This is a genomic window from Chryseobacterium sp. MYb328 (genome assembly GCF_037572595.1).
In the GTDB taxonomy this organism is placed as follows: Bacteria; Bacteroidota; Bacteroidia; order Flavobacteriales; family Weeksellaceae; genus Chryseobacterium; species Chryseobacterium pennae.
In genome coordinates this window covers 1-57,671 of the sequence record NZ_JBBGZQ010000028.1, presented here as the reverse complement: position 1 = coordinate 57,671, position 57,671 = coordinate 1, and the positions used below count along the sequence as shown (strand labels likewise).

Annotated in this window: 61 protein-coding genes (1 of these 61 running past the window's edge); 20 read left to right on the top strand and 41 right to left on the bottom strand. The window is 35.6% G+C overall.

All coding sequences use genetic code 11. The annotated features are described in order from the left end of the window. From WH267_RS21990 to WH267_RS21980, 3 genes are all read right to left on the bottom strand, one after another. Nucleotides 1-464 carry the 5' portion of an IS1096 element passenger TnpR family protein gene (locus WH267_RS21990; protein ID WP_340011008.1) on the bottom strand. Its footprint begins 133 nt before the window's first position, so the window shows 464 of its 597 coding nt (coding positions 1-464); its start codon is at nt 462-464; the stop codon falls past the left edge of the window. A gap of 134 nt (nt 465-598) precedes the next feature. After that, on the bottom strand, nt 599-1,630 hold the full coding sequence (locus tag WH267_RS21985; protein WP_340011007.1) for a sensor histidine kinase: 1,032 nt from the start codon (nt 1,628-1,630) through the stop codon (nt 599-601). A gap of 48 nt (nt 1,631-1,678) precedes the next feature. Continuing rightward, entirely contained in the window at nt 1,679-2,353 is a 675-nt protein-coding gene (locus WH267_RS21980; RefSeq protein ID WP_115969519.1) for a response regulator transcription factor, read from the bottom strand. A 324-nt stretch (nt 2,354-2,677) separates the two neighbouring features. Between WH267_RS21980 and WH267_RS21975 the strand changes: the two genes are divergently transcribed. Together WH267_RS21975 and WH267_RS21970 are read left to right on the top strand one after the other, a co-directional pair. After that, complete coding sequence (locus WH267_RS21975) at nt 2,678-5,467, top strand: TonB-dependent receptor domain-containing protein (RefSeq protein WP_340011006.1); 2,790 nt, start codon at nt 2,678-2,680, stop codon at nt 5,465-5,467. Between the two features lie 46 nt (nt 5,468-5,513). Continuing rightward, the gene (locus tag WH267_RS21970) at nt 5,514-6,920 is read left to right on the top strand and encodes a hypothetical protein (RefSeq protein ID WP_340011005.1); all 1,407 of its coding nucleotides are present in this window, start codon (nt 5,514-5,516) and stop codon (nt 6,918-6,920) included. 398 nt (nt 6,921-7,318) lie between these two features. Here the strand turns inward: WH267_RS21970 and WH267_RS21965 are convergent, their stop codons facing one another. From WH267_RS21965 to WH267_RS21950, 4 genes are all read right to left on the bottom strand, one after another. Then, on the bottom strand, nt 7,319-8,557 hold the full coding sequence (locus tag WH267_RS21965) for an amidohydrolase (protein WP_340011004.1): 1,239 nt from the start codon (nt 8,555-8,557) through the stop codon (nt 7,319-7,321). A gap of 80 nt (nt 8,558-8,637) precedes the next feature. Beyond that, entirely contained in the window at nt 8,638-9,483 is an 846-nt protein-coding gene (locus tag WH267_RS21960) for a helix-turn-helix transcriptional regulator (RefSeq protein ID WP_340011003.1), read from the bottom strand. Between the two features lie 249 nt (nt 9,484-9,732). Further along, nucleotides 9,733-10,404 carry an ankyrin repeat domain-containing protein gene (locus tag WH267_RS21955; protein WP_340011002.1) on the bottom strand — a complete coding sequence of 224 codons (672 nt, stop codon included), beginning with the start codon at nt 10,402-10,404 and terminating at the stop codon, nt 9,733-9,735. A gap of 12 nt (nt 10,405-10,416) precedes the next feature. Then, complete coding sequence (locus tag WH267_RS21950; protein ID WP_340011001.1) at nt 10,417-11,751, bottom strand: amidohydrolase; 1,335 nt, start codon at nt 11,749-11,751, stop codon at nt 10,417-10,419. Between the two features lie 259 nt (nt 11,752-12,010). Between WH267_RS21950 and WH267_RS21945 the strand changes: the two genes are divergently transcribed. Then, nucleotides 12,011-12,364 carry a hypothetical protein gene (locus WH267_RS21945; protein WP_340011000.1) on the top strand — a complete coding sequence of 118 codons (354 nt, stop codon included), beginning with the start codon at nt 12,011-12,013 and terminating at the stop codon, nt 12,362-12,364. A gap of 54 nt (nt 12,365-12,418) precedes the next feature. Continuing rightward, a complete protein-coding gene (locus WH267_RS21940; RefSeq protein WP_123318208.1) occupies nt 12,419-12,772 on the top strand; it encodes a hypothetical protein in 354 nt (117 codons plus the stop codon). Nucleotides 12,773-12,827: 55 nt separating this feature from the next. On the opposite strand, the gene hemL is transcribed toward WH267_RS21940, so the two are convergent. The 4 genes from hemL to WH267_RS21920 form a co-directional block, all read right to left on the bottom strand. Continuing rightward, nucleotides 12,828-14,117: a glutamate-1-semialdehyde 2,1-aminomutase gene (hemL, locus tag WH267_RS21935; protein WP_340010999.1), complete on the bottom strand. Its 1,290-nt coding sequence runs from the start codon at nt 14,115-14,117 to the stop codon at nt 12,828-12,830. A 72-nt stretch (nt 14,118-14,189) separates the two neighbouring features. Then, nucleotides 14,190-15,248 carry a glucosaminidase domain-containing protein gene (locus WH267_RS21930; protein ID WP_115969501.1) on the bottom strand — a complete coding sequence of 353 codons (1,059 nt, stop codon included), beginning with the start codon at nt 15,246-15,248 and terminating at the stop codon, nt 14,190-14,192. Between the two features lie 15 nt (nt 15,249-15,263). After that, a complete protein-coding gene (locus WH267_RS21925) occupies nt 15,264-16,172 on the bottom strand; it encodes a 1-aminocyclopropane-1-carboxylate deaminase/D-cysteine desulfhydrase (protein ID WP_340010998.1) in 909 nt (302 codons plus the stop codon). 261 nt (nt 16,173-16,433) lie between these two features. After that, complete coding sequence (locus tag WH267_RS21920) at nt 16,434-16,781, bottom strand: hypothetical protein (protein ID WP_340010997.1); 348 nt, start codon at nt 16,779-16,781, stop codon at nt 16,434-16,436. 40 nt (nt 16,782-16,821) lie between these two features. On the opposite strand from WH267_RS21920, the gene WH267_RS21915 reads away from it, so the two are divergent. From WH267_RS21915 to WH267_RS21905, 3 genes are all read left to right on the top strand, one after another. Further along, complete coding sequence (locus WH267_RS21915; protein ID WP_034745671.1) at nt 16,822-17,004, top strand: DUF5522 domain-containing protein; 183 nt, start codon at nt 16,822-16,824, stop codon at nt 17,002-17,004. 1 nt (nt 17,005) lies between these two features. Beyond that, nucleotides 17,006-17,533 (top strand): DUF4136 domain-containing protein, encoded by a 528-nt coding sequence (locus tag WH267_RS21910; protein ID WP_115969659.1) that lies wholly within the window; start codon nt 17,006-17,008, stop codon nt 17,531-17,533. Nucleotides 17,534-17,868: 335 nt separating this feature from the next. Beyond that, nucleotides 17,869-19,659 (top strand): endonuclease, encoded by a 1,791-nt coding sequence (locus WH267_RS21905; RefSeq protein ID WP_340010994.1) that lies wholly within the window; start codon nt 17,869-17,871, stop codon nt 19,657-19,659. Nucleotides 19,660-20,021: 362 nt separating this feature from the next. On the opposite strand, the gene WH267_RS21900 is transcribed toward WH267_RS21905, so the two are convergent. The 21 genes from WH267_RS21900 to namA all read right to left on the bottom strand — a co-directional run bounded on the left by WH267_RS21900 (nt 20,022) and on the right by namA (nt 40,822). After that, nucleotides 20,022-20,405 (bottom strand): hypothetical protein, encoded by a 384-nt coding sequence (locus WH267_RS21900; protein WP_340010993.1) that lies wholly within the window; start codon nt 20,403-20,405, stop codon nt 20,022-20,024. Further along, nucleotides 20,389-20,949 carry a LemA family protein gene (locus tag WH267_RS21895; RefSeq protein ID WP_340010991.1) on the bottom strand — a complete coding sequence of 187 codons (561 nt, stop codon included), beginning with the start codon at nt 20,947-20,949 and terminating at the stop codon, nt 20,389-20,391. Before WH267_RS21895 ends, WH267_RS21900 begins: the two co-directional genes overlap by 17 nt. After that, nucleotides 20,949-21,728, bottom strand: coding sequence for a hypothetical protein (locus tag WH267_RS21890; protein ID WP_123947283.1), 780 nt, complete (start codon nt 21,726-21,728; stop codon nt 20,949-20,951). Before WH267_RS21890 ends, WH267_RS21895 begins: the two co-directional genes overlap by 1 nt. Nucleotides 21,729-21,834: 106 nt before the next feature. Next, the gene (locus tag WH267_RS21885; protein ID WP_148060707.1) at nt 21,835-22,356 is read right to left on the bottom strand and encodes a hypothetical protein; all 522 of its coding nucleotides are present in this window, start codon (nt 22,354-22,356) and stop codon (nt 21,835-21,837) included. 305 nt (nt 22,357-22,661) lie between these two features. After that, complete coding sequence (locus WH267_RS21880) at nt 22,662-23,654, bottom strand: hypothetical protein (RefSeq protein WP_340010988.1); 993 nt, start codon at nt 23,652-23,654, stop codon at nt 22,662-22,664. Then, the gene (locus tag WH267_RS21875) at nt 23,655-24,593 is read right to left on the bottom strand and encodes a hypothetical protein (protein ID WP_340010986.1); all 939 of its coding nucleotides are present in this window, start codon (nt 24,591-24,593) and stop codon (nt 23,655-23,657) included. 74 nt (nt 24,594-24,667) lie between these two features. Continuing rightward, nucleotides 24,668-27,565, bottom strand: coding sequence for an OmpA family protein (locus WH267_RS21870; protein ID WP_340010984.1), 2,898 nt, complete (start codon nt 27,563-27,565; stop codon nt 24,668-24,670). Nucleotides 27,566-27,576: 11 nt separating this feature from the next. Beyond that, nucleotides 27,577-28,065: a DUF4280 domain-containing protein gene (locus WH267_RS21865; RefSeq protein ID WP_340010982.1), complete on the bottom strand. Its 489-nt coding sequence runs from the start codon at nt 28,063-28,065 to the stop codon at nt 27,577-27,579. A 2-nt stretch (nt 28,066-28,067) separates the two neighbouring features. After that, complete coding sequence (locus tag WH267_RS21860) at nt 28,068-29,129, bottom strand: hypothetical protein (RefSeq protein ID WP_340010980.1); 1,062 nt, start codon at nt 29,127-29,129, stop codon at nt 28,068-28,070. Between the two features lie 13 nt (nt 29,130-29,142). Beyond that, complete coding sequence (locus WH267_RS21855) at nt 29,143-30,183, bottom strand: hypothetical protein (RefSeq protein WP_340010978.1); 1,041 nt, start codon at nt 30,181-30,183, stop codon at nt 29,143-29,145. 73 nt (nt 30,184-30,256) lie between these two features. After that, a complete protein-coding gene (locus tag WH267_RS21850; protein ID WP_340010976.1) occupies nt 30,257-31,204 on the bottom strand; it encodes a DUF2931 family protein in 948 nt (315 codons plus the stop codon). 180 nt (nt 31,205-31,384) lie between these two features. Then, nucleotides 31,385-32,425 (bottom strand): DUF2931 family protein, encoded by a 1,041-nt coding sequence (locus WH267_RS21845; RefSeq protein ID WP_340010973.1) that lies wholly within the window; start codon nt 32,423-32,425, stop codon nt 31,385-31,387. A gap of 81 nt (nt 32,426-32,506) precedes the next feature. After that, the gene (locus WH267_RS21840; protein WP_340010971.1) at nt 32,507-32,767 is read right to left on the bottom strand and encodes a hypothetical protein; all 261 of its coding nucleotides are present in this window, start codon (nt 32,765-32,767) and stop codon (nt 32,507-32,509) included. Nucleotides 32,768-32,804: 37 nt separating this feature from the next. Beyond that, a complete protein-coding gene (locus tag WH267_RS21835; RefSeq protein ID WP_340010969.1) occupies nt 32,805-33,764 on the bottom strand; it encodes a DUF2931 family protein in 960 nt (319 codons plus the stop codon). A 362-nt stretch (nt 33,765-34,126) separates the two neighbouring features. Beyond that, on the bottom strand, nt 34,127-35,587 hold the full coding sequence (locus WH267_RS21830) for a phospholipase effector Tle1 domain-containing protein (RefSeq protein WP_340010967.1): 1,461 nt from the start codon (nt 35,585-35,587) through the stop codon (nt 34,127-34,129). 14 nt (nt 35,588-35,601) lie between these two features. Beyond that, nucleotides 35,602-36,642, bottom strand: coding sequence for a DUF2931 family protein (locus WH267_RS21825; protein WP_340010965.1), 1,041 nt, complete (start codon nt 36,640-36,642; stop codon nt 35,602-35,604). Then, nucleotides 36,629-36,799, bottom strand: a complete 171-nt coding sequence (locus WH267_RS21820; protein WP_165852175.1) for a hypothetical protein — start codon at nt 36,797-36,799, stop codon at nt 36,629-36,631. Before WH267_RS21820 ends, WH267_RS21825 begins: the two co-directional genes overlap by 14 nt. A gap of 1 nt (nt 36,800) precedes the next feature. Further along, nucleotides 36,801-38,729, bottom strand: coding sequence for a type VI secretion system Vgr family protein (locus tag WH267_RS21815; RefSeq protein WP_340010963.1), 1,929 nt, complete (start codon nt 38,727-38,729; stop codon nt 36,801-36,803). Between the two features lie 133 nt (nt 38,730-38,862). Further along, entirely contained in the window at nt 38,863-39,267 is a 405-nt protein-coding gene (tssD, locus tag WH267_RS21810; RefSeq protein ID WP_115969457.1) for a type VI secretion system tube protein TssD, read from the bottom strand. A 193-nt stretch (nt 39,268-39,460) separates the two neighbouring features. Next, nucleotides 39,461-39,739, bottom strand: coding sequence for a DUF2752 domain-containing protein (locus WH267_RS21805; protein ID WP_123318194.1), 279 nt, complete (start codon nt 39,737-39,739; stop codon nt 39,461-39,463). A gap of 30 nt (nt 39,740-39,769) precedes the next feature. After that, the gene (gene namA, locus WH267_RS21800) at nt 39,770-40,822 is read right to left on the bottom strand and encodes an NADPH dehydrogenase NamA (RefSeq protein WP_340010960.1); all 1,053 of its coding nucleotides are present in this window, start codon (nt 40,820-40,822) and stop codon (nt 39,770-39,772) included. 100 nt (nt 40,823-40,922) lie between these two features. Between namA and WH267_RS21795 the strand changes: the two genes are divergently transcribed. Then, the gene (locus WH267_RS21795) at nt 40,923-41,405 is read left to right on the top strand and encodes a cytidine deaminase (protein WP_115969451.1); all 483 of its coding nucleotides are present in this window, start codon (nt 40,923-40,925) and stop codon (nt 41,403-41,405) included. A gap of 246 nt (nt 41,406-41,651) precedes the next feature. Here the strand turns inward: WH267_RS21795 and WH267_RS21790 are convergent, their stop codons facing one another. The 8 genes from WH267_RS21790 to WH267_RS21755 form a co-directional block, all read right to left on the bottom strand. Next, nucleotides 41,652-41,960, bottom strand: coding sequence for a barstar family protein (locus WH267_RS21790; protein ID WP_115969449.1), 309 nt, complete (start codon nt 41,958-41,960; stop codon nt 41,652-41,654). Beyond that, nucleotides 41,957-42,577, bottom strand: a complete 621-nt coding sequence (locus WH267_RS21785) for a Zn-dependent protease (protein WP_123318192.1) — start codon at nt 42,575-42,577, stop codon at nt 41,957-41,959. The genes WH267_RS21790 and WH267_RS21785 overlap by 4 nt, the downstream gene beginning before the upstream one ends. Before the next feature lie 72 nt (nt 42,578-42,649). Beyond that, entirely contained in the window at nt 42,650-42,958 is a 309-nt protein-coding gene (locus WH267_RS21780) for a GIY-YIG nuclease family protein (RefSeq protein ID WP_340010959.1), read from the bottom strand. Nucleotides 42,959-43,020: 62 nt separating this feature from the next. Next, entirely contained in the window at nt 43,021-43,536 is a 516-nt protein-coding gene (locus tag WH267_RS21775) for a ribonuclease domain-containing protein (RefSeq protein ID WP_340010957.1), read from the bottom strand. Nucleotides 43,537-43,625: 89 nt separating this feature from the next. After that, nucleotides 43,626-44,420 (bottom strand): NAD(+) synthase, encoded by a 795-nt coding sequence (gene nadE, locus WH267_RS21770; protein ID WP_340010956.1) that lies wholly within the window; start codon nt 44,418-44,420, stop codon nt 43,626-43,628. A 13-nt stretch (nt 44,421-44,433) separates the two neighbouring features. Continuing rightward, nucleotides 44,434-44,967: a GNAT family N-acetyltransferase gene (locus WH267_RS21765; protein ID WP_340010955.1), complete on the bottom strand. Its 534-nt coding sequence runs from the start codon at nt 44,965-44,967 to the stop codon at nt 44,434-44,436. Between the two features lie 6 nt (nt 44,968-44,973). Next, nucleotides 44,974-45,495, bottom strand: coding sequence for a GNAT family N-acetyltransferase (locus WH267_RS21760; RefSeq protein WP_340010954.1), 522 nt, complete (start codon nt 45,493-45,495; stop codon nt 44,974-44,976). 10 nt (nt 45,496-45,505) lie between these two features. Continuing rightward, nucleotides 45,506-46,144 (bottom strand): leucine-rich repeat domain-containing protein, encoded by a 639-nt coding sequence (locus tag WH267_RS21755; RefSeq protein ID WP_340010952.1) that lies wholly within the window; start codon nt 46,142-46,144, stop codon nt 45,506-45,508. Between the two features lie 52 nt (nt 46,145-46,196). On the opposite strand from WH267_RS21755, the gene gldB reads away from it, so the two are divergent. From gldB to WH267_RS21710, 9 genes are all read left to right on the top strand, one after another. After that, nucleotides 46,197-47,183 carry a gliding motility lipoprotein GldB gene (gene gldB, locus WH267_RS21750; protein WP_340010951.1) on the top strand — a complete coding sequence of 329 codons (987 nt, stop codon included), beginning with the start codon at nt 46,197-46,199 and terminating at the stop codon, nt 47,181-47,183. 78 nt (nt 47,184-47,261) lie between these two features. Further along, complete coding sequence (locus WH267_RS21745) at nt 47,262-48,164, top strand: ABC transporter ATP-binding protein (RefSeq protein WP_340010949.1); 903 nt, start codon at nt 47,262-47,264, stop codon at nt 48,162-48,164. Nucleotides 48,165-48,175: 11 nt separating this feature from the next. Beyond that, the gene (locus WH267_RS21740) at nt 48,176-50,374 is read left to right on the top strand and encodes a thioredoxin-like domain-containing protein (protein ID WP_340010947.1); all 2,199 of its coding nucleotides are present in this window, start codon (nt 48,176-48,178) and stop codon (nt 50,372-50,374) included. Nucleotides 50,375-50,398: 24 nt separating this feature from the next. Further along, nucleotides 50,399-50,725, top strand: coding sequence for a gliding motility protein GldC (gene gldC, locus WH267_RS21735; RefSeq protein ID WP_115969435.1), 327 nt, complete (start codon nt 50,399-50,401; stop codon nt 50,723-50,725). 105 nt (nt 50,726-50,830) lie between these two features. After that, entirely contained in the window at nt 50,831-51,622 is a 792-nt protein-coding gene (locus WH267_RS21730) for a T9SS type A sorting domain-containing protein (protein WP_340010945.1), read from the top strand. Nucleotides 51,623-51,766: 144 nt separating this feature from the next. Then, nucleotides 51,767-52,906 carry a cystathionine gamma-synthase gene (locus WH267_RS21725; protein ID WP_047492187.1) on the top strand — a complete coding sequence of 380 codons (1,140 nt, stop codon included), beginning with the start codon at nt 51,767-51,769 and terminating at the stop codon, nt 52,904-52,906. Between the two features lie 67 nt (nt 52,907-52,973). After that, nucleotides 52,974-53,420, top strand: coding sequence for a GNAT family N-acetyltransferase (locus WH267_RS21720; RefSeq protein WP_115969431.1), 447 nt, complete (start codon nt 52,974-52,976; stop codon nt 53,418-53,420). A gap of 98 nt (nt 53,421-53,518) precedes the next feature. Next, the gene (locus tag WH267_RS21715; RefSeq protein WP_115969429.1) at nt 53,519-54,031 is read left to right on the top strand and encodes a DinB family protein; all 513 of its coding nucleotides are present in this window, start codon (nt 53,519-53,521) and stop codon (nt 54,029-54,031) included. A gap of 250 nt (nt 54,032-54,281) precedes the next feature. Further along, on the top strand, nt 54,282-54,872 hold the full coding sequence (locus tag WH267_RS21710; RefSeq protein WP_340010939.1) for a hypothetical protein: 591 nt from the start codon (nt 54,282-54,284) through the stop codon (nt 54,870-54,872). On the opposite strand, the gene WH267_RS21705 is transcribed toward WH267_RS21710, so the two are convergent. Then, nucleotides 54,863-55,003: a hypothetical protein gene (locus WH267_RS21705; RefSeq protein ID WP_340010937.1), complete on the bottom strand. Its 141-nt coding sequence runs from the start codon at nt 55,001-55,003 to the stop codon at nt 54,863-54,865. The genes WH267_RS21710 and WH267_RS21705 overlap by 10 nt on opposite strands. Before the next feature lie 21 nt (nt 55,004-55,024). On the opposite strand from WH267_RS21705, the gene WH267_RS21700 reads away from it, so the two are divergent. The 3 genes from WH267_RS21700 to WH267_RS21690 all read left to right on the top strand — a co-directional run bounded on the left by WH267_RS21700 (nt 55,025) and on the right by WH267_RS21690 (nt 57,567). Then, nucleotides 55,025-55,573, top strand: coding sequence for an L-threonylcarbamoyladenylate synthase (locus WH267_RS21700; protein WP_115969425.1), 549 nt, complete (start codon nt 55,025-55,027; stop codon nt 55,571-55,573). Nucleotides 55,574-55,763: 190 nt separating this feature from the next. After that, nucleotides 55,764-56,108, top strand: a complete 345-nt coding sequence (locus WH267_RS21695) for a nuclear transport factor 2 family protein (RefSeq protein WP_340010936.1) — start codon at nt 55,764-55,766, stop codon at nt 56,106-56,108. A 37-nt stretch (nt 56,109-56,145) separates the two neighbouring features. Further along, entirely contained in the window at nt 56,146-57,567 is a 1,422-nt protein-coding gene (locus WH267_RS21690; RefSeq protein WP_340010934.1) for a CCA tRNA nucleotidyltransferase, read from the top strand. Nucleotides 57,568-57,671 lie beyond the last annotated feature (104 nt).

The window sequence follows — 57,671 nt, the reverse complement described above, 5'->3', positions numbered from 1 at the left end:
TCATCGTCTGCCAAAGGCATTGCTGATTTCTTTCTGGAACCTCCTCCATTTCCATTTTTACTAGGAGCTTTTAATGGAACATTTCCAAATCTGTATACCGTAATCGGGTAGTTTACTCCTTTTGTCTCATCAATGATTTCTATAAGCTCACAGAAGAATTCCCAAAGATCAAGAAGCCCATACTGGAATTGTGCTTTATCCCCTTTGTTTTCAAAAGCTTCATCAATGTATACGTCTGACATAATCTCACCATCACCATCATCGCTCATATCTTCCAATGGGACACCTTTTACGATCGTTCCGTCTTCTTCTAACAGATTAAAAGTAGAAAGTTCTTCTCCCTGCAGACTGAATGCACTTTTAATTCCTAAATGTAAGTTCCATAACGTTTGTTTTCCCTTAACTTCAATATCACGGAAAATATCCTCTTTCGCATCTAATATTACGCGGATTTTGTAAACCATATCAGTTTCTTAAATTACTTTTTTGCCTTTATAATTATGATAAATCTCTGGTGCAAATATATAATAAATGACATGTGACAAAAAAATATTTCAGGATTTTTTAAAATATTTTTTTTCCTTACATTTTGACGGAATTATTTACTTTTTTCAAGCATAAAACTGAATTTCGTTCCTTCGAGGTAAACACTTTCTACAGTAATGTTTTCATTGTGAGCCTCAAGGATGTGCTTTACAATGGCAAGTCCTAATCCGGAACCACCTTCTCTTCGGCTTCGGCTGGTTTCTACACGATAGAAACGTTCGAAGATTCTTGGAAGAATTTCAGATTTGATTCCCATCCCGTTATCGATCACTTCAATAAGTACTTTATTCTTTAAAACGCTCGTTTTAACGATCACTTTTGCTTCCTGTCTGTTGGCATAGTGAATTGCATTTGATATCAGATTGATAAAGACCTGAGAAATTTTCTGTTTATCTGCTTCTACAAAAATCTGTGGATGCAGGGTCTGGATCTGTAATGTGGTATTCCGTTTTTCGGCTTCAAGGTCAAGAAGATCAAAAATCTCCTTGATCAGAAGGTTAACATCAAATTTTGAAACGGTAAGATTAATCTCCCCTGCTTCAAGCCTGTTGATCATATCAAGGTCTGTAACGATGGCAATCAGTCTTTCTACAGACTTATCAATCCTTTCAAGATATTTATCACGAATGGTCAGATTATCTACACCACCGTCTCTTAAGGTTTCCACATAGCCCTGAATGGAAAATAAAGGAGTTTTAAGTTCATGGGAAACATTACCGATATATTCTTTACGGTAGCTTTCCATTTCTTTCATCATATCTATTTCTGTGGCTCTCTGCTGATTGAGATCTGAAAATCTTTCTCCCAATTCTTTGATGGTAATATTCTCATCGTTATCATGAACCATTTCCTGTGGTAGGATTCCGGAAAGTCCTTTTACCTGTTTTCTTCCGTAATAGTTGAAAAGAAGTTCCAATACCACACAGTTGATAATAAAGATAAGAACTACACAGATTAAAAGACCCGTTTTGAATAAAGGGGTCTCATAATAGATATCTTTAAGTGAATCGAAAACGACCACCAGAAAAAGCATTACCAATGTCAGCAGACAGGAGGCAACGAGCGTAAGCCTGTAAAATTTCAATTTTACAAAGTTTTAAGGATTGAACGTAAAGATAAGGTTTTTAAAGGATTAAACGATCAGTTTATATCCAATTCCTTTTAAAGTCTGAATGGTATTGATGCCCAGTTTTTCTCTCAGTCTTCTGATGTGAACATCAATGGTTCTTTCTCCTACAATAACATCATTACCCCAAACTTTTTCAAGAATTTCTTCTCTTTTGAAAACTTTTTCAGTGTTGGAAGCCAAAAGATACAGTAGATCAAATTCTTTTTTAGGAAGAAGAAACTGCTGTCCACTTTTAGAAACTCTGAAATTATCTTTATCAATAACAAGATCACCGATCTCAATCAGCTTGGCGTTGTCAGAAACCTGCGAAGTCAATTGTAATAAAGCGTTTACTTTAGAGATAAGAATTTTCGGTTTGATCAGTTTTACAACGTAATCATTAGCGCCTGCCTGGAAGCCTGCTAACTGGGAAAACTCTTCGCTTCTTGCGGAAAGGAAAACAATAAGTGTCTTTTGGAGTTCTTTCACTTTACGAAGTTCCTGACAAGTTTCAATACCATCTTTTTCTGGCATCATTACATCCAGTAGAATAAGATCAGGAATTATTTCCTTTGCTTTTTCTATTCCCTCATTACCATTGGTAGCAGTATGGATTTCATATCCTTCCTTTTCCAGGTTGTAAGACAGAATCTCTAAAATGTCCAGTTCGTCGTCTATTAAAAGAATTTTTTTGCTCATCTTCTAGTTTAAGAATTCCCACAAAAGTAACTATTTTCATTGATTTCATCTATCCTCCCAATGTTAACTAATTATTAAAAAGCGAATATTTTCACAGCAATTAAAAAATCAATAATAAAAAGAATAAATAAATGAATTAAAATCAAATATACGAAACATTTTCTATAAAACAAATAAAATAAAACCATTAAAAAAACAAAGATCAATAACATAAACAACTTATAATTCATTAATACAAACTTCACAATTAATTAAGATTATCCTAAACTTTTCCTAAAAACTTAGCCTTTATTTTGCCCTTGAAAAAGAAGTAAAAGAAGTAAAATGAAAAAACAACTCCACAAGAGCATTATGCTACTTGCCTTGTTTTCTGCTGGCTATGCTTTTGCACAGAGCCAAATTCTTGAAGGTAGGGTATTGGATGAGAAGGACAACACTCCTATAGAAGGTGTAAAAGTAAAGGTTAATGACCAGGAAGTAGTCACAGACCTTTCCGGATACTATTCTATCAATTTATCCCCTGGTGCCAACTATATAATAACGGTGAGCTCTAACGGGTACAATAAAAAGGAGATCAGTGAAGTTATCGTAAAAAATGACGGAAACACTCATCTTGATATTGTTTTGGAAAAACCAACTGCTAAAGAGAAAGAAATTGAGGGGGTTGTCATTAAATCTAATGCAAGAAAAGAAACGATTGCCTCTACCATCGGATTACAGAAAAACGCAGGTGTAGTTTCTCAGGTTATTGGTATTGAAGCAATTAAAAGAAGTCCGGACAGAAACACCGGTGAAGTTCTGAAAAGAGTTTCAGGGGTAAGTTTATTTGATGGAAAATATATAGTCGTAAGAGGATTATCTGACCGTTATAACCAGGCCATGCTAAACGGGATTCAGCTATCCAGTACGGAACCGGACAGAAAGACTTTCTCTTTTGACCTTTTCCCTGCCAATGTTATCGAAACCCTTGTTATCAATAAAACCTTTATTCCTGAATATACCGGTGAATGGGGAGGCGGACTGATTCAGGTAAACACTAAAGACATTCCTAATAAAGACTTCTTCAATGCACAAGTGGGTGTGGGAGGTAACAACATTACCATGAACCATGAGTTCTTTATGCAGAAAGGAGGAAAATGGGACTTTGTAGGAATTGATGATGGTTACAGAAAATTACCTACCAATATGCCTGCAAAGAATGCGTTCAGTATTCTGAGTGAAGGTCAAAAAACAGATATTGGTAAAGGATTTACTAAAAATCTAGGATACAATACGATAGGTTATCCTGAAAACGTAAGTTTACAATTAGATGGAGGTTTCAATACAAAGGTTTTCGGAAAAGACTTAGGGGTTATTGCAGTTTTAAACTACAGTAACAATAAAAGAAGAACTGTAACCAACAACCGTTTCTTCACCATCAACGACGAAATTGCAAATACAAACTTCGATTACTATACTGAAAAATATACCAACGATGTTATTCTTGGCGGGATGTTGAATCTAGCGCTGAAGTTTAACAGCAACAATAAAATTACTTTAAAGAACATCATCACCAATAATGCGGTGAACCACATGTCTTTCAGATCAGGAAAAGATTTTGAATTTGATCCTATCAACGGAACCAATATCCAGGCAAGGGAAATTGGATTTAAAGAAACTATTTTCTATAATTCAACTCTTACCGGAACTCACAAAATAGATGCTCTTGGTGGTCTTACCGTAAACTGGTACGGAAGCTTCGGGATTCTGGATCAGTATATTCCTTTGCTACAGCGTTTGCAGTATAACCAATACACGAATATGGATGGAAGTCCTTACCTGGCCTTGATCTCGAATGGTCTTTCCCAGAAATCAGGAAGTGTTTTCTATTCTACATTGAGTGATTACCTGTATAATGCAGGGGGTGATGTCTCTAAATCATTTACTTTATTCGGTCAGAAGCAAACCATTAAGGGAGGATATTTATTCCAGGTAAAAGACAGAATCTATAACTCAAGGCCATTCTCTGTAAGGCTTGAAAAATACAACCAGGGATTACTTTCCCAACCTTTTGAGACGATCTTTAATTCTGAAAACTTCGGAACTGACGGTAGATTTACATTTGATGAAATTGCCGGAAACCAATACCGATATATTGCCAACACCATCCTTAACGCAGGATATCTACAGTTTGACAACAACTTTACACCTTGGTTAAGAGCTGTTTGGGGATTAAGAGTTGAAAACTTTGATCAGCTGGTAGGTAGTACCAAAAGAAGCGATGACCGTTTTGTAAATACACGTGTTACAGATTTCTTACCAGCGCTTAACTTAACTTTCAAAGTGAATCCTAAAATGAATATCCGTCTTGCCGGTTCACAGACTGTGGTAAGACCTGAGTTCAGAGAGGTTTCTCCTTTAGCTTATTATGATTTTGATCTGGGAGCTACTGTAATCGGAAGCAAGGATATTGAAAGAACTAAAATTACAAGTGCCGACCTACGTTGGGAATTCTATCCAAGAAATGGAGAGATCCTTTCCGTGGCAGCTTTCTATAAAAACTTCAAAAAACCGATTGAATTGTACTTCAACCAATCGGGGGTAGGAACAAGTAATACCTTCAACTATCTGAATGTAGACAAGGCTGATGCTTACGGAGTTGAATTGGAATTCAGAAAAAAACTGGATTTTGTAAGCACTCTTAAAGACTTCACGTTGGGTGGTAACTTCGCTTATATTAAAAACAAAGTAACAGATGAGGCTACCAGAATTGACAGACCCATGCAGGGACAGTCTCCTTACACCATCAACTTAAGTCTTCAGTATGATGCTGAGAAGTCAGGATGGTCTTCTACTGTACTATTCAACATGATCGGAAGAAGAATCCTTTATGTAGGAAACGATCAGGTTCCGCCAATCTGGGAAGCTCCGAGACCACTTTTAGACTTCCAGGTTGCTAAGAAGATCTGGAACAAAAAAGGAGAAATCAAGCTAAACGTTTCTGATATCCTGAACCGTCGTGCTAAATTCTATCATGATCTGAACAATAACAAAAAGTATGATACTACTGACGCTCTTGCCATAGATCGATTAACAGGTACCAACTTCAGTTTAACACTAGGGTACAGCTTTTAATAATTCATTCAAAATAATCTAATAAAAATAATTTAATTCTTACAATATGAAAAAGTTCGTTTTATATTCTTTAATGCTTGGTGCTTTAGTGTCAACTACTGCATGTAGAAATATAGAAGAAGATGGACCAACCATCGTTCAAAATGGAGGTAACGGAAACGGAGGAGATTCTGAAAACCTAATTCTTACAGGAAAAATCACTTCTGATCTTACTCTTAAGGCTAATAAAATTTATAAACTAAGAGGTTTAGTATATGTAACTAAGGGAGCGACTTTAACAATCGAACCTGGTACAAAAATCGTAGGTGAAGCTGATAAAAACGGAGCTTTAATCATTACGAGAGGAAGTAAAATCATGGCTAAAGGAACGGCTACCAATCCAATTATCTTTACTTCAGAAAAACCTAGTCCAAAAAGAGGTGACTGGGCAGGTCTTGTTATCTTAGGAAATGCACCTACCAATGCTACATTTAAAGGACAAAACGGTGTTGGAGAAATGGAAGGAGGTATCAATGATGCTGATGGCCTTGGACTTTACGGAGGAAATAATGCTGCTGACAACAGTGGCGTATTACAATATGTAAGAGTAGAATATGCAGGGTATGCATTCTTACCAGATAAAGAGATCAATGGGATCACATTCGGAGGGGTAGGTAACGGAACTCTTGTAGATTATGTGGAGGTTGCTTATGCTAATGATGACAGTTTCGAATGGTTCGGAGGAACGGTAAACTGTTCTCACCTTATTGCTTACAAAGGTCTTGATGATGATTTCGATACTGATAACGGCTATTCAGGAAATGTACAGTTCGGTATTGCCGTAAGGGATTCCCAGGTAGCTGACGTTTCAGGATCTAACGCATTTGAATCTGATAATGATGCTAATGGTTCTGTAACTGCACCTCAGACGTCTGCTACATTCTCTAACATGACGATTATCGGGCCAATCAACTCTGCTGCCCCTGATCAAATCAATGCTTTATTCCAAAATGCATTACAGATCAGAAGAAACTCATCTATTTCAGTATTCAACTCTGTATTTACAGGATTCCCGGTTGGTTTATTTATTGATGCCACCAAAGGAACTGCAACAGATCTTAATATTACAGGAAATAGATTATTCTTTGAAAACAATGTTTTAGCAGGAAATACAACTCCTCTGAAATTCGGACCTTCTTCTCCTACCACTTATTCAATTGAACTTCTTACAACGTGGTTTAATAATGGTGGAAATTCGATCTTAGGTTCTACAGCTGATGTAAAGCTTACTAACGCATGGGCTCCTGGCGGAACTACTCCGAACTTTGCTCCTGCTTCAGGATCTCCACTATTGGCCGGAGCTAAATTTACTAATACTAAAGTAAGTAACTGGTTCCAAAAAGTAGCTTACAAAGGCGCTGTAGCAGACCTTAGCGATACTTGGTATGCGGGATGGACAAACTTCAATTTATAAAATAATATAGTAGTTAGATTTTATTCATAAAAAGCCTTCGGAAGTTTTTCCGAAGGCTTTTTTTAACGTAATTATGTGAAAATAACGATTACAGGATTTTTCAATATTACGACATGTTCACATTTAAAATATAGACCTTATCTTTTTGTGAACATAAAATAATGTTTTTGATTAGTTTATTAATCTTCTGATCTTAGGTTTTGGCTAAAGCCAATGGAATACTTTATATTTATTTGGCTGGACTAAAGCCCCTCCCTATTGATGCTGATATCCGTGTGGATAATGGTTGTTTAGTTATGATACTTTTTACTTTTATATCAATAAAAAAACAGCCATCGGAAAATCTCCGACAGCTGATTCACAAAAAACAAGTGTATAAAAAATATATACATTATCATTTAACTTCTCCAGAACAGAGTCCCGTCATGCATCAGGGCTTCTATTTTAGACATTCTGGAAACGGCTTCTGCTGAACATGAGGCATCTGCTAAAACAACAGCTGCATTATCACCGGCTTTAGGCCACTGTTGCTTTCCTTTCTCGTCCAAAGGAAGAATACTTTGAGTAGCGAACTGTAATGCTCTTGAGAGCGCAAATTCAGTTGCATAGCCATAGAGTTCAGCAATCAGATTCGCTTTCTGTAACATACTTCCTGATCCGAAAGTACTCCAGAAATCCTGTACGTTATCATTTCCAATCAAAACATTTACTCCGTGTTTTTTCAAAGTCGGGATTGGCATTATTGTCTTTTTAAATGGTACAGAGGAAGCTATTCCCACTTTTCCGGCAGCCAGTCTTTCAGAGATCTCTTCTGCTTCTTTTGGAGATAGATGAGCCAATGCAAAAGCGTGACTTACAAAAGTTTTTCCTTGAAGCGCGGGATTTTCTATAGCTTTATCAATCAGGTAATTAATTGTCTTCATTCCGGACTCTCCTATTTCATGCAGGTGAATATCAATTCCTTTGTTGTGATCCAGTGCCAGCTGTACGGTGAAGTCCATTACTTTTTCAATGCTTCCGTCAATACTTAATGGGTCTAATCCTCCTATAAAAGCAACGCTTTCTAATTTTGCAGCTTCTTTCATCAAAGGAGCTGATTCTGTATAATACACTCCGTGTTGCGGGAAAGCTACAAGTTCTGCATTAAAAGAGTCTTTTTTATTTTGAAGTGCCTGTTCCAGATTCTCCAGTGATTTTAACCCTGAAGTAGGATCAATATTGAAGTGTGTTCTTGCAAAATGAGTTCCATAATGCTGCAACAGACTGATTAACTGTTCTGCTCTCTCTACTGAAGTTTTTAACAGTTCCGGAATGATTTCCTGTTCATAGGTTATCATATCCTTTACGCTTTTCCTTTTTGGAGATAATGCCTGCCACGGAAGACCATACCATGTTTTATCAAGGTGGATATGCATATCTCTGAAAGCAGGAAGCATCAGATATCCTTTAGCATCAATAGAATCAGAAGCAGGATCATTAGTCTTTACCGATTTAATTTTTCCGTCTTCAATTTCTATACTGAAAAGGTCTGTCTTTGTTCCGGTCACCTCATCATTTTCGTATTCAAAACCTGTTTCCAGACGTACATTTTTAAGGGAGTAGTTTCCTTTTGCAGTTAGTTGATAGGGAAATTGCATGATTTAATATTTTAACCCTACAAAATTACACCAGCTTCTGATCAAAACCGGTGTATCAATTATGTCTTGTTTTGTATAAATTATTCCTTGAACTGAGAGGGCGTCATTCCCGTCTGCACTTTAAAGAATTTTGAAAAGCTGGCATGATCATAAAAACCCAGATCATATACAATATCTTTCACAGACATTTCCGAAACTTTCAAAAGACGTTTTGCTTCCAGTAAAATACGGTCCTGAATAAGGGATGATGCGGAAGTATTGAGATTCTTTTTACAGACAATATTCAGGTAATTCGCTGAGATATTCAACTTATCGGCATAAAAGGAAACAGATCTTTCAGTTTTGAAGTGTTCATCAATCAGGTGTAAAAATTTAGAAATAATAGGGTTTGAATTATAAACTTCAAAATCCTTAAAAGCTCCTTCTACAGATTGGCTGACCAATAAACCGATCAGCTCACTTCTCTTCTGGATCAGTTCCCAAAATACCTTTTCACCATTCAGTTCTTTCTGAATTGCCTGAAATTCATACAGGAATGTTTTAAAAACATCCTGGGTAAGATTAATAACAGGATGATTCTGATAATAAGAAGCTGAAAACCTCAGTGAGGGCAAAAAGCTTTCAAACCAATCTCTGCTGATCATCAGCTGATACCCTACTGTTTCTTTTTCAATCACCCATTGATGTACCTGATCGGGAAAAACAAGATGAATCTGATAATCCTTTACCTGATGTTCTGTAAAATCTATGGTGTGCGAACCTACTCCATGCTCAAAAAGATTGATGATAAAAAAATCATGTTTATGGGGATCATCAATGGAGCGTGCTCCGTAAAGTTCATTAAACAGCAAATGGCAGCCGCTAAGCTGATCCTCACTAAACTCCTGAATTCCTAAAATGGGAAAATGATCTGTATGATAACTCACGCTACCTGAATTTCTTCTAAAATTAATAAAATTTACGGGAGAAAAAATTAAAATAGCCACAAAAGAAACAAATGGGTCTTCTGTGGCTAAAACACCAACTAAATTATATATCTGAGTTTTATTAATTTTCTTATATTGGAAATCGCAACGGCACTAAGATTTAACTAATTATACTGTATTTAAAGCGCAAAGATTTTATCTCCGATAAAATTTAATACAGTTGATTTTATAATCTGTAAATATTGCTTTTTATGATTTCAGGATCAGAGCGATTTCTTTAAACCCTAATGATTCGGCATGTTGTAAAGGCGTTTTGCCTGCATGATCGGGAATCGTGAGATTGGCTCCGTTATCTTTCAATATTTGCACAATTTCCTGATATTTCTGAGTTCCATTTCCAAGAATTACCGCTTCCATTAAAGCGGTCCACCCTAATTTGTTCACATGATTGATGGGGAAACCTTTTGTTTTAACCAATACTTTCACGGTTTCTACATGGCCACGTTCGCAGGCCGGTATCAAAGCGGTTCCGTTATAACGGTTGAACAGGTCAAAGCGTGCTCCATTTTCCAGGTATAAGGTAACCAATTCCGTCTGTCCGCTTGCTCCGGCGTATAAAAATGCACTGTCCAGCTGATCATCCTGAAGATTCACATCAGCCTTATAGGAAACCAACAATTTTGCCATTTCTGTTTGTCTCTCTAATGTTGCAATCAACAGTAAAGACCGTCCTTTTCTATCCCGTGTATTTACATCCGTTCCGTTTTCAAGAGCAGATTTTACGGCAGAAATATTATTATTCTTTACCTGACTAATTATGTCTTTTTCCTGCATGATTTCTTCGTTTGGAAAATCACTAGATTTCTCCTGACAGGCACTCAGACTTCCGAATGCTAAAAGAAATACCAATATTTTCTTCATTTTAAATCCAATTTAAAAAACTACATTTCCCTGATGTACCAAGGATTCTACATTTGAAATTCTAGATACAGCTTCTGCAGAACAACTTGCATTCAGCAGTACGAAATCTGCCTTATCTCCGGTTTTAGGCCATTGCTGAGTTCCTTTATCATCTAACGGTAGAATATTTCCTGTTGCAAGCTTTAAGCTTCTGGATAATAAAAACTCCGTTGAGTATCCGTACAGTTGAGCCATTAAATTGGCTTTCTGGAGGACGCTTCCGGTTCCGAAAGTATTCCAGTGATCTACAATACTGTCATTTCCTGTAAGTACTGTTACATTATGCTTATACAATGTCGGAATTGGCATGATCATTCTTCCGAAAGGAATAGTGGAAACGATTCCTATATTTGCTTCAGCCAATTTTTCAGCTATTTCCTCCTGCTTTTTTTCTTCTAATTTTGCCAATATAAAGCAATGGCTCAAATAGGTTTTTCCTTTTAAAGAAGGATTTTCATTTACTTTTTTAATAAGATACTCCACTGTTTTTAATCCGGAGTCTCCGGTTTCATGAAGGTGGATGTCTATTCCTTTTTTATGGTCTAAAGCCAACTGAACCGTAAAGTCTATTACTTTCTCAATATCACCATCTATGTTGAATGGATCTACTCCACCGATAAAATCAATATCCATCTTAGCAGCCTCCTCCAGATAAGGTACAGAATCTGTATAATACACTCCGTGTTGTGGGAAAGCGACTAATTCTGCTCCGAAACTTTTCTTTTTATTGTCTAAAGCTTTCTGAAGATTTTTTAAGGACTGAAGTTTTGAAGTAGGTTCAATATTCACGTGACTTCTTGCAAAAGAGGTTCCTTTTGATTGTAATAATTCAATCATTTTCTCGGCCTTGAATGTGGAGTTTTTCAGCATTTCGGGAAGCATTTTCTGCTCCAGTCCGATCATTCCTTTTACCCCACCTGTTCTTTTTCTTACCGCCTGCCATTTATCCCCATAAAAGGTTTTATCCAAATGGATGTGCATGTCTTTAAATGCAGGAAGCATCAGTAATCCTTTTGCATCGATAGCCTTTGCGTTAGGTTGGTTAGGGGCTATTTTAGAAATTTTCCCGTTTTCAACTTCTATATAAAACAGATCTGTCTTTGTGGCGGAAACCTCTTCTTCATCATATTCAAAACCAGTTTCCAAACGAACATTTTTAAGGCTCAGCTTTCCTTTTGCTGAAATATTCTTCTCATTAAAAAAAGGGGATGCTGTCATCATATTCGGTATTAAAGTTAAACCTGCCATAGCCAACGCTGAATTTCTGATAAAATCCTTACGGGACATATTATTGTCTGAAGTCTTCATTTCCAATCTATTTATGACAAAATTAAAAAGAAGTGTTCTGATCAAAGTGTATAGTTTATTACAAAATCTGTATAATTTATACTTTTTTACCATAGTAATAAAAATCTCTATAATAACACATTATTAATTATGTTCTCACCAAAATAACTTTTTATACATATGTTTTTAAACCATAAACCACACCCTTCAATACATTTCACGTAATAAAAAACGAACTTTATTTTTTTTTGTATAATTTATATTTGTAAGAAAAAAAAACATGAAAAAATTGATTAGTTTGATTTTAATAGGTATGGCACCTATTGTATTTGCTCAAATAGGTATTAATACTGATAATCCTAAAGCAACCCTGGATGTTACCTCAAAAAATGATGCTTTAGCAATTGAAGGCTTATTACCTCCAAGATTGACGCGTGCAGAACTTACAGAAAAAGGCAATACGTTATATGGAACAGAACAGGATGGTGCCATAATATACATTAATGATGCTTCCGGAGGTGATCAACAAAGCCAAAGAGAGTATATTGATGGTAAAGGACTTTATATCTTTGATGCGGAAGCTTCCAACAAAGAAGGAAGATGGATGTGCCTGTACTGTTACGCTGTTCTTTAATTAATTTATAAATAAAAAAGAGACTGGATTTTAAATTTACCTTTGAAAAAATATATGAAAAAAATCATTAGCATTCTTTCAGTATGTGCAACTTCTATTGCATTTGCCCAAACAGGGATCAACACCGAAACTCCAAAAGCAACTCTTGATGTTACTGCCAAAAAAGAAGTTTTAACCATTGATGGGTTATTACCTCCCAGATTAACACGTGCAGAACTTACAGCAAAAGGGAATACGTTATATGGAAAAGAGCAGGATGGCACCATCATCTATATTACAGATGCTTCCGGTGGAGATGAACTTAGCCAAAGAGAACATATACAAAGTAAAGGGCTTTATATTTTCGATGCCGATGAGGCAAATAAAGAAGGACGATGGATGTGTTTATTCTGCTATGGTTTTGCTTAATAAACTTATAGATATAAAAAAAATAGACTGTCTTAAAAGGCAGTCTATTTTTTTATTATAAATTAGAATATTCAAATTTTCTTACAGCTTCCAGCGTCATATCAATTTCTTTTTCTTTGATCGCATCACTGATGAAGTACGTTTCATAACCGCTTGGTGGCAGATATACTCCATTCTGAAGCATCTGATGGAAGAAGTTATTGAACAATGAATGATTAGCTTCCTGTGCCTCATCAAAGTTAGAAACTCTGTTGGTATGGAAGAATACAGACATCATTGAACCTTTTCTGTTGATCTTATGAGCAATTCCTTTTTCATTTAAAATCTTTCCGATTTCAAGATCCAAAGTTTGTGTTGTTTTGCTTAATCTGTTAAAAAATTCAGGATCATTTTTAATTAGCTGAAGTGTTTTTAATCCAGCTCTCATGGCCAATGGATTTCCACTTAATGTTCCAGCCTGATATACACCTCCCTTTGGAGCCAGATGATCCATGATTTCGTTTCTTCCGGCAAAAGCGCCTACTGGCAATCCGCCACCGATTACTTTTCCATAAGTTACCAAGTCAGCTTTTACATCAAAAAGTTCCTGCGCTCCTCCGAATGATAATCTGAAACCGGTCATTACCTCATCAAAAATCAGTAAAGCTCCGTTTTCATCACAGATTTGTCTTAAATTCTGCAGGAAATTATTTTCTGGCAATACACACCCCATATTTCCGGCAACGGGCTCAATGATTACCGCAGCAATTTCTCCCGGATTGTGACGGAATAAATCCTGAACCTGTTCAAAATCATTATAACGGGCTAATAAAGTATCTTTAGCAGTACCTTCTGTTACTCCCGGAGAATTTGGATTTCCAAAAGTAGCAGCACCGCTTCCCGCTTTGATCAGAAATGAATCTGAATGCCCATGGTAACAACCTTCAAATTTTACGATCTTATCTCTTTTGGTATATCCTCTTGCCAGTCTTACAGCACTCATACATGCTTCTGTTCCTGAAGAAACCATTCTGATCTGATCGATATTCGGAACGTTTTCAACAATGAATTTTGCAATTTCAGTTTCCAGTTCTGTAGGAGCCCCGAAAGAGAAACCTTTTTCAGCCTGGATTTTCAGTTCTTCCAATACTTCAGGATGTGTGTGTCCCAGAATAGCTGGTCCCCATGAATTGATGTAATCAATATAAGTATTATCATCGGCATCAGTAAGATAAGCACCTTTTGCCGATTTCATGAATACAGGAACTCCTCCCACTGATTTAAATGCTCTTACCGGAGAGTTTACCCCTCCCGGAATGTATTTGTAGGCTTCATCAAACAAAGCCGAACTTCTTTGATACTTCATATATATTTGTCGTTGGTTGACAGTTGCTGGTTGGCATAAATGTCAACAATAAACTCTCAACAAAAAATTAAATTAGTTTCTTGGTTTTTTATCAATCAGATAAATCAGCTGTCCTGCAGATGGCTGTTGTCCTTCATCCATTCTGTTTTTAGCATATAATTTATGTAATTTGATTCCGAATTTCTGAGCGATATCATGCATATCCTCTCCAGAGATAGCTTTGTAAGTCGCTGTATTTCCTGATGAGTTTTTAGACTCCAAAAAGACAATATCATTTTTCTTCAAGGTTTCATTGTCCAGTTCATTCCACTTCATCAGACGGCTTTCACTGACCTTGAATTTATTGGCAATGAATCTAATATCGGTATCTTCAGGAATTACAATATATTTCAACCCGTCATTCGGGTGACTTTTGATGAGAATAGAGTTTAGAATCTCAGCTTTTGTCTTGATTCTTTCCACTCTTTTTTGCTGTTGTGCGTAAGAAGTCTGCTTATAAGGAACTTCAACAGTCACCGGTTCTTTGGCTTTCTTTGTAGCTTTTGAAGGCTCCAATTGTGCCATGAAAGTTCTGTCATCTTTCAGATCCGGGTACATTTTAAGAACAGCATACAACACTTCATTAGAATTGGTGTTGTCATATTCGTATAACTTATACTTTTCAATTTTAGTGATCAAGATGGAAGCATAACGGGGATTGGTTGCATATCCTGCTTTTTTTAATCCTGTAGCCCATGCCCTGTAATCTTTCATATCAAGCTTGAAAAGATTGGCGTAGTATTTTCTGGTGGACAAAAATATAGAATGATCTTCGTAAGACTGTCTTGGATCGTCATATACCCGGAAGCATTCATTGGGAGCATCGTCCGTGTGTTTCATCGTTTTACCGGTCCAGTCTTCTTTACATTTTATTCCGAAGTGATTTTTACCTTCCTGTGCCAATCTGCTCTGTCCGCCTCCTGTTTCAAGAAGTCCCTGAGCAAGAGTAATAGAAGCCGGAATTTTATATTTTTCCATTTCCTCTACTGCATATTTAGCAAATTTCTGAATGTACTGATCTTCGGTTGCCCAGCTTTGGGCAGAAAATTTTGATAAAACTAAAAGGCTTATGGATAGGAAAAGTCTTTTCATGTTTTTCAATTTTACTTATATAATTAAATTTCTATTCTGTTTTTCTAAAAGCAGATTAGCTCCCTCAATCCCCTGTAATCCACCAGTATGAAAGCACAATATTCTGCTGTCTTCAGGAAAATACTCTTCTTCTATCAGTTCAAAAACTCTCTGCATCATCTTTCCTGTATAAATCGGTTCCAGAGGAATATCGTATTTCTCTTTGAAATCATTGATAAAACGGATATTTTCATCACTTATTTTACCATAACCTCCAAAACATGAATCTATTAGATCAAAATTATGTTTCAAAGTTAATTCAAATATTTTATTTTCAAGTGAAGCATCATCAACAACGTTACATCCTATAACTTTCTGATTGTCTTCACAGAATTTTGAAATTCCGGCAATGGTTCCTCCTGTTCCAACTGCGGTGCAAAGATAGTCAAAATCTTTGGTTTGCTCATTGAGCATCATTTTCACCCCTTCTACAGCCTCTTTATTGGTTCCTCCCTCCGGAACTACTAAGGCCTCCGGAAACTCCTGTTGCAGGAATTCTGTAAGTTTTTCTTTGTGACGATATTCTTCACGGGTGACAAATTTCAGGTTCATGCCGTTTCTTTTGGCAAAAAGTAAAGTGGGATTATCCCTCCATTTGTGCTGTAATTCTTCTCCTCTGATGATTCCCAACGTGGGAATTCCCGCAAGGTTTCCAACTGCAGAAACAGCAGCAATATGATTGGAAAAAGCGCCTCCAAATGTAATGATATAAGGCTTTTCAGGATTGCTTTCCAGATAACGATTGACATTATAAAACAGCTTCCAGTATTTATTACCTGAAATCTGAGGATGAATAAGGTCTTCTCTCTTAATGAAGAGTTTTACATTTCTATGAATCGGGATTTCCTGAATAGGAATAGGTTCTGTAGGGAATTGTAATAGCATTTTAGTTTTTTGGACTACTCATGGTTTATAGAATACAAAAATAATAAAAGATTAATTATTGAGCTTTTGTGGTGTTGCTATTATTCTTTGCTGTTTTTTTTAACTACAGATGACACGGATTTTCACAGATGGCTGGGTTGTAATGGTGTGCAAAATGTTTGTGTTATTTGTACAATTGTTTGAGATGTTTGTGTTTAAATTTTCAGGTTTTGGCTGAAGCCCGCCCCTATTGATGTTGATATCCGAATGCATAATTATTGTTTAACGACAAGATCTTTTATCTTTTAAATATTTCCTGAAATTCCAGAATTTTCTTTTCTGTAAATAATTCAGGTTGCTTTCATTCGCGTAGGCTTCTCTTTCAAATGAGATTCTCATATAAGCTTTATAGCCGTTTTTGAGTTTGAAAAACCAGTAATAATATTCGATGACGTAAAAGATATAGAAAAATATGACCAGCATCTCCAGCTGTTGCCGTAAATGGATCTTTTCGTGATTAATAAGTGTATTATTTTCCTTATCTTCGGGTTTCCTAATGAAGATAAAGGGAAAAAGAGCAATGCCGTTAATTTTTAATTTTTTTAATGGCTTTTGGCATACAATTATCATACTAACAAATATAAAAAGTTTTTTGACTTACATTTAACTTATGGCCCATTATGACATCAAAGAAGGTGAAGACTTTTATTATAATGAACAGGGATACAAGGTTTTTACAGAAAAATTCCATCTGAAAAGAGGTCATTGCTGTAAAAGCGGCTGCAGACACTGTCCTTACGGGTACGATAAAAAGACTGATACATTCATTAAAAATGATAAAAAAAATAAATAAAATGAAAAAATATATTTTTATTTTGTTGGCATCTGCTACATTAGGTTTAACTTCCTGTAGCCCGTTTCAGGTACGTTCAGATTATGCTGAAACCGCCAATTTCAATTCTTACAAAACGTATAAAATAAGAATTGATGATCTAAAACTGAATGATATTGATAAAGACAGAGTTCTGAATGAGCTTTCAAGACAGCTTCAAACCAAAGGACTTCAATCGGGAGAAAATCCAGATCTCATTATCAACGTAAAAGCAAACCATAAAAAAATCACTGATGTGAATTCTTCTTCTCCTTACGGAATGTGGGGATGGGGCGGACCTTTCGGATGGGGTGTTGGAATGAACAGAACATGGACAAGCAATTATAATGAAGGTGCCATTATTGTAGACCTTATTGATTCAAAATCCAATAAACTGGTTTGGCAGGGTATCGGAAGCGGAATTTCTGTAGATTCACCAAAATCTAAACAGAGACAGATTCCTGAAATCATGGCTGAGATTATGAAAAATTATCCACCACAGAGAAAATAAGATTTTTAGCTATTATTATATATGCCGGTACTTTTGTGCCGGCTTTTTTGCTTTAATTAAACATAGATTTTCATGGATAAGAATATTATTTTAATTCCGAGCACAGGAGATGGATATTACATTTTCAGAGATGAGGTTTAAGGTCATTTCTTACCTTTTCTAATTAGGCTTATGAATAACTAAGTTTAGATTCTTATAGAATGACAAAGACCGGGAATCTATTGATTTTTTAATGATATTTATAGGTGAAAGCTGAATGCGGTACATTTCAAAATTAACGATAATGTAATTTTTTATTCATGAAAATGTAGTAATCTTGTTGGAAATTAATTAATATGAAAAAAATTATCTTATTCACTTTATTCTCGGGACTTGCGTATGCACAGGCTCCTGCAGGATACTATAATTCGGCCAACGGACTGAACGGTGCCGCACTTAAAACTGCTTTGAGCAGCATTATCACCAGCGGACATCAGGATAAAGGCTACAACGGATTATGGACTGCCTATAAAACTACTGATATTGACAAAGATTACGAAAATGACGGATCTATCCTTGATATTTATTCGGAAAGACCTGTAGGTACTGATCCTTATAAATATACTCCGGGTTCTAACCAGTGCGGAACTTATTCTACAGAAGGGAACTGCTACAACAGAGAACATGTTGTTCCTCAAAGTTTATTTAATCAGGCTTCTCCAATGGTTGCTGACATTCACTTCATCAGAGCTACAGATGGTAAAGTAAATGGTATGAGAAGCAATTATCCGTTTGGTAAGGTTGGAAGTACAACTTTTACGTCTATGAACGGATCAAAACTGGGTAATTCTGCTTCTTCTGGATATTCAGGGACGGTTTTTGAGCCGATTGATGAATTCAAAGGGGATGTAGCCCGTATGATCTTTTATTTTGTAACGCGTTATCAGAGTAAACTTTCTTCTTTTTCTTCAGGAAATATGTTGGGAAGTTCTGCATTTCCAGGGCTTCAGTCATGGGAGCTGAATGTTCTTCTGGCATGGCATAATCAGGATCCGGTTTCTCAGGCTGAGATCAAAAGAAATAATGCATCTTATTCTTATCAGGGGAACAGAAATCCTTTTATTGATAATCCAGGCTATGTGAATCTTATCTGGGGTTCTCAGCAGCCTACAACTGATACTCAGGCTCCGACAGCTGCTACAGGTTTAGCTGTTTCTGCAAAGACATCCAACAGTATTTCTCTTACATGGAATGCTGCTACGGATAATGTGGGCGTTTCTTCTTACAATGTTTACATGAACGGAAGTCTGAAAACAACAATAAGTTCAACTTCTACTACAATTTCAGGATTAAACCCTTCAACAGCTTACAGTTTCTATGTTGTAGCCAAGGATGCTGCAGGAAATTCATCTTCCAACAGCTCTACAGTTTCCGGAACAACCAATACGGGAACGTCTACTCCATCTACGGATTGCGCCAATGAAAATTTTGAATCAATTCCTGCGGCAAGTTCTACCTATTCTAACAAAACATGGAGCAATGGTGGTATTTCCTGGACCGCTACAGATTCAAGAACTGATCAGACAATCAATAATAAAGCTATAACTGTAAGAAGCGGATCATTAACATCCGGAAGCTCAGCGAATGGTATTGGATCTTTAACTGTTACTACACAACTGAAATTCTCCGGAAGCAATGGCGTGCTTGATGTAAAAGTAAACGGAACAACGGTAGGAACAGCTCCTTACAGTACTTCAGCTACGACAACAACCATCAGCAATATTAATATTTCAGGAAATGTAACGGTAAGCCTTATGAATAGTTCTACCAGCAACAGAGTGGCTATTGATGATCTGAAATGGACTTGTTATTCAGGGTCTTCTGCCAGGCAAGCCCAAAATATTGCAGCAGAGACCTCAGCATCGAGTTTTAAAATCACCCCTAACCCGGTAACCAATCAGGAGATTGCTGTAAAAGGTGATGTTCAGAATGTTAAAAAGGCAGAGATCTATACCCTGCAGGGGAAAGTTCTTCAGACCATTGACAGACCTTTCAGAAATGGAAATGTAATTAGAACGGGAAACCTTAATCAGGGAGTTTATATTTTAAAACTGGATGGTGCTTCGATGCAGTTTATAGTAAAATAATTCAAGTATATTTATTATAGAAATGGCTGGTCTTCTTGTGAGACCGGCCATTTTTTTGATGTAAATGTTTTATTTTCTAATGCTTTGTTTTGAGAATGGAGAATCGTAATCAGTAAGCAAACAGCCTATCTTTATTAACGCAAATTTTTTATTATCACACTGGATATTTTAAGGGAGCAAAAGATGGAATCAGGTTCATTGATTCTTATTAAGCGAGTGCATATCCATAAAGGCTATATGTAATGCAAGACTCTGCAATAAATTTATCATTCAAATATCATTGCTGCTCTGTTCTCACGAATTAATATGTTTATCAGACTTCAGAAACTCCCATCCTCCGGCTTCCCTCTTCCTTACCACTCTTACCTCCTGCTCTTGTCTTTTTCTTCAATCAATTTAGACCAATCGGCAAACATTTTAGTGATGGTATTTTCATTAATCAGACTGAAAAAGAACATTCCGGCAAAAACGGTTAACCAGCAATACATCAATTTAATTCCATTTTTATCTGTAATGAAATAAAGGACAAAAATGGTAAGTATTCCCAATAAAAATGTAAACATCATTGTGTACAATAGTACATTGATGATATACATATTGAATTTAAGTTTTCTAAAAATCCAGCCTACTAAAGCAATGGGAAGCATCAGCAATATCGGGATAAGAAGTGCCGCAAAAATCAGCATTTCGGGGTGAGCTGTAAGGTCTTTTTCAAGACCGAAAAAGGTATTAAAACTGAACTCCATGGTATTCTTTTTCCTGATCGGTTACTGCTAAAAGGGTTTTATCTTTATACCCTAACATTTTTGCCAGTATTACATTCGGGAATTCATGGATTCCGATGTTGTAAAGGTTCACACTGTCATTGAAAAATTCTCTTCTGTCTGAGATCTTGTTTTCCAATTCGAAAATCCGCTTCTGAAGTTCCAGAAAATTATTATTGGATTTCAGTTCCGGATAGTTTTCTGATACAGCAAAGAATGAATTTAGAGCCTTGGAAGTTTCATTAGCCACTTCTGTTTTCTTATCTGAATCGGTGGTGCTATTGTAAACAGTTCTCAATTCGGTAAGTCTGGTAAGCAGATCTTTTTCATAATTCATAAAGCCTTTGGCTACGTTGACGAGATTGGGAATTTCACCTGCTCTCTGCTTCAGAACAACATCGATATTGCTGTATGCTTTATCTACATTGAATCTGAGCAATACCAGTTTATTATACAGATTAATCAAAAAGCTTAGGACTGCTACAGTCAGCAGTACGAGTAATATGATAGCTACAGTCTGGTTCATTATTGTATAAGGATATAAATGATAATTAATAAAATAATTGAGCACGTGAAAAGAAATGACCTCAACAACGGCTGGTATTTGTTCCACACTGTGATTCCTGATGATGAGGTGATTCCAAGAACTTTATAATGTTCATCTTTTCTGATGAATGGAACTCCATTTTTTGAATCAGCATACCCTACCAGCAGCATTTTCTGACCGTGTTTTAAGAGGGTTTCTTTATATCTTTTGTTGTAGGTACTGCTTATATTGGTTTCTCCCAGTAAGACCAGTTCAATTCCTTCCGGTTGTATTTCTATTGTTCCTGTCTCATCTTTGATTTGAAAGAGATTACATTGAGTTTCTCTATGCACAGTGGTATATGTATTTTTACCATCCGAGTCTTTGTCTACGTCTTCAATGGTGTAATAATATCCGATACATTCTTCATTATTTACCGGAGAACGCAATGGAGCTTGCATCATCAGGGTTCCTTCTACTTCCACCAAACCTTTTGCCAGGGATTGTATTTTAGAGGTGGGAAGTGATGCCTGTAATCTTAAAAACCGTTTGGAAGCAGAAGGTTTCAGAATGGTAAAAAATATCAGGATAAAGATCACCAGGGGTATACAATACAAAACACGACCTGCATACTCATCATAGTGGGTATTAATATCTGAAAGGTATTCATGAAACGGCATTTTTTCCTTAAAGATCAGCCATAAGATATAATAGAGAAAGCAGAACAGAATTATTCCCAGAACGGAATAGCTTGCTGGTGACATTTTCTTATTCTCCATAGATATTTTTAAGTTTGAATCCTATTTTGGGTTAGTTTTATTCCAAAAATACATTTTATTTCAAAATAACACTATGTTTTATTCTATTCATTGATGTTTCTAAGCATCAATATTTCAACCACATCAGCAATATACATACTCCATTGAGGATCCATATCACAAGAGCTCCGTATAGGGAGATACTCACCCTTTTTTTAAAAGCTTCATTTCGAAGATAGGTAGTGAGCAAACATGCAAAAAAGGCTGTCAGTCCTGTGAAAACACTTCCAAAAGCCATCATGATCCAATTGAGTTCAATCCTGTTGGCTTTTTCACTGACTTCAGTATCCGTAATTTTCAGAGTCTGTCCTATTGCAGGGGGATTGTTATCTGTAAGATCCAGTGCTTTTATGACTTCTTTCCCATTGACATTGATATATTTCACTTCCGGAAAATATATCTGTTTGTTATAATATCCTGAAGTAGAAAAATTACGGGTTGCAATGGTTTCTTTTTTATAGCCAATGACTACAGCTTCGTACTGTTTCTCTGAAATGCCCCTGTACGCTTTCTCCCAAAAGAAACTATAGGACAGAACCAACGTTAAGGAATTAACAGTAATGATCAGCAGGCTTATAAAAAACAACATAAATCCTTTTTCTATAAACCCAATTTTCCCTTTTACTGCACTTTTGCTTTTTAGAATTTTATTAAAAATCCTATATGCAATATAAAGGGAAAACAAGCATACGGCTGAAAAGAAGTATCCTAAAAAGGTCATATTTTATATTGATATAAAGATCAGAGATGTTTAATTAATCCCTAGTATTTAGCAAGTCCTCATGTTTATAAATGACAGCAATTTCGTTGTAATGAATTCTTTCTTTTATTTCAGTTCAAGCATATTGTTTCAAAGACTAAACCAGAGATTTATTCCTGTTTTTAACGGGCAGACTAATATACTTTAAATTCAGTTTCGCCCTGAGGGATATAGAATAAATGTTTAAGCTCAAGAAATCCTTTCCCATAGCCCGATTTCAAGTGACAAACCAAAGCATTTCCTCCTCTTGTATTTGGATTTGAACCGTCTGCATAGAGTGCTACAAGCTTACCATTACCAAAAAATCTCATCTCATACTTTTCTATTGGCAAAATTTCCATATCACTATTAAACAGAATTTCTTTAGCTTCTTCCCACGTTGCCTTTACTTTTTGAGGAGAAGCGTATTCTGTTACCATTTGATTTTTAAGTTTATCATACAGCAGTCTTGCCACCTTATCTTTATCTTTACTTTGATAGATATTGCGTATTTTGTTATATTCTTTCACTAATTTCTCTTCAAGGCTCTTTTTATCTATTTTTCTAAGATCCTGAGCATTTTCAAATGGAGACTGTAAGTCATATGGAACTTCTACATTAACGTCAAAACTACCTTCGTAATATGTTTTTCCAGCCCCTGAAAATTTGAATTTAGAATAGTTTTCTGCTATTTTTTCTTCTATTTGAGGAAGCGTGAATTTTGAATACTCTACATCATCCGCATTTTTATTTTTTTGATCATAGGACAATAATGTGAGTTGCAATTCTGTATTATCCTTTAATTCTGTTCCCTCTGAAGGCAATAGTTTATATGACACCTTTTGTTTGCCGCTTTTAAAAATCAAATCATTAATCAAAAATGCGGATCCGTTTTGTGAACTTTGATAGTCTTTAAATGATGGAATATCATTAATAGATATTTCAAAATAGCACATACTGTTATTATACCTGTATTTATATTGTTTTTCAACAGGATAATGTTTTACCTGCTTTGCTATTTCTGCTACAATATTATCTGCTGTAATGTCTGGATTTTGATTGATAATATCTTCTTTCTTTTGGGAACAGGATAGAAAACCTATTCCCAATAAAAGAAGTAGTATATATTTTTTGTTGAAAAATTTCACTTAGTAAACTTTAAATTCAGTTTCGCCCTGAGGGATATAAAAATATCTGTTCAGGAAAAAACCTCTTGTCCCTCCATCATAATTTACCTTGGCCCACAGTGCTGTATTTCCTCTCAACTGATTGTCGCTAGTATCAAGCATTAATGCAGCCAATTTACCATCAGCAAAAAATTCTAATTTATACTTTTCAATAGGCTGCATTTGAAACGAACTATTCTTATAGATATCATTGAACATGGTTGAAATATTCTTATTAATCACTTCCTTTGAATCATAAGTAGAAACATATAAATCATGCAGTGTATTATATTCTAATCGTGCAATATTATCTAATTCTTTATTTTGATAGATATTCCAAACTTCCTTGTACTTTTTCAGTAATTTTTCTTGCAACTCTTTTTTATCAACCTTTCGTAAGTCCTGTGCTTTTTCAAAAGCTGAATGAGAGGTATAAGGCACATCTATATTAATTTCAAAACTACCTTCGTAAAAAGTTTTTCCTGATCCTGCAAATTTGTCTTTAAAATATCCGGGCGATAGCTCTTGTGAAGTCTGTGAAGCTTTATGAGTGGTATATTCTACATCCTGTGCATTTGCATTCTTTTTATCATAAGAGGTCAAATCAAATTCTAATGTGGTACCATCTACTAAAGTATTAAACACCTCTTCATATTCTTTAGATTTACCCAGCGGATACATTTTATAGGAAACGGTATGTTTCCCACTTTTAAAAATAACATTATTGATTTCGACAGCCGTATTTCCAAGCGCCTTATTAAAAGCCTTATTGAGCTTGATTCCGTCAACATACATATCAAAATAACATTTATCATTTGAATATCCCAGATTATATATTTTTTCTGAAGGATAATGTTTTACCTGCTTTACAATTTCTTCTACAATGTTGTCTGCTGTAATGTCTGGATTTTGATTTAACATAGTTTGTTGTTTTTGTGAGCAACTTAGTATACTAAAAAGGAATACTGATGCATATAATATTTTTGTCATTTTATTTATTCTTTAAATAATTGAATTTCAAATAAAGGTACATCAAAAGGTTCTATTAATACGAATGGCATTGGTTTTCCTTCATTGGTAGAAATGCCGGTAATATCTAATATTTCCGTTAAGGTATTAGACACTTTCAGGCTTCCTAAATAGTTCCCCTCTACTCCAGAGCAAAACTTATTCACCTGAACATACAGTCCTTTAGCTTTTACCTTGGTATTATTTTTCTGAGCACTGGCTCCGCTATCAACGCCGTATTTTAACTTTAACCCTGCAGCTCCTTTAATATTAATATCAAGTTTCCCTTCTACCTTGGTTTGTAATCTAAAAAAATCAAATTCTTTTTTAAACTGCCCATTAATGGTTGCATTAAATACAATCTGATCCTTAATAGTAACTTCATTCTGGGCTGTTTGTAATAAATTTCCAATTTTATCAGTAAAAGAATGAGAGTTGGTTAAAAAATTAAATTGAATATTCTGATCAAGATATAGCCCTCCTACTGCGTCAAAAGCCCCTTTGATACTTATACCTTTAGCTACTTCTTTGAAATATTCAATTATTTTATTGTTATTCTTCTTGGTTTCAGCTAGCTTAGCTTTAGTAACTTTATCATTTGGCGTTTTTGCGCCTTTTATACTTTCAATACCTTTTTTCAGAAGATCTAAAAGATCAAACTCTCTTTTAAAATTAATAGCTAAAATAGGATTTGCCTTAATATTCACTTCATACACTAAAGCCAGTCTTCCATCTTTTTGCTTTTTATAAAACATCCCTGCATTAATTGCAATAGATGGCGGTATAAGTTCGGCACCAGCATCTTCAAGCCCTTTCAATATTTTCTGGCCTCCTTTTACGGCTTTTGATAACTTGGCGATTTTCCCTTCTAAGTTTTTCCCTCTTGTAAGGTAAATTAATAATAAATCTACTAAGATACCCACTACTACAAAGCCATATATAACTGCGGCGGCGGCATATTTTGTATATTGGGTCTGCCTGATCAGATTTGTTTCAGTACCCACTAAAGAAAGTGCGTCCCCTGTTTTCTCTAATGTACGGTTATGAATGGTATGAATACCATAAAAGTAACTTTTGGCTTCACTTTTAATATATTCCAACACCACATACTCCATAATCCATTGAGAAGGAAGAATTTTCGTAATTTTAAACAAAGTACTGTTTGTTATTTCATCAATTACATCCGAAATCCCCTGCTCTAGCTGAAATGTTTTACCGTGGAAATAATGGGGCATTACTTCTTTAGTATCAGTATACTGAAAATGACCGATCCAGATAATATCCGGATATACTCTTACTTCCAGGGTAGCATTTTTCTTACTGGCATAATAGGCACAGCTATTGATAAAAAAAGCAAATTTATAATCAATTCCGGACCACGGATTGAGATACCTCATCAAGATTCCCGCATAGTTTTTAGGGAATCCGGACTGCTGTGAAAATACAGTTTGTTTTACTTTGTCTCCTTTCTTCGGAATTAAGTCTTTGCCATTTGTTTCGTTAATATAGATAATGGTTTTATCATGCTTTTCTTTTCTGAAGCATCCTTTGTCTACACGATCAATGACATTCACTGTGATATCCTTGGCCTTTTTTGCGTCCGGACCGATAGTTTCATAGATCAGTGCCTCCTGATTATATTCCAGATAGCTGAAATCTATTTCTACTCTTCGGTTCTTTTTATAGGCATCTTCTGTTTTTCCGGTTACAGCAGGGTTTACTTCGCCATAGCCTCTTGTTTTAATTCTGCTTTTAACAAGCCCTCCCTTTACAAAGAAATCTTTTACCGCATTTGCTCTTCTTTCTGAAAGTGCCTGGTTGTAGTCCAGTGTTCCCCTGTCATCAGCATGTCCGGAAAGGGTCATATCCAGGTGCTGGTTATACAGCAGAAAATCAAGAAGGGTCTGCAGGAATGCTCTTTCCTCTGTACGAATTTCTGATCTGTCAAAGGCAAAATGTATTCTCCTCGTTACCAGCTGGGTTTCGGAAGTTACTTTTTTAAATTTGGTACTTCCTTCTTTAAAGACTACAAAATGTTCTCCATTATCATCTACACTTATTTCCTTGTATTTACAGGAATGGGTATTCTTTTGATTTTTATCGGGTAAATCAACTTTTGTCGGGGTATTATTAGTTGAGCTTTCTACTCCTTTACTTACCACTCTGTTCTGAATTCTCAAAAAACGGGCATGAACTTTATCTTTACCGTCAGTTACCACAAGTCCTGAAGCTGTTTTTACTTTTACATAAAACTCCTCTTTATCTTTGGGTCTTCCGATTTTACCATACCATTGGTAGGTATTTCCAATTTTCAGGTTTACCTGCCCGTCAATTACCTTTGCAGTATAAACAGACATAAGCTTATCATCGTTAAGACCTCCACCTCCTGTTACTACTTTATAAACTTCCACAATCAGGCTGTCTCCATTAAGGCCTTCTGTATCTAAATGAAGATAGATAAGATGTCCGTAGGAAAAGACATAAGTTTTCCTTTCATCTTCGCCACCTGGCTGCTTACACCATCTGCTGTCTGCAATTCTGGGTTCACACCATCCTTTTACATAAAGTCCTGAATTATGAGTGGTATCTCTTTTCCCCGAAAAACTGGCTTCTATATAATAATGATAATTTCCACAGTATTTTTTCCCAATCACAAATCTAAATCCGGATGCTGATTCCTTCTTAGTGAGCACTGAAAGCCTATCCATACTCTGGCTCATCCACACTACAGGTTTCTTTTTATCTTCAGCGGTAGTCCCCGGAAGCCATTGATCTACTTCAAAAAGCCCAGGCTGATCAGCCTTTAAAGTGATTCTCTTTCCAGGCACAGTCATAGCCGGATAATGTGGACCTTGAAATTTTATTGTTTTAACTCCTTTCGCCATTTTTTTTCATTTTAGATTACACCATCCTCTCCCTGGTGAGCAGGCTGATCTTTATACATTGATTCTGTATTTACCAAAGGATTGATCTGCTGCTGTACATCCTTATCGGCATTTTTAAAGTTCTGCTGGCTGGCTTCTGTTCTCTGGCCATGGTCTGTAATTTCGATACATGGAGTTCCGGCAACGGCACAGATGGCTTTGCTGTCTTCCAGAATCATATATCCGCCATTGCTTAGCTGTACTTTGTCATAGAAGTTCTGCCATTCGGTGACCATGATCTTGCATGGCGGTGGCGGGCCTCCGTTTTTGGTACAGTTTCCGAATGTATTTTTCTCAAATGTTGCTCCTCCTATTTCTTTTGTGGTAACGATGAGTTTTTTGGACGCATTTTTATCGTTAGCGTATTCTTTCTGATGGGAAAGTACTTTGAGCATATCCGGAGCCTGTCCGAACTGGCATTTGCACATTGCCCCCTGTACTACAATATGTTTTTCAGCCATGGTTATTGTTCTTTATTTGATACGTGAAGTCTCGTCAGATATTGATTTCCGAATTCAAGACGGATAAAGCTGCCATTCATTTTGAAGGTAACCACCGTTAATGCACTGGATGTATTGGCATCAACTTCTACTGCAGTCTGGTAAAGCTGTGCATTATATCTTGCAAATTTGGCTTTACATTCTGAGGGTGAACTTTCATTGAATACAAGCCCGTAAGGTAAGCCTGAAACTTTTTTATCACCATAATACTGTAGCGCATAATATTCCTGTCTGTCATTCATTTTAGCATAGATCAGATTAAAAACATCTTCAATATCCCAGCTTGAATATTTTCCTCCTTTACAATCCTCACACTCCGGTTCAGTGGGCTGTATCTGTAAGAGTTTTGTAAAGCTATCTGCTATGGTTGGCAGAGTGATAAACTGCTTTTTACTGAATAGTGCCTGCAGTTTTTTTGAAGTTGTTTTCTGGATAATTTTTCTGTTTTCAAACTCTGCCATCTGAGCGACTGCCTGTGCTTCTGCTGCTGCAATCTGTTCTGCTGTAGGTTCTGCTGCGGCATCTGCTGTAGCACGAGCGGATGAAGATTTTGGCTTCTTATAATGTAAAAGAAATTCTTTGATTTCGTTTTCTACTTTTCCTGTGGACTGGGTAAGCTTTACATCTACTTCTTTCTTTGACCATCGATCGGGAATGATGGATTCAATATCGATGCTTACTTTTGTACTTTTTTTGGAAATCTTTTTAAAGGTTACGGTCCAGCTTGCTCTTTCGATGAACTGTTTGGCTTTTGCACCTTTATTTAATGTCAGATTCAGGTAAGGATTTTTGTTGTTACCATCATATTTCAGATCAAAAAGATCAACGGTCGTTGAGAAATCATCAGGTGTAGCAGCGGCATCTACTGCAATAGGTTTCGTAAAGTCGTTCTGAAAATCAAAAATGATATTTTCCAAAACGTCAATACTCTTTGGTACGGTAAATTCTACTTTTTGTGCAAAAGATAAACTGCAGCACAGCATACCGATGAGCGTAAAAATTTTATGGTCTAATTTAAATTTCATTGTATTTGTTTTTTTATTCTGTTATAGCAGTTACCACCACTGATATTTTCTTTTCTTCTTCCTGCATAATACTGCATTCCAGATATAGGGATTCGGGAAGTAATGTTTCTCCGTTCAGATAATACTCTATTCTGAAGTTTCCCTCTTCATTCATTACCGGATCATCTGGAATAATCATTGAGAAAGGATATCCGTTGATCAGATCGGATACGGATCTTTCATCATTTAAATTCCCTTCTCCTGCTATATGCACTAGGTCATATTCGTCTTTTACCGGATCTGTTTCTATGTGGATTTTATATTTTGGTTCTATCGGGTTATTGATGATTGGAAAACCTTTTTCAATTTCAATCTGAAAGGTATTTCCGAAACTCTGATAGATTCCGAGAAATATCGTTCTGAGGAAATAATCATTTTTAAGATAAAGATTAATAGCATCTTCTTCGTATATAATTTCTTCTATCTTCCTGCAATATTCGTCTACGATTTCCCCTTCAAACTCTTTATAAACTTCTTCTCTTACCCTATCCCATCTTTCTTTAAAGGATTCAATATTTTCTACCTGATTGAATTTTCCATATTCATCTACACTTACCTGCAAAGGGTATAAAACCTTTGATGTTTTATAGGCCAGTGTATCTGCAATTTCATTGACTTCTTCCTGGTTCAGATATAGGTTTGAAATACGATCGATCTCAAAAAAATGCAGCTTATTCTCATATTTCAACCAACGGGCTGATGTTTCATATTTCAGTTCATTTTTATGATTTCCGGTTTCGAAACTAATGACCACCCCATATTTACAGAATGAGTTTTCCGGCCGAAAAACCAAACGGTTTCCTCTTCCGAACTTTACCAGTTTATTTTTATCTGCAACAGCTGTTCGCGGAATAAAAAGTTCCGTCTGCCTGGTAAGGTCTATAAGGATCATATCTTTTACCTCGCAGCGATTGTTATGAAATAGCTTTAAAGCATCTGCTTCTATCCCGTAAAGGGCAGCAATGCTTTTTAGATTTTCATTTTTCTGAACGGAATGTATATTAAACTTCTTCATAATAAACGGCTTCATTGCTCTTTTTATGAGCCCGATTCTTTATATAATAAATAACATGTTTTTTTACAGCTTATCATTCTTCATATTTCCAGAAATTATCCATATCTATTTTTTTGATCAGGATTTCCTTGTTCTCTTGTTTAAAGATTAATTTTTTATTATTCAGACTTCCGTCCATTTGTAATATGATCTCTATGGGTTTATTTTTATCAGCATTCTTAAATAACTCAAGCATTTCTTCTTCATCCGCATATTTAACTTCAAAAACATATTTTTCTCCTTTTGCATTTGATAATAAAAACGAAAAATATCTTGGTATTGCTCTTGCTTTGAACTGATTATTGGTTATTGTACTTCCAAATAAGGTTTCCATTTCTCCATTAAACATTTCAAAAATGACATGATCTAAGGTATACCCCAGAATCTGTATTTCCGGCTTCCATGAATACTTTTCACGATAGCTATCCCATAAGCCGTACTGAATCCCTTTTTTATTCATATTCTCATAAGCTGCGGGTACGGAACTGCCGATATCAAAGAACTCATTGGGTGTAATGTCGGGATTACCCGGTACATATTCAGCCATACTGATATTCGTTTCTTTTGCCTGAAAACGTCCTATCTCAACCTGCTGATCGTCTCCATATATCCATACCACAACAACTCCTCCAGGAGCACAGCCTACTACAATGTAGGAATAGTTGTCTTTAGCTCCTGTACGCCAATTGACAACTCCTTTACTGAACAACTCCTTTATCTTATCTACCGGCAGATCCCAGCTTCCTTTATAAAACTTCTTTTCCATGAATGAAGCCCAGGTAAGTTCCAATTTTACCGGCACTGCCTTAAGATCATTCCCCTGTACATGAGTAGAACCTACATGTCCCCATATTTCATTGGAAATTCCGGAGGATGGGATATAAACACTGCTTCCGTCTTCTAAAATCAAAGTTCCCTTATGTATATTCATAGGATACATTTTAGGTGAACTTTCCGTTGGCGTCCATGCGTATTTATTCATATTTTTTTGACATGACACCAGGAAACATTGAAATATCAGTATATAAATCAAGAGCCTACTCATACACAAATAACTGATTATCAATATTATTTACAATCATATTACCCATTCTACTATTATCTTTTCTTTTTCAACTGACTGGTGGATTCTGACATTTAATAATACGTTGTAATGTATCATTTACTGTTCAAAAGTTTTGGCAATAACATTTTTGAAAGGAAAATTCTGGTCTCCCTGTTTTAATGAAACATTGACAGACTGATCATCCCCTACATTAATACTAAGCTTTGCCGGTTCATTCGGTTTCAGAAGATGAAAGTTTTTATACACTTCTTCCTGTCTGAAATCAGAGGGTCTTGCATCTTTGGCAGAAGCTTTTGTAGCTTTATAAATTGCATTGTAATAATTCATATTCTCACCAAAAACAATCCTGGAATTATAGTGTTTTCCATTAAGTGACCAAAAGAATTCAATATTGTAAGGTACGGCTCTCTTTTTATCTCCTTGAGCAGAGTTGTATAACGTTTCTGCCTCAGCATTGATTGTTTTCACCGAAATATTCTCCAGCTTCCCTCCTGATGGCAGGTTTACCAGAGGTCCCCAATTGAACTGCTCTTCATAGGCTTTCCAAAGACCTAAAGGAAGTGTTTTGGTAAGGATTTCGTTTTTAACTTTGGGAGTGTATACATCATTGTTTAGTCCGTATTCGACTTTTTCCTTACGGCTCGAGTCTTCAAAAACAGAACTCCATTCAGGGAAGGCTTCTTTGGCAGTGAATGTGGCAAGTACTTTCTGAGCATCTTCCCCTTTCATCCATAGAACAACCATTCCTCCTAATGTAAATCCTACTTCTATGCGGTCATATTTATGAAAAAAACCATCTTTGCTGTTTTCATTTTTCTTATTGGCATATTCCGGATCGTCTGCTTTTTCGTTAAGGTATTCCTTGATCTTCTCAGCAGGCAGATTGAATTCTCCTTCATAAAATTTATCTTCTGCATAGGAATAATACCCTACTTTCATTGTAGCAGGAAGTTCTTTATCCTGTTTTTCATTTTTCACATAGGTTACTCCTCCATTTCCCCATGGTCCTCTCTGAAATCCAAGTCCGTCTATTTGAATCATTTTATTATCCTTAGAATAAAATACCTGGCGATAAGTATCTATAGGATAGTTTTCATCACATCCTGAACCGGTTTCATAAACATATGTATCGTTCATTGCATTCCCTTTTTGACAATTATAGAGCAAACTACTCAGAGTTGCAGATAATAGAAATATTTGTATTATTTTTTTCATGGATCAGCCGTTTATAATTTCTCTTCTTCCATCGTTTCTTGGGCCATGCCCTGTTTTTCCTGTTGCAGACCAATGTACATAATTATTGATGAGCTTTTTTTCATTCTCAAAATCAAGATACTTTTTATAAGAAATTTTGCTTCTTTCGAAAGCACTCAGATTTTTTGTTTCATCAATGTACTTCTGCAGCCTGCTTTTTACATAACTGAGCAGGTGAGTTCCGTTTTGTCCCGCCTTTTGTGGAATCTGAAATTTGAACTCCACGGAGGAGGTATTAAATTCCAATTTTTATATAATATGCTTATTTTAATTTATTTTTTTTCAAATCCCAGATATTCTCAAAGTCTATTTTTTGTATTGGAAATTCTTTATCTCCTTGTTTTAAAAACAGCTTTCTGTTGGTAAGCCCTTCATTCATTTGAAGAACTACTTCAATCGGTTGATTAGCATCTATCTTTTTAAATAATGAAAAGATTTCTTCTTCATCAAAATATCGTACTTCAAAAACAGTCTCTTTTCCATTTTCATCTTCAAACAGGAAAGACAATAAACGTGGAACTGCTCTTTCTTTAAACGGATTTTTGTTAATAGTTTCGTTAAATAATGTTTCCATTTCTCCGTTGTACATCTCCATCGTCACATTTTTCAATGTATGGTTGGGAATTTCTATACTTGTTCTCCAATTGTACTTTTTTCGATAGGTATCCCAGATTCCAAATGGAATTCCATTTTTCTTCATATTTTCATAAGCCTCGGGAGCTGACGCACTCATATCAAAATATTCTTTCTGACTGATTGTTGGATTTCCTGGAACATAATCTTTCATGGCCACTTGAGTTTCTTTTGCCTGATATCTTCCTATTTCTATCTGCTGATCATTACCATACATCCAGACTACAACAACTCCGCCCGGTGCCAATCCTACAACCATTGAAGAATAAGTTCCTTTCTCATTATTTCTCCAGTTAACTGTTCCCTCTTTAAATAGCTTTTTTATCTTATCTACAGGGAGTTCCCAACTTCCAGTATAAAATTTATTCTCTAAAAAAGATGCCCATGTCACTTCCAGTTTTACAGGAACAGCTTTTAGATCATCTCCCTGTGTATGGCTAGAACCACTATATCCCCAACCTGTATGGGAAATACCGGAACATGGAATATAAACACTGGTGCCATCTTCAAGATATAGATTCCCTTTATAGATATTCATAGGATATAAAAGAGGTGAGCTTTCTGTAGGAAGCCATTTGTATTTTTCCATTTTATTTTGACATGAGATTAGTGTACTTATGAAAAGTAAAAGGTAGATTATGTTGTTTTTAAAATTCATTTTAATTCTTAGATTTTAGGTAAAAAAGTCCCTGTGGGGAAGTATAAAATAAAGCAATATAAAAAATACTATCAAATCTACATTTTCTTTAAGCTTATTTTTATTCTTCATACATTTCCAAAGAAAAGTTTCTGCAAATACATAAACAAAAATAATAAAGAAGAGATATAGTGGTAGTTTATCCAATTCATACGTTTGTCCTTTGAAGTTACTTTCTGCAAACATAAAATAGAACCCTAGATAAGGAATCAATAATATAACAAGCCTAAAGAGTATATGTTTAAAAGGTATTTTCATGAATTAAATGCCATTACTCTGAATCTTTTTATCTCCAATGTTTTTTTATTAAAGGTGAAATGAGGTCTATATCCAATTTCTCCAAACATAGAGTTCCAGTGTAAATATCTGTTTCTTAAAAATATTAATAAATTATGATCCTGTACAATTCTATTAAATTTCTCGGTTGTTATTTTTTTTGTTGCTAATTGTTTTCTTAATTCTTCGATCTGCTTGTTTGTGTAATAGGTCATCTGAGGTGCTCCCTCTTTCACATATTCATCAAGTCTCTTTTTAACCTTTGTTAAATCTAAAGGGAAATACTCATCCTCAGTTCCATTAGGAATACGATAGGATTTATTTAAATTAATGAGATCAATTGTATTTGGATAGTATTCGTTTACCTGCTCACTCATAATATGCAAAGGAATAAAGCTATATCTATTGCTAATTCTTGCTCTATTAATATAAGTTTCATGCCAGGAATTTGGAGCGACTACCTCACTACGATGTACCCACCCCTGCTCAATTAGATTATTTAAATCATTATTTAAAGCAGTGTTGTACTGTTTATCACTCACTCCATCTCCCCATACGCTATCGAAATCCATTACCTGTTTATTTTCTGACATATTGTTAGTATAACATCCTCCCACATCAGAATGAACTCCTGGCAAAAAAAAGTCTTGTCCTCCCGCAAGCCTTACTCTTGTGAGCATAAAATTTTCTCTATGTTCATCAGAAGCACATAAATGAATAATCTTCTTTGCTTTTAAAGTATTTAAATTTAATTCCTCTACGTCATTATTGAAGTCTGGGTTTACCGTAATCTCGCTTGCATTAGGATCATAAGATGAAACCGTATCATAAACTCCAAGGAATCTAACCTGAATGGAATCATAATCTACTTTATCATTATCTAATATAAACCCCAACAACCCATTTCTAGGCTTAGTTTGAGAGACTTCAAATACAAAGTTTCTTGCAGCAGCAGCCCCTCTACTAAAGCCAAAAACATCCAGTATAATCGTATTGATTTCAAACCTGCCCTTAAGCTCATTGATCTTCTCCGCAACTCTTTGACATCCCCTCTGTACTTTGGCTATTACTCCTGTACTTCCTGCACCATAAGCAACTCCTTTGTGATTTGTTTTTTTATCTATGTCTCCTTGCAAGTCTTCGGTACCAATTCCTTCAATATATACTTTTCCTATATATTTACCTTTATCTTCCTTGTACCAATATTCTTTCCTTGCAACATTTGATAAATCATTTGTATAGCTGTCATCCTTTTTATTTGATTGTTTTTTATAAACTTCCTTTTCATTAGCTGAAGGCTTATATCCTGGCTCATTGCCTGCAGCTCTGGTATTGCTTCTGTTGTTTTGTGTACCATCGAAAAAGACTCCAATTCTAATGTCTATTTCACCTTTTGGCGGTGCCGGCGGTGTATAATCTCCAAATTGATTATTATGCATCGTTCTTTTTTTAATTAATTAGCTGCTGTTTCCATTTTACGGGACAACCTCATCTTTGCTTTCGTAATAGAAACCTCTCCCTCATCCGTAATGAGAGATAATACAACCTGGGTGTTCTTTTCATTTACTTTAATCGTCAGATCAATCTCTTCTTCTTTTCCTATTTTTCTGAATAATTCGAAAATTTCTTTTTCGTTGAAAGAATCGATCCATACGGCATATCTGTTTTTATCTTTATCACGCCAGTAAAAACCAAAATTTCTTGGAACAGCTCTTTCTTTATAGGTGTTATCCTTCAGACTTTTTGCAAAAAGATTTTCCTCCTCACCATTATAAGTAATAAATCCAAAGTCCAGCCACACTCCTCCTTCCGGAAGAATCACTACAGGTCTCCAACTATATCTTTCCCTGTATGTTTCATAACTAACTTCAGCCGGATATCCATCTTCCTCAATTTTTTTACGAAGCTCTGGTTTGAACGCTTTATACAATGCTCCCTCCACAAAACCATCTTTGAACATATATTGAGCATCCTTAATTGCATTTTCCTTAGTGATAAGGGTATCATGAGCCTGAAAAAAACCTAATTCTTTTTGGTTTTTAGGACCTTTTGCCCATAGAACGACTTTTCCCTTAGGAGCCAGTCCGACAATAAAGGTATTATAAGTCATCCATTTGCGGGTATCCTGATCTATAAAACCTTCATCAAAAAGTTTTTTGATGTTACTCTTATTAAGATTCCATTTTCCGGTATAAAACTTTTTTTCAGTTAAAGAATACCAGGTAAACTCCAGCTGATGTGGAAGATCCATTTTTTCAGTCTTTACCTTTCTGATATTTCCTTCATTTCCCCATCCTGTGTTCTGTGTTCCCAAAGAAGCATCAAAATCATAGGTAAAATCGTTAGCAGCAATAGCTCCTCTGTAAATTTCCACAGGATATTCCTGAGGTGCGGAAACTGATCCCAGCCAGCTGTATTTTTTGTTCTGGCCATTCATCATAGAAAGACTGCATAAAGCACCAAGCAAAAGGAACTTAAATTTATTTATTACCATGAGACACAATCTTCTTGTTACTCGCTAAAATAAGGTTTTCCCGCTGTGCCTCAACATTAATTTTCTTAGCCATCTTTTCCACTTTATTTCCAACATTCAGGTGATAAGAGTCTTTTACTTTTATATGAATATTGGTTGCCGTCTTGATAATTGCCATATCAGAAAAGTTTAGATTTCTCAGCACTGTTGAATTCCACTATTTTTCCGCTCTGCATAGTCATATTTTCTACCTCGCTAAACATGGAAATTTCACCTGCTATTTCGTGAGAAGTTTCGGATTCTCTTTTGAATTCCTTATCTACAAGTTCGGTTCTTGTATCTGAAGATTCTCTGATATCCCCGGATGCCGTCTGCATAATATCTTTTCCGGCTGTAGAATTGATGTCTTCATTAGCTGTACTGGTAATGCTTGCCCCTGCATCAATGGAAATTTCTTTTCCTGCGGTAATATTAATATTCTCTCCTGCATTTAAAGTGAAATTTTTAGGAGCTTTCATATTGATATTCCCTTTTCCATCCATGAAATAGCTGTTTCCGCTTGGATCCAGGATGGTTACACTCCCTTCATCATCATTCAGTAAAATTCTGATTCCGCTTCTGGTTTGTATAGATTTTAAATGATTATTGATACCACCTCCTAAAGCGACTCCACCATGAAACATTCCTCCCATCACGAAAGGTCTGTCCGGATGACTGTGAACAAAATTCACCATCACCTGATCACCTACTTCAGGAATTGCTACATATCCTCTATTTTGAGATATCTGGTCGGTTCCCCCTGCATCCGGGCTCATCATACGGATAAAATGAGTTGTATCATTGGTCTGCCAGTCGAACCTTACCTGTACCCTTCCCTGTCCTTCCGGATCAATATTGGAGATTACAGTTGCCGTCTGTGGTTCTGCCTTTGGCACCATATACTCCGGTCTTGGTAAAAATCCTGTATCGGCAGCAATTCCTACGAAGCTTCCCTGATAATGACCAATTGTGTCAATTTCATGCTCTGCTTCTGTAATCATGATTCTCGTAAAGTAGGAAGTCTCATTTGAATCCGGTTTACGCATCTGTATATCAGCCACACAACCGGGATGCAGGAAAGGCACTGTTGTATTTCCTGAAATGGTAAAAACATTCACGGCCTCACTTCCGGAAGCACTTTTCTGTGAATATTCAACATCCAGATGCGTGGTTGCTTTGATCGGAGCCATTTGCAGCGCTGGTGTTTTATAAATTGAATCATTATGACTGTATGCTGTTTTAGCAAGGTCTCCAACATGTTTGATGGGAGTAGTACCTGAAATCAGTTTTTCATTTTTATTACTGTTATAACCGTAGAATTTCGGTTTGGTGTGAACCGCTTTTAATTCCACTTTTATATCGTGGGCACTGCTGCCATACGTCAGGGTAATAGCTTTATTCTGGGGCGGAAGTTTTCCGAAATGCAGTACTTCACCGTCATAATAGAACTGTTCGCCATAAGCTTCTGCCATTCTTGCCAGATAATTGTAATGGGTTTCATCATATTGGCTACTGTAGATAATCTGTGAAAAATTATTCGCATCTATCCTGATATCGAAACGGCTTTTATCCATTCCCTGTTTAATGACATCTTCTGCAATGATCCCCATATTGACAGGTTGGTTTCCGCCAAAACTCTGAATATGCGGGGCACCATCCAACAGAACCGTGGGGCTGCTACCCGTAAGTACAATATTTCCCAGACTCATTTTTTCCTGGCTGAATCCTACTCCTGTAATCACTCCTACGAATGTTCTTTCAGGGCTGTTGTCTATATCTTTGTATGAAATAATAGCAGTAAGACGTTTCCCAAGGAATTTATTAGCATCTTCCAGTGAATGGGTTTGCTTTTCTTCCAGGGTATCATGGGCTAAGGTCAACGTAAACTCATGATGCCTTTTTGTACTTTGTTTAAGTTTGAAATGTTTATAGTATTTGATAATCTTTCCTTCTATAACGATGGAAAGCTTTACCAGACGATTAATTCCTGTATGATGATTTTCAGATATACCATCCGCATTCTGTGTAGGACGGAATGAGGCATTGGATATTCCAGGTGTGCTTGACATATTTTGCTGTGATTTGTTTTTAAATAGTGTTTAGTGAGACGGGAATTTAAGGTTCCTGTCAGAATATGGTTTTAATAAGGTAAAAAAGACCGTCTTATGAAGACAGTCTTTTTATTTTTTAAATAACAGAGACTTAGCTGTTGGGCCAAAGTCCTGCATATTCAGAATTACCATAAGTAATGGTTTCAGCACTTATCACAAAGCTGATCAGCATATTATTGCTGTCTATTGCATCAAAATCTACTTCGTGTTGGATTACGTATCCGTTCTCCCACTTCAGGTTGATTAATGTACCTTCTTCATGAGATTTGTTGAAATTAATTTCACCTGTTGTAGGCTTATATTTACTGTTGAGTAAACTTTCCAAAACATCAGATTTTTCTGTTGCTTCAATAGTTACTTTAATCAGTGCATTAGACGGATCTGATGCTACACGTCCTGAAACATCTGTTGCTCTTGAAACGCTGTAATTAAGTTTTAATAACTTCTGACCTTCACCTCCATTGAATTTTAAGATTCCTCTTGAATTTCCTGCCATATTCTTAAATTTAAATCATTAACGATAGCCCTGTTTAAAGGATTTCTCATAACAAAGATAGACTTCACGTTCTAATCTCAAAAGTTTTCAGACAAGAGTTTCAAAAATTGTAGTAGTTCTACGACTTTAGACTTTTTAGAATTATATAAAACTCAAAAAACGGCTTTAATATTTAATATTTTAAAACATATAATTAAAAATGTTTATAAACATAAGAAACAACCATTATCACAAGATTGATCACAACTAGTGTCATAAGAACAGAAGAGTACTTTCTCTTTCTATCTATAAAGCTTAATCCAAGCATGAAAAAAAACAGCAATACTGTATATACGGCCGGATACATTTGAAACGCTTCTGAAAATCTGCCTTCAAAGACCAGAACAATGGCACGCTGAGCACCGCATCCCAGGCATTCCACTCCCAGAAATTTCTTACTCGGGCAGGCCAGCATGAAGTCTTCTATATTCATTTCCTTAAGAATTAAGATGTTCTGATATTATTATGATGAGATTTTGGCTCTGGTATATTGATGTGGGAAGAAACAGTCTTCTTTCATTTCAAAACTTCCCTGAACGGCAAGATATGGATTTCTTAATATTTCTCTGGCTACAAAAATCAAATCTGCTTCCCCATTCTGAAGAATTTCCTCGGCCTGTTCTGTTTTTGTAATTAAACCTACAGCTCCAGTTTTCACACCAGCTTCACTTCTGATCTGAGAAGAAAAAGGAACCTGATAGCTATTGAAAACTGAAATTTTTGCTCCATGGATATTTCCACCACTCGAAACATCTACCAGATCAACAGAATGCTCTTTTAAAATTTTTGCCAGCGCAACACTATCCTGAATATCCCAACCATTCTCAGCATATTCTGTACCGGAAATTCTTACAAAAAGGGCTGTATTTTCGTTCAGCTCTTCATTGATAGCATCTACAATTTCAATAAGAAAACGGGTTCTGTTTTCAAAGCTTCCCCCATATTCATCGGTCCTGACATTGGACAATGGTGACAGAAACTGATGGATAAGATATCCATGCGCTCCGTGAATTTCAATGACATCAAAACCAGCTTTTACAGCTCTTTGTGCAGCGTTTTTAAAATTTTGAACCTGCTCTTTTACCTCATCAGCACTCAAAGCATGCGGAATTCTCTCTGACGGATGATAAGGAATAGAACTTGGTGCTATAGTTTCCCAACCTTCTTCCATCGGGATCTGCAGATTATTCCAAGTGGAACCTTTTCGTCCTGCGTGAGCCAGTTGAATTCCGATCTTGCTGTCTGAGTTTTGATGAACAAATTCTACAATCCGTTGGAGTTTTTCAACCTGCTCATCATTCCAGATTCCCATGCAGTGATTGGTAATTCTTCCTCTCGGTTCTACTCCTGTAGCTTCCACCACAAGCAAACCGGTTCCTCCCTGCGCTCTGCTTCCGTAATGCACAAAATGGAAGTCATTGGCCATCCCGTTTTCACATGAGTACATACACATGGGAGACATTACCCAACGGTTTTTCAATTCTACATTCCTGAGTTGTATTGAAGTATATAACATTTTATGGTCTTAAAAAATTGAACTTTTCACTGGAAGAATAAAATATTGCCCACCTCATTAAAAAAAGCTAATTTTACCCCCCTTTTTTAGTCTACAATATATGAAAAAAGACATACAGATCAGTTACGAATATTTTAAAAATAGCAGCGAACTGAGCGATATAGAAAAACAATTATTTGAAAGAGCCAAGGAGGCCCGCGCAAAAGCTTATGCACCCTATTCACAATTTTTTGTAGGATGTGCTGTGTTGCTTGAAAATGGAGAAATATACTCCGGAAATAACCAGGAAAATGCAGCATTCCCATCAGGACTTTGTGCAGAGAGAACTACTCTTTTCTGGGTAGCGGCCAACTTTCCTGATGTGAAGGTAAAAAAGATCTTCGTTGTGGGTGGTCCTAAAGAGTTTCATGAGAAAAACCCACCAATCCCACCTTGTGGAGCTTGCCGTCAGAGTTTGATAGAATACGAAACCAAGCAAAATGAGAACATTGATCTTTACTTTTCAAGCATGAATGAGGAGGTTGTGAAAGTTCATGCAGTGAAGGATTTGTTGCCTTTCTATTTTGATGCGACGTTTCTATAAAACGAAATTGTAGAATTGCATCACATGATTTTAAATTAGATATTCAGCTTTTGCTGTAATATTAAAAATAATATGGACTTACATTTTATGGTAAGTCTTATATGATTAGACCAACAGAAGTTCTGTTGGTTTTTTATTTGGATAGTCAAGTTGGAAATTTTCCTGATTAAGCAGATCTTTAAAAATTATTAGAAAATAAAAAGGTTGTCTTATTTCTAAAACAACCTTTATTTTTTACATTACCAATTAGTCTTCTGTTTCCTCTTCGTCTTCATCATCTTCATATTGCTCCAGGTAGTAGCTAAAAGTGAAATCTTCCACTTCTTCTTCCGCATCTTCTAATGTTGTTAAAAGATCTTCAAAGATTTCAAGCTGATCTACCGTCATATTCACGAATTCAAAGTGAAGCGGCATTTCAAGGCTGCCGGTAATGGTATCGAAAAGCGCATCAAGGTTATCTCCGAAATGCTCAGGAAGCTGAATCTTCTCTTTCAGCTGAGCATAAAAATCCTCGTAATCGCCTATGTCTGTAAAATCTATATATACTGTCTTCATATTGAACTAAATTTCCAATTTTTACTGATTAAAAAAGTTTTGCATTTTTTACAAAAATCTGTTTCTTCATTGGTAGGGTTTTTACCTTCCGCATCTCTCATAAAACACATTTTTTCCGGGCAATGTGGCAATCCCTGTGTATGTCCAAGTTCATGAATGGCAATCTTATAAAACTGTTCATCCGAATTGATCTTGTTCAACCTAAAGTTTGAAGCTACACAAGCTTTTCCAGGTCTATATCCCAAACCCATTACACCAAAATCCTTTACATTCCCTTTCGTTACACTGATGTCTTTTGAAGTAAGCCCAATGGTAACAAAACCTTCCTTTGTCTCAGCGCTTAAAAACTTAATGATTGAATCTGCTCTATAACGGTTTCGCTCCTTATAATAAGCATTTCCAGGAAAGTCTATAGCATCAAGAACTTTAATATTAGGATACACTTTTCTAATTCCCTCAGTTACTTTTCCTACTTTTTCAGAAGGTATATCTCTGAATGGCTGAATCAGTATGGTTATTGCAGCCTTTTGTTCCTGTTGTTTTACAGTCTTTTGTTTTTCTGAGCATGAGAATATCAGAAATAAAAACAGTAAATAAGCAAAACTATTATTTTTCAAAATTACTACTTATCTTAATTTAAATGCAAATTATATATTGATCATTGCGAGGAGCGAAGCGACGAAGCAATCTCAAAAAACATTCATAATATCCTGAATACTGTCTGATAGGTCATTCCAGTCAGGATTTATGCTATTAATTAAGTCTAATTTCTTTTGCCTTGATCCCGCTTTTATTTGTTTTTCCCTAGCAATTGCATCTCCTATTTCCTGAAAAGATTCCCAATAAACAAGTATATATAATTTATATCTTGATGTGAAACTTTGTGTGTAATACGCCTCTTTATGTTGCTGAACACGTTTAGGCAGATTTGATGTTACCCCGGTATAGAGAGTTGTATGATTTTTATTGGTCATTATGTAGATAAAACCTGCTTTCATATGTTTATAGGGTTTACAAGCATTAAGAGATTGCTTCGTCGCTACGCTCCTCGCAATGACAATTACTGCTTTTCAAAACTCTTATAATGGTTTTTGGTAAGATAAACGTCTCCATTTTTAGTATAAATAATCCGGTCTGCATTTCTTCCGCCACAATCGTAATTGACATCAGCTTCAAAATATTTATCTCCATCCGGTAACCTTCTTTCTCTGTTTCCAAATTTATCTCCACCAATAGCTTTTCCAGGAAGTACTTCACATAGATTTCCTTTTGAAGGATTCCAGCCCTGTTTTCTGGCTTCGTTTTTTGTAATGTAGTAATCCGGAAGCTTATGGTTTTCTTTTACGTAACTGATCACCGTTTTTTCTTCAGTCAGTTTTTCAATAGAAACCTGTGCTGATGAATTTCCGGTAGTATACTGATCTTCTGTGGAAGCACTTCCATAGCTTACATTCTCAGTTTTAACCGAAGATGAACCATCTTTACTTTTAATGAAATTATTATAGATATACATCACCGACATTCCGAAAAGAAGGCCCAGACATATAAAAAATACGGCTCTTATTCTGCTGTTCATAATAACAAGGTTTAATGTTACAATATATCAGTCTAGCAATGTAACAATGATTGGCAATCTATTACATTACTAGACTGGGTATATCGTATTTATGATTCTCTCCAGTCTTCAGGAATATCACAAACCGGGATAGGGTCCATCTTATGTTTTGCAGCCTTATGCATTCTGTCAAAGATCAGGAATACTTCTTTGTCTCTGCCTTCATAATCTTTAGCTGTTTTGGTTCCATATTCTTTCTGAATTTTTTCCAACTCAGGATAAGTGGCACCAATCTGCTGCTCATCAGTACGGTCCACATCCCAAAGTCCGTCTGTAGGGATGGCTTCCTGAATACTTTTAATAAGGTTTAAACCTTTTGCTAAAGCGTAAACTTCTGTTTTATAAAGGTCCCCGATCGGAGATACATCTACTCCACCATCACCATATTTGGTATAAAACCCAATTCCAAAATCTTCCACTTTATTTCCGGTTCCGCACACTAAAAGCCCGTTAAGCTGGCCATAATAATAGAGTGTAAGCATTCTCAAACGAGATCTTGTATTGGCAAATGCCAGTTTTTCATTTGGGTACAAATCATCATGTACATCAAAAGTTTTATAAAGCTCTTCAAAAGCTGGTGTTAGATCTACAGACATAATTTCCACATTGGGAAATCTGGATTTCAGGTCATTCATATGATCCTTAGCTCTGTCTACCTGATCAGCTTTCTGGCGGATCGGCATTTCGATCAGTAAGGTTTTCAGCCCAGTCATAGCTGCCAGTGTAGAAACAACTCCGGAATCTACTCCTCCGGAAACTCCTATTACATATCCGTTTACTCTGGCTTTTGTGGCATAATCTTTTAACCAGCCCACAATATGATCTATTGCTTTCTGTGTCTGCATCGTTTATATTTTTTTAGTCTATTCCAAATTCTTTGGGATATTTTACCCTCCCTTTTTTATTTTTTAATCCGTCTTCTACCAGCTCAATGGCCATTCCGTTTTCTTCAGGAATGTCAAACGGAAATGAAATCCCAAAATTACTTGTTTTTTCGTAACCAAACCTTGGATAATATTCTTCATGTCCAATTAAAATTACCGATTGGTATCCTAACTTTTGAGCTCTAAGATGACCTTCACGAATTAATTGTCCGCCAATTCCCTGGTTTTGAAAATCAGGGCTTACAGAAACGGGAGCCAATGCCAATGATTCAAAAGCTTCTGAACCATTTTCAATCATAAGCTTTGTAAACAAAATATGTCCGGCAACAATACCATGTTCATCCTCAGCCACCAAAGATAACTCAGGAATAAATGCCTCAGATTTTCTTAATTTTTCAACGAGAAAATGTTCCTGATGGTCACTATGTTCCATGTCCCTGAAGGCTTCTTCTGTAAGTTTAAAAACCGCCTCATAATCTTTTACCTCTTCTTTTCTTATTGTTATCATTGTATATTAAAGATATTTTTCACGTTTCAGTTCATACCAGGAGCATTTAACTCCTGAGTCTTCAAATTCGCCTGTATTTTCAAATCCCATTTTGTTTAGGATATATTTAGAGCCTGTATTTCCAGAATCTGCAAAAGCATATATGGAATCTGCTTTCAATTCATTAAAACCATAATCAAGGGTAACTTTTGCCGCCTCCCATGCATATCCTTTACCCCAAAATTCCGGAATAAAGCGATATCCAAGATCCAGAGTTTCTACATATCCGTTTATAGGTTCTTTTAATAACTTTAAACCACACCATCCTATGAGTAAACCACTTGCTTTTTCAATAACAGCAAGCCGCCCGACTCCGTTTTCTTCGTATTGTTTTTGGATCATTCTGATGACTTCCTTCGATTCTTCTTTGTTTTTCACTGGAGGTCCCAGGTATTTCATTACCTCAGGATCAGAATCCATAAGGAACATCCTTTCAAAATCAGTATCTTCAAGCTTTCTTAAAATCAGTCTTTGAGTTTCTATTTTCATACTATTAGTTTTATTCATTGGCTCCAAAAATTGTAACATCTGTCTTTACACCTTTCTTTATATCCGCATCCTTCATTTTATTTCCTTCTACATTAAGTGTTTGCAGAGCAGGATTTCCGGAGATATCAATTTTAGAGATCTTATTGTGTTCTACATTCAGTCTTCTTATACTTTTAAGCTGTGACAGATCTATTGCTTTTAATTGATTTAAAGATAATGTTAATTGGTCAATTTTTGGTGTTTCTTTCAATGAAATAGCCTCCAAAAGGTTATTATCCATATATAAAGAAGTCAGGTTTTTCAGGTTTTCGGCTTTAAATGACGTTACTTTACATCCTGTACATGAAAATAGGTTCAGCTTATCCATATCTTTCAGTATAATGGACGAAATAGTATTATCATCCAGCATAATCATTTTAGCATTTTTAAAAAACTTCAGATCATCCGTGGAAGTAATTCCTTTCTGCACCAGAAACAGATTATTGACGGCTTCAGCTTCGGGCTGACTGATCGTTCCGTCTTTATTTAAGTCGAAATTTTCAACAACTGCCTTTTCCAGGTTTTTATCTTTAAAATCAAGCTTTTGAGACCTACATAAAATAAATACTGAAATAAACAGTAGGGTTGTAAATATTTTAATTTTCATCATGAATTTTCCATTTAATCCTTACTTTTGTAAACTTTAAATCCATGTAAAAATAATGAAGATTTTCAGATATATTGCCCTTTCGTCTATTTTAGTTGTAGGATTCAATTCCTGTAAAAAAGAACCTGAAAACCAATGGAAAATAGAGGTAAAAGATACTACCGAAAAAATTGAAATGACGGATATTTCTAAAGAACTTTATAACCCCAATATTCCGTTGGATCAATTTAAAGCTCGGTTTCCGTGGTTCCAGGGAACTGTTTCTGATGCTGATTTCTCCAAAAGAAGAGCTGATGCTGAAGAAATTAAAATCTATAAAGAAGCTATTGGAAAAATAGACCAGGCTAAATTGCAGAAAGAACTTCAGGATTTATTTTCACATATCAAACATTACTTTCCACAGTTTAAAAGCCCAAAAGTATATCTGTTTTCATCAGCCTTACAAATGGTTCAGGATCCTATCTTTTATGATGAAGCGAAAAATCTTTTATTTATAGATGTCACTGGCTTTATGGGAGATGGAAATGTACATTATAAAGGATTGGAGCTTTATTTTCAAAAATCGATGAATCCACAGAATATTGTTCCTAAAGTTTCTCTGCTTTTTGCTGAAAATATTGTAACGGAATCTCCGGATCATCAAAAATTCATCGACCAGGTGATTCTTAACGGAAAAGTGATGATTCTACAGGATGCATTCCTTCCGGATTTTCCGGATTATCTGAAAATGAATTATACTAAAAAACAGTATGAATGGGCCACTTACAATGAAGCTAACATCTGGAATTATTTTGTAGAAAGCAATCTGTTATTTGGAGATGATCCAAGACTGGGAGAACGTTTTATTGCTCCGGGACCATTCTCAAAGTTTTATACTGAAATAGACAATGAATCTTCTCCACAAATCGGAATTTTCACAGGATGGCAGATCTGTAAAGCTTATCTTAAAGAAAAGCCTGAAACGAAACTAACTGACTTCCTGAAAAAGGATGCCACACAAATTTTTAACGAATCCGGTTATAAGCCGCGTGTAACAAAGTAACCTTTACTTCATACCTATATAAGACTTTTTGTAACTACAGAAAGTCTTTTTTTATAACCAAAACTCACACAGATATCTATGGAAAATTTAATCAATATCCAGCATCTGAACTATGGATTTACTCAAAATAAGCTTATCCTTAAAAATGTAAGCCTTTCTGTTCCCAAGGGAAGTATTTTCGGCTTTTTAGGAGCCAACGGAGCCGGAAAATCTACAACAATGAAGGTAATGTTGGGTAATCTTCCGGATGAAAACAATTCCATCGAAATTTTTAATAAAAATCTTACTTCACTGTATCCTGATGGTTTTCAGAAAATAGGCAGTTTGATAGACAGTCCTGCTTTTTATGATCATTTATCGGGCTGGGATAACCTTATTATTCTATCCAAATTAAGAGGTCTTCCCGATTCGGAATGTGAGCGGGTTTTACATCTCGTGGATCTTTGGGAAAACAGAAATGTAAAAATGAAGAAATATTCATTAGGAATGAAGCAAAGGCTGGCTATTGCAATGACACTTCTTGGGTCACCGGAACTTTTAATTCTTGATGAACCAGTAAACGGCCTTGACCCGAACGGAATGCTGGAAATCCGTGAATTATTGTTAAAACTAAATAGAGAAAAGGGAATCACCATATTTATTTCAAGCCATTTATTACAGGAAGTAGAAAAAATGGTGACGCATCTTGCCATCATCTCCAACGGCTCTATTAAATTTTCGGGAAGTGTTGAAGAGCTCAACTCCTATTACCGTCATAACCGTGTGAGAATAGGATTAAATGATTCCTCCGTTTTTATACAATATATTCCGGAGAATTATTCTCCACAGATCATCGATCATCAAACCATAGAGATCACTGTTCAGTCCCGAGAGGATATTATCAATCTTACCAAAATCCTGGTTCTTAAAGATGCTGAAATCTTTGAGATCAGAAACAGTGCAGGACTGGAAGACTGGTTCATGGAAATCACCAAAAACTAAAATCAGCCCCAATGAAAAAATTAATAACATTAGTTCATACCGAATGGCTTAAAATAAAAGGATTAGGATTAGTTTACCTGGCATTGATTATGGGACTTTTAATTCCTTTTACAGGTTTTTTGTTCCAAGTTTATGATCCACGTTTCCTCACCTCTGAGGATTTACCTTATTCTGTTTTCGAAGAGGCTATTACCGGAAATTTTAAAGCATTTTGTATGTTTCTGCTACTGCTTTATATTGTGATTGCTGCTAACAGAGTTGCACAGGTTGACCACAAAAATAATGGCTGGCAGCTTATGGAAACACAGCCAATCAGTAAATTCCAGCTTTATTTTTCAAAATATCTGATTGTACTGATTTTAACCTTTATTTGTATTATTTCTTATCTGGGGTTTACTATTCTGTTTTCCTTTCTCGATTACTATATAAACCCTCATGAGGTAAAACTGCTCACTTTTGATATAATATGGGTTTTAAAAACATTTTTAAGATTATGTGTTGCCGTAATGGGAATTGCAGCTCTTCAATTGTGCGTATCTGTAGTTTTTCCAGGTTTTATCTGGGCTTTTCTTATAGGAATCCTCGGACTCATAGTTAACACATTTTCTTTGGTTCAGAGAATTACGCTTCCTTACTGCCCTTACAATTCCCTGTATATCTTATGCAAAACACCCAATATAAAAAGTCTGAATCATTTTATTACCTACAGCGAATATTTAAGCTTATTCTGGGCCATTGTATTTCTTATTATCGGGTATTTCTGGTATAGAGGAAAAGGTTTTAAAACTGCTTTTTTAAATAGTAAAAAACAAATCGCTTTTTCATCGGCCTTCATCATCATAACTGCTGGGATATTTTTTATTTTGCAAAAGCCTAAACCTTATGTAAGCAAAGGTTCAGAAGTAGTGATTCAGGGAACAATAGAAACAGATCTGAAAATAGATTCGGTGAAGATTTTCTCCAAAGATTTTCATAAAAAAATGGGGAGTGCAGCCATCAAAAACGGTACTTTTTTATGGGAAACCAAACAACAGATTCCATTTGACCAATACAGCCTTGAATTTGGAACTAAAAAAATTGATTTCATGATGGGAAGCGGTGATCATTTTAAGATTGAGATCCACTGCAATGCTTCCAATATTGATTATTTCCTTACTTCCAACCGATCCGCAGAGCAGGAATATAAAAATAAAGAAGACGGATTTGGATATGAGTTCTCCTACGCTATTAAACAACAAAAGCATAATGATGATCCGAAAAAATTTTATGAACTGGCCCAGGCTGACTGGAAAAAAAATATTGACAAGCTCAGCCATTACACGGATACAGAAAACAATGCATTATCCGATGAATATTTAGCCTATAGAAAACAACTATTGGCGATCCAATATTTAAATGAAATCAACAATTACAGAAAAATGACATCATGGGACGACTCAAAATTCGCAGCTCCAAAAGCATTTTTAAATGAATTGAATTCCAGAGTTACCAACCCAACCGCTCTGTTAAACAAAAATGATGACTACCTTCAGTATAAACTGGATCAGATGCTTACAGATAAAGAAAGATTATCCAATCCGGACAGTATTCTTTTTGTGAAACTCAATGCCTTACCCAACAATATTAATAAAGACCGTTTATTAACTAAACATCTTGTAAAAAGCATGGAACTGGAATCTGACAGTACATCCCGAAATCAGCTTTTTGCAAGAGAATTTAAATTGCTGAATAATACCGATTATAAAAAATTAGCAGCTTTCAAACTTGAACAACTCAATATATCTCAAAAAGGAGCTCTGTTTCCGGATTTAAAATTCCTTGACGCTCAGGGAAAGGCTCATCTTCTGTCAGAATACAGAGGGAAATATGTAATCATTGATCTATGGGCAACCTGGTGTGGGCCATGTAAACAGATCCGTCCCATATTTGATACCAGAAGCCATCAGTACCGTTATTATGATAACATTCAGTTTATTTCCATCAGTCTGGATGAAAGTCAATCCAAATGGCAGAACTATTTAAAAACAAAACCATCAAAAATTCCGCAATTCTGGTTATCTGATGCCAATGAATTTATGAATAGATATAAGATACAGTCAATCCCAAGATTTATTATTATTGATCCTGCAGGTAAAATTTTCAACCTAAACAGTCCGTTTCCAGATGAAGATAATTTCATAGAAATTTTGGATAAGCTTAAGAAGTATTAACTTTGCAAAAAATTTTAGATTGATATGAGAAAAACTCAGATTACGATAGATGTAGAGCTTGATGAAAACCACGTTCCGGAAAACATTACTTGGAATGCACAGGATGGAGGAATTGAAAAAGAGGAAACAAAGGCAACTATGATCTCTGTATGGGATGATAAAACAAAGGAGGCTTTAAGAATCGATCTTTGGACAAAGGAAATGCCTGTAGACCAGATGAAAATGTTTATTCATCAGATTTTAGTCTCTTTAGGAAGCACTTACCAAAGAGCAACCGGAGAGGAAGATGTTGCACAATGGATGGAAGAAGTAGCGGAAGAATTTGCTGTAAAATCAGCTATAAAAATGTAAATCAAATTATTTAATACATAAATAATATTCACATAAGAAGGTTTTTTCATAACAAAATATTAATAAAATTATATATTTGTATGATTTTATTTTTAATATACCCTTATGAAAAAACTTTCTTTTTTTATGGTTTCATTATTTGTTTCCATTTCTTCGGTAGCATTTGCTCAGTTTTCATGTTCTGGTGCTGTTCCTATTACCAATGGTTATACAGCTTCTGGAATCACAACCCCGGGTACCGGTGCCGGCAGTCCGGAGGCATGGGTTACGCTGGCCCCGACTTGTAGTGGAGGATACAGTACATCTCAACCTACTTCTACCCAAAGCCATCATCAGGTCTTTACTACTGCTGGTGATGACTATGTTTTCTCTTATACTACAGGACCCGTTGCTGGTGAATCTGTTTCATTTGAGATCTTAACACATCAACCTTACATGGGTCTTATGGCATTCACAGAATGTAATGGCACAGAGCTTTCCGGTTGCCAGACTGGAGCTTATTCTCCATCTACCAATGCAACTTTACGGGTTACTGCCAATAACTTACCAGCCAACCAAACCGTATATTTTGGAGTAGGAATCTGGAGTACTCCGAACAATTTAAATTTTGATGTCACCAATTTCACGGTTACCCCTTCTTCTCTAAGTGTAAATGAAACAGAAATGAAGAAAAACAGTCTTGAAGTTTACCCTAACCCTGTACAGGACATTCTTAATTTTTCTAACCTTAAAGGAAACGCTGATGTAACTGTATTTAATATGCAGGGACAAAAGGTTATGGAAAAACATATTAAAGCTGATGAAACGATCAATGTATCAGAGCTGATTTCTGGAACTTATATGGTAAACGTTATTAATAACAATAATAAAAAGACATTTAAAGTCTTAAAAAAGTAATTACAAATAACGATAATACACACGAGGATAATTGATCATTTCAATTATCCTCATTTTATTAAAATCAACTTTATTTTAGTACTTTTACAATTCAGAATAGATTAGTAAAATCTTATTTCTTAAAGTAAAAATTTACAATAAATTATGAATTTTAATACCAAAGTAATTCACGGAGGGCAGCATCATGAGTCTGCAACAGGATCTGTAAACGTTCCTGTATTTTTAACCTCTACGTTTGCACAGAAAAGCCCTGGAGTACACTCCGGTTATGAATATTCAAGAGCTGCCAATCCTACAAGACAGGCGTTGGAAGATTCTCTAGCCAGCATTGAAAATGGAGCCAGAGGTCTGGCTTTCGGTTCCGGTCTTGCTGCTATCGACTGTGTTTTGAAATTATTAAATCCTGGTGATGAAGTGATTGCTGTAGATGACCTTTATGGTGGTACTTACAGAATGTTCACCAGACTTTTTGAAAAATATCAGCTGAAGTTCACTTTTGTGAATTTTGATGATGTTTCTAAAATTGCTGATGTAATCACTGATAAAACTAAACTGATCTGGGTAGAAACTCCAACAAATCCATTGATGAAATTGGTAGATATCAAGGCTGTCGTGGAAATTGCCAAAGGAAAAGATATCTTAGTGGCGGTAGACAATACTTTTGCAACCCCTTATATTCAAAGACCCATTGATCTGGGAGCAGATATCGTAATGCACTCTGCAACCAAATATTTAGGAGGACACTCTGATGTCATTGCAGGTGCTCTTATTGCTAAGGATGCTGAATTAGGTGAAAAACTTCACTTTATCCAATTTGCCAGTGGTGGTATTTTAGGCCCTCACGATTCTTATCTTGTATTAAGAGGGATCAAAACATTGGCATTAAGAATGCAGAGACACTCTGACAATGGTCTTGCCGTAGCTAAATATCTTGAAACTCACCCAGCAGTTGATAAAGTAATCTATCCGGGATTAGAATCTCACCCTCAATATGAGCTTGCAAAATCTCAGATGAAAGAATCAGGAGGAATGGTTTCATTCACTTTCAAATCCGGAAAAAAAGAAGATGCTATCAAATTCCTTGAAAAAGTAAGAGTATTCACACTGGCAGAATCTTTAGGAGGTGTAGAATCTTTAGCGAATCACCCTGCTTTAATGACCCACGCTTCTATCCCTGCAGAAAAACGTGCAGAACTGGGAATCACTGATGATCTTGTCCGTTTAAGTGTTGGAATTGAAGATGCTGAGGATCTTATCGCAGATCTGGAAAAAGCTTTTTCTTAAAATATCACAATAAAAAATGAGAAGGATTTAATATCTTTCTCATTTTTATTATCACCATCACATATCTATGAAAAATACGAGAAAAGCAGTCATTGCAGATTTGTCTCAGTTGGCTGAGCTGTTCGATCAATACAGAATATTCTATCATAAGGCATCTGATATCCCTGCTGCTGCAGATTTTCTTCAGGAAAGACTTCAAAACAAAGATTCTGAAATTTTTGTTGCAGAAGAAAATGGATTACTTACAGGCTTTGTTCAGTTATATCCAATATTTTCATCCACAAGAATGCAGCGCTATTGGCTTCTGAATGATTTGTATATCAATGCTAACCATAGAGGAAAAGGGTATTCAAAAGAACTTATCGAAAAATCAAAAGAACTATGTAAAGCTTCAAATGCCTGCGGTATCCTGCTTGAAACAGGAAAAAGCAATGACGTGGGTAATCAGCTATATCCTTCCTGTGGTTTTGAGCTCTATGACTCTGTGAATTTCTATGAATGGAGCAATTCATAAGAAATGGAAAATAAGTAATGAATAATAGAACACTATTAATCAATTCATTTACATCCGAAAAACCGAATTTTAAACCTAACTTATAATTCTCAAAAACCATGACCGATTTTCAAAAATACATCCAAAGATATTTAGACCTGATTCCTCAAGGTGACTGGCTAGCCGAATTAAAAAAAACAGAAGAAAAAACTGTGGGAATTTATTCCAATCTTACTGAAGAGCAGTCAAAGTTTGCCTACGCTGAAGGTAAATGGACTTTAAAAGGATTACTTCTTCACTTATCAGATACTGAAAGAGTTTTTCAATACAGAATATTAGCTTTTGCAAGAGGTGATAAAAACAACCTTCCCGGATTTGATGAAAATGAATACGCTGAACAATCTTTCGCCAGTGAAAGATCTCTGGAATCTTTACTGGAAGAATACAAACTGGTAAGAAAATCTTCTCAGATTCTATTGGAAACCATGAATCCTGTAGCTTTACAGTACACAGGTATTGCCAATGGCAATGAAATTTCAGTGGAAACCATAGGAAAATTGATTATCGGACATAATTATCACCACCTGAACATTATTGAGGAAAGATATTTGCCAAAAATAGGATGGATGTAATGAAATAGTAAGTTTTGGCTAAAGCCAATTGAATGTATTATTTATTGTTGATAAAGAATAAATAACACATTTACAATTTCCACATACATAAAACATCAATAAGGACGGACTTTAGCCGAAACTTAATAAATCCAGATTATTTGTACTATCCCACTTTTATTTTTAACTATTACTATTCTATTTAATAATAATTATTAAATTTATTAGAATTTAAAACTACAATCTGGTTCCAAACTCATCTATTTTCAACATGAGATCATTAAAAAAACTAGACATTACAAAAAGTATTCAATCTAAAAAGTTAATCTTTGAAGAAGAGTGGTTGGATCAATTTGATAATTTGATATTATATGTTCTTTTTTTAATGTTAGCAGGAATTTCTATATGGGGATTTAGAAAAACCATACTATCACTTAATAATAGTCTGGAATATACTATTCTAGTTTGCTTATTTTTCTCTAGTTTATATCTACTATATTGTAAGTTCACCGAAAAACATTTAAAGGAAGTTAAATTTAATATTTCAAAAAATGAAGCAAAAGATAGAATTATCAGATATGCTCAAAAGCGCTACAGAATATCCAGACCTGCCAATAATCTAATATATCTTAACGAACCAATAGACTTATACAGTCCAGGAATTTATGAGCAAACAACAATTATCTTTTTCAAAGACCATTCTATCCTTTATACTTTAATCAAAGAAGGTTCTAAATCTAATTTTCCAGTATTATTATCTCAGTATTTGATGAGAATGGATCTTAAAAAAATTCTCCAACAGAAAAAGATTGAAACGAAAGCTAAAAATAAAGGTTATTTCAGTTCTCTGTTTCATGGATAGATCTCCTGATCTATTAGTTTGATCTTTATAGCCCCTCCATCCATTTTATCCAAAATTAAAAACTTCAATACACTGTCCTTTTTATCCTCATTTTTTTGTTCAAAATTCACAGATTCTCTACCTTTATCCATTGTTTTGAATACATAAAAAATATGGAACCTATTATTGAAATATTAAAATCTGGCGGAACGATTCTTTACCCTACTGATACCATTTGGGGAATTGGTTGTGATGCGACCAATATAGAAGCTGTCAACAAAATTTTTGATATCAAAAAACGCGAGAAAAATAAATCTATGATTATTCTGGTAGAATCTGAAAAGAGACTTCAGGATCTGGTAGATGTTCCCGAAATGGCATGGGAAATTATTGATTTAAGTGAAAAACCGGTAACTATTGTTTACGAAAACCCAAGAGGTTTGCCTAAAGAATTATTAGCAGAAGATGGCAGTATCGGAATCAGATTGGTAAAAAATGACTTTTGTAAAAAACTAATCACTAAACTGAACAAGCCATTGGTTTCTACATCTGCTAATTTCAGTGGTGATAAAAGCCCGTTGAAGTTTTCGGATATTTCTTCAGAAATTATTGAACTTGTGGATTATGCTGTGGAAGAAGACAGAGATAAGGTTTCAAAATATTCAGGATCCTCAGTGATCAAAATCTGGAGCGATAACAGGATCAAAGTTCTTAGAGAATAAAAAGAACGCCAGAGGATGGAATCAGGAAGTTACTGAATTCTAATGTGAACTTCCAGCCTCTGTCTTCCAACTTCCTTACTTTAAAATTCAGGGTAATAGATTTAATTTTTAGAGTCTTGTCTGTTCATATCGGCAGGATTTCTTTTTTTTAATTCTATCTTTGCAAAATCCAACTTGTAAAATACATGCTATGAATCATCAGGAATTCGCTCAAACATGGATAAATGTCTGGAACTCTCATGATTTGGAGGATATCCTCTCCCACTATTCCGATGATATTGAGATTACCACTCCCATGATTGTCATGGCTACCGGAGGAAGAGAAAGTTCTTTGAAAGGAAAAGACGCCGTTCGTGAATATTGGAGAAAGGCATTGAATAAATTTCCTGATCTGTATTTTGATCTGATCCATTCCACGGCAGGAGTAAATTCTGTAGCATTATTTTATAAATCCATTATGGATAAACGCGCTGTAGAAGTGATGTTTTTTGATGAAGAAGGAAAAATAAACAGAATGTACGCTCATTATGACTAATGAACGGAATTGGTAGAAATTGACGCTATTATAAACGATGAAAATTAATCTTACTCAAAATAAGAATTTAAAACTTTTTAAAATAATTTCTGAAGCTGCAGAAAAGAACAACCAGTCGGTATATATTGTCGGTGGATATGTCCGTGATCTTCTGATGAAGAGAAAGGCATCTACGGATATAGATTTTGTAACTGAACAAAGCGGTATTGAACTGGCTCAGAATGTGGCTCAGGATATTGATCCTAAATTAAAGGTTTCTGTATTCAAAACCTATGGAACCGCTATGATTAAATATAAAGATCTTGAGCTGGAATTTGTAGGTGCAAGAAAAGAAAGCTACACAGAAAACAGCCGAAAGCCGGAAGTAGAGGGCGGAACTTTGGAAGATGATCAGAAAAGAAGAGATTTTACCATCAATGCGATGGCCATTTCTCTGAACAAAGATAATTTCGGAGATCTTATTGATCCGTTCAACGGAGTTGAAGATCTTGAAAAAGAAATTTTAAGAACTCCTTTAGAACCTGCTCAAACCTATTCTGATGATCCTTTGAGAATGATGAGAGCAGTGCGATTTGCCTCCACCTTAAACTTTACGATTGAAGAGCATTCTTTAGAAGCCATCAGGCAGGAAGCAGAAAGGATCAAGATTGTTTCTATGGAAAGGATTATGGTGGAATTTAACAAGATTATGTTATCTGAAAAACCTTCTGTAGGATTAAAATTAATGGAACAAACAGGGCTTTTAAAGCTTGTTATTCCCGAATTGATCGAGCTTAAAGGTGTAGAAGAAGTTGAAGGACAAACTCACAAAGATAATTTCTATCACACTCTTGAAGTAGTAGATAATATTTCTGTGAATACCGATAACCTTTGGCTGCGTTGGGCTGCTCTGCTTCACGATATAGGAAAGGCCCCTACGAAAAAATTTGTGGAAGGTACAGGATGGACGTTCCATGGACATGAATTTCTGGGTTCCAAGATGGTAAAAACTCTTTTCCAAAGATTAAAATTGCCATTGGGAAGTGATATGAAATACGTTCAGAAGATGGTAAAACTTTCTTCCAGACCTATTGCCCTGATTACAGATGATACTTCAGACTCTGCATTAAGAAGGCTTTTATTTGATGCTGGGGAAAACCTTGAAGATCTGTTTACACTTTGTAAAGCAGATATCACGACTAAAAACTCTAAAAAGCAGGAAAAGTTCAAGAAAAATTTTGAATATGTAGCTGTTAAGATCAAAGAGGTAGAGGAAAAGGACCAGGTAAGAAACTTCCAACCTCCTATTACCGGAGAAGAGATTATGCAAATGTTCAACCTTCAGCCAGGCCGCGAAATCGGTATTTTAAAGGAAAAAGTAAAAGAAGCTATCCTTGAAGGAGAAATACCTAATGAAAAGGAAGAAGCTACAAAATTTGTCATTGCTGAAGCTGAAAAGCTGGGATTAACAATGAGCTAAATTTTCACTCAATAATAAAGTAAAGCTGGATAATGAAAGATCATCCAGCTTTTTTTATGCCTCAATGAAGTATATACCAAAGCCGGGCGGGTTCTAAAGAACCC

Bases quoted from the DNA above. Each gene is read 5' to 3' on its own strand.
- gldB (WP_340010951.1), top strand. From the start codon at position 46,197: ATGAAGATTTTCAGATATATTGCCCTTTCGTCTATTTTAGTTGTAGGA.
- WH267_RS21745 (WP_340010949.1), top strand. From the start codon at position 47,262: ATGGAAAATTTAATCAATATCCAGCATCTGAACTATGGATTTACTCAA.
- WH267_RS21805 (WP_123318194.1), bottom strand. From the start codon at position 39,739: ATGAATATAGAAGACTTCATGCTGGCCTGCCCGAGTAAGAAATTTCTG.
- WH267_RS21825 (WP_340010965.1), bottom strand. From the start codon at position 36,642: ATGGTAATAAATAAATTTAAGTTCCTTTTGCTTGGTGCTTTATGCAGT.
- WH267_RS21820 (WP_165852175.1), bottom strand. From the start codon at position 36,799: ATGGCAATTATCAAGACGGCAACCAATATTCATATAAAAGTAAAAGAC.
- WH267_RS21930 (WP_115969501.1), bottom strand. From the start codon at position 15,248: ATGAAAAGACTTTTCCTATCCATAAGCCTTTTAGTTTTATCAAAATTT.
- WH267_RS21780 (WP_340010959.1), bottom strand. From the start codon at position 42,958: ATGAAAGCAGGTTTTATCTACATAATGACCAATAAAAATCATACAACT.
- gldC (WP_115969435.1), top strand. From the start codon at position 50,399: ATGAGAAAAACTCAGATTACGATAGATGTAGAGCTTGATGAAAACCAC.
- nadE (WP_340010956.1), bottom strand. From the start codon at position 44,420: ATGCAGACACAGAAAGCAATAGATCATATTGTGGGCTGGTTAAAAGAT.
- WH267_RS21970 (WP_340011005.1), top strand. From the start codon at position 5,514: ATGAAAAAGTTCGTTTTATATTCTTTAATGCTTGGTGCTTTAGTGTCA.
- WH267_RS21940 (WP_123318208.1), top strand. From the start codon at position 12,419: ATGAAAAAAATCATTAGCATTCTTTCAGTATGTGCAACTTCTATTGCA.
- WH267_RS21740 (WP_340010947.1), top strand. From the start codon at position 48,176: ATGAAAAAATTAATAACATTAGTTCATACCGAATGGCTTAAAATAAAA.
- WH267_RS21760 (WP_340010954.1), bottom strand. From the start codon at position 45,495: ATGAAAATAGAAACTCAAAGACTGATTTTAAGAAAGCTTGAAGATACT.
- WH267_RS21945 (WP_340011000.1), top strand. From the start codon at position 12,011: ATGAAAAAATTGATTAGTTTGATTTTAATAGGTATGGCACCTATTGTA.
- WH267_RS21765 (WP_340010955.1), bottom strand. From the start codon at position 44,967: ATGATAACAATAAGAAAAGAAGAGGTAAAAGATTATGAGGCGGTTTTT.
- WH267_RS21695 (WP_340010936.1), top strand. From the start codon at position 55,764: ATGAATCATCAGGAATTCGCTCAAACATGGATAAATGTCTGGAACTCT.
- WH267_RS21845 (WP_340010973.1), bottom strand. From the start codon at position 32,425: ATGAACGATACATATGTTTATGAAACCGGTTCAGGATGTGATGAAAAC.
- WH267_RS21895 (WP_340010991.1), bottom strand. From the start codon at position 20,949: ATGAACCAGACTGTAGCTATCATATTACTCGTACTGCTGACTGTAGCA.
- WH267_RS21965 (WP_340011004.1), bottom strand. From the start codon at position 8,557: ATGCAATTTCCCTATCAACTAACTGCAAAAGGAAACTACTCCCTTAAA.
- namA (WP_340010960.1), bottom strand. From the start codon at position 40,822: ATGTTATATACTTCAATACAACTCAGGAATGTAGAATTGAAAAACCGT.
- WH267_RS21905 (WP_340010994.1), top strand. From the start codon at position 17,869: ATGAAAAAAATTATCTTATTCACTTTATTCTCGGGACTTGCGTATGCA.
- WH267_RS21815 (WP_340010963.1), bottom strand. From the start codon at position 38,729: ATGTCAAGCACACCTGGAATATCCAATGCCTCATTCCGTCCTACACAG.
- WH267_RS21915 (WP_034745671.1), top strand. From the start codon at position 16,822: ATGGCCCATTATGACATCAAAGAAGGTGAAGACTTTTATTATAATGAA.
- WH267_RS21875 (WP_340010986.1), bottom strand. From the start codon at position 24,593: ATGTTAAATCAAAATCCAGACATTACAGCAGACAACATTGTAGAAGAA.
- WH267_RS21900 (WP_340010993.1), bottom strand. From the start codon at position 20,405: ATGGAGTTCAGTTTTAATACCTTTTTCGGTCTTGAAAAAGACCTTACA.
- WH267_RS21730 (WP_340010945.1), top strand. From the start codon at position 50,831: ATGAAAAAACTTTCTTTTTTTATGGTTTCATTATTTGTTTCCATTTCT.
- WH267_RS21860 (WP_340010980.1), bottom strand. From the start codon at position 29,129: ATGAAATTTAAATTAGACCATAAAATTTTTACGCTCATCGGTATGCTG.
- WH267_RS21830 (WP_340010967.1), bottom strand. From the start codon at position 35,587: ATGCATAATAATCAATTTGGAGATTATACACCGCCGGCACCGCCAAAA.
- WH267_RS21870 (WP_340010984.1), bottom strand. From the start codon at position 27,565: ATGGCGAAAGGAGTTAAAACAATAAAATTTCAAGGTCCACATTATCCG.
- WH267_RS21705 (WP_340010937.1), bottom strand. From the start codon at position 55,003: ATGGATAAAGGTAGAGAATCTGTGAATTTTGAACAAAAAAATGAGGAT.
- WH267_RS21775 (WP_340010957.1), bottom strand. From the start codon at position 43,536: ATGAACAGCAGAATAAGAGCCGTATTTTTTATATGTCTGGGCCTTCTT.
- WH267_RS21955 (WP_340011002.1), bottom strand. From the start codon at position 10,404: ATGAAGAAAATATTGGTATTTCTTTTAGCATTCGGAAGTCTGAGTGCC.
- WH267_RS21910 (WP_115969659.1), top strand. From the start codon at position 17,006: ATGAAAAAATATATTTTTATTTTGTTGGCATCTGCTACATTAGGTTTA.
- WH267_RS21980 (WP_115969519.1), bottom strand. From the start codon at position 2,353: ATGAGCAAAAAAATTCTTTTAATAGACGACGAACTGGACATTTTAGAG.
- WH267_RS21690 (WP_340010934.1), top strand. From the start codon at position 56,146: ATGAAAATTAATCTTACTCAAAATAAGAATTTAAAACTTTTTAAAATA.
- WH267_RS21920 (WP_340010997.1), bottom strand. From the start codon at position 16,781: ATGATAATTGTATGCCAAAAGCCATTAAAAAAATTAAAAATTAACGGC.
- WH267_RS21975 (WP_340011006.1), top strand. From the start codon at position 2,678: ATGAAAAAACAACTCCACAAGAGCATTATGCTACTTGCCTTGTTTTCT.
- WH267_RS21855 (WP_340010978.1), bottom strand. From the start codon at position 30,183: ATGAAGAAGTTTAATATACATTCCGTTCAGAAAAATGAAAATCTAAAA.
- WH267_RS21885 (WP_148060707.1), bottom strand. From the start codon at position 22,356: ATGTTGTTTTTTATAAGCCTGCTGATCATTACTGTTAATTCCTTAACG.
- WH267_RS21715 (WP_115969429.1), top strand. From the start codon at position 53,519: ATGACCGATTTTCAAAAATACATCCAAAGATATTTAGACCTGATTCCT.
- WH267_RS21795 (WP_115969451.1), top strand. From the start codon at position 40,923: ATGAAAAAAGACATACAGATCAGTTACGAATATTTTAAAAATAGCAGC.
- WH267_RS21700 (WP_115969425.1), top strand. From the start codon at position 55,025: ATGGAACCTATTATTGAAATATTAAAATCTGGCGGAACGATTCTTTAC.
- WH267_RS21950 (WP_340011001.1), bottom strand. From the start codon at position 11,751: ATGAAGACTTCAGACAATAATATGTCCCGTAAGGATTTTATCAGAAAT.
- tssD (WP_115969457.1), bottom strand. From the start codon at position 39,267: ATGGCAGGAAATTCAAGAGGAATCTTAAAATTCAATGGAGGTGAAGGT.
- WH267_RS21725 (WP_047492187.1), top strand. From the start codon at position 51,767: ATGAATTTTAATACCAAAGTAATTCACGGAGGGCAGCATCATGAGTCT.
- WH267_RS21850 (WP_340010976.1), bottom strand. From the start codon at position 31,204: ATGAATAAATACGCATGGACGCCAACGGAAAGTTCACCTAAAATGTAT.
- WH267_RS21710 (WP_340010939.1), top strand. From the start codon at position 54,282: ATGAGATCATTAAAAAAACTAGACATTACAAAAAGTATTCAATCTAAA.
- WH267_RS21925 (WP_340010998.1), bottom strand. From the start codon at position 16,172: ATGCTATTACAATTCCCTACAGAACCTATTCCTATTCAGGAAATCCCG.
- WH267_RS21865 (WP_340010982.1), bottom strand. From the start codon at position 28,065: ATGGCTGAAAAACATATTGTAGTACAGGGGGCAATGTGCAAATGCCAG.
- WH267_RS21890 (WP_123947283.1), bottom strand. From the start codon at position 21,728: ATGGAGAATAAGAAAATGTCACCAGCAAGCTATTCCGTTCTGGGAATA.
- WH267_RS21835 (WP_340010969.1), bottom strand. From the start codon at position 33,764: ATGGAAAAATACAAATGGCTTCCTACAGAAAGCTCACCTCTTTTATAT.
- WH267_RS21755 (WP_340010952.1), bottom strand. From the start codon at position 46,144: ATGATGAAAATTAAAATATTTACAACCCTACTGTTTATTTCAGTATTT.
- WH267_RS21720 (WP_115969431.1), top strand. From the start codon at position 52,974: ATGAAAAATACGAGAAAAGCAGTCATTGCAGATTTGTCTCAGTTGGCT.
- WH267_RS21790 (WP_115969449.1), bottom strand. From the start codon at position 41,960: ATGAAGACAGTATATATAGATTTTACAGACATAGGCGATTACGAGGAT.
- hemL (WP_340010999.1), bottom strand. From the start codon at position 14,117: ATGAAGTATCAAAGAAGTTCGGCTTTGTTTGATGAAGCCTACAAATAC.